Source organism: Ruegeria sp. CH2 (assembly GCF_056537065.1).
Map to the genome: position 1 here is coordinate 227,430 of NZ_JBQFQV010000001.1, position 55,265 is coordinate 282,694.

At 57.4% G+C, this 55,265-nt stretch carries 60 protein-coding genes and 1 other RNA gene (2 of these 61 cut by a window edge); 44 read left to right on the forward strand and 17 right to left on the reverse strand.

The genetic code is table 11. The features are described 5' to 3' along the window. The 10 genes from ACR0M9_RS01080 to ACR0M9_RS01125 all read left to right on the forward strand — a co-directional run. A protein-coding gene (locus tag ACR0M9_RS01080; protein ID WP_480772653.1) for an indolepyruvate ferredoxin oxidoreductase family protein crosses the window boundary here: on the forward strand, positions 1–944 show its 3' end. Its footprint begins 2,476 nt before the window's first position; only the last 944 of its 3,420 coding nucleotides appear in the window; its start codon lies beyond the left edge, outside the window; the stop codon is at positions 942–944. 78 nt (positions 945–1,022) lie between these two features. Further along, on the forward strand, positions 1,023–1,901 hold the full coding sequence (locus ACR0M9_RS01085) for a lysophospholipid acyltransferase family protein (protein WP_480772654.1): 879 nt from the start codon (positions 1,023–1,025) through the stop codon (positions 1,899–1,901). A gap of 8 nt (positions 1,902–1,909) precedes the next feature. Further along, positions 1,910–2,719, forward strand: a complete 810-nt coding sequence (gene murI / locus ACR0M9_RS01090) for a glutamate racemase (protein ID WP_209596136.1) — start codon at positions 1,910–1,912, stop codon at positions 2,717–2,719. Positions 2,720–2,813: 94 nt separating this feature from the next. Next, positions 2,814–3,842: an N-acetyl-gamma-glutamyl-phosphate reductase gene (gene argC / locus ACR0M9_RS01095; protein ID WP_480772655.1), complete on the forward strand. Its 1,029-nt coding sequence runs from the start codon at positions 2,814–2,816 to the stop codon at positions 3,840–3,842. Between the two features lie 7 nt (positions 3,843–3,849). After that, positions 3,850–4,296, forward strand: coding sequence for a cytochrome c maturation protein CcmE (ccmE, locus tag ACR0M9_RS01100; RefSeq protein WP_209504023.1), 447 nt, complete (start codon positions 3,850–3,852; stop codon positions 4,294–4,296). Positions 4,297–4,412: 116 nt separating this feature from the next. Then, positions 4,413–5,024 (forward strand): holin-associated N-acetylmuramidase, encoded by a 612-nt coding sequence (locus ACR0M9_RS01105; RefSeq protein ID WP_480772656.1) that lies wholly within the window; start codon positions 4,413–4,415, stop codon positions 5,022–5,024. Continuing rightward, a complete protein-coding gene (locus ACR0M9_RS01110; protein ID WP_480564897.1) occupies positions 5,015–5,593 on the forward strand; it encodes a holin family protein in 579 nt (192 codons plus the stop codon). Before ACR0M9_RS01105 ends, ACR0M9_RS01110 begins: the two co-directional genes overlap by 10 nt. Before the next feature lie 75 nt (positions 5,594–5,668). Then, a complete protein-coding gene (locus tag ACR0M9_RS01115; protein ID WP_480772657.1) occupies positions 5,669–7,633 on the forward strand; it encodes a heme lyase CcmF/NrfE family subunit in 1,965 nt (654 codons plus the stop codon). Then, positions 7,630–8,085, forward strand: coding sequence for a cytochrome c-type biogenesis protein (locus ACR0M9_RS01120; protein ID WP_480505293.1), 456 nt, complete (start codon positions 7,630–7,632; stop codon positions 8,083–8,085). Before ACR0M9_RS01115 ends, ACR0M9_RS01120 begins: the two co-directional genes overlap by 4 nt. Before the next feature lie 76 nt (positions 8,086–8,161). Then, a complete protein-coding gene (locus ACR0M9_RS01125; protein ID WP_480485732.1) occupies positions 8,162–8,938 on the forward strand; it encodes an enoyl-CoA hydratase-related protein in 777 nt (258 codons plus the stop codon). 6 nt (positions 8,939–8,944) lie between these two features. On the opposite strand, the gene bmt is transcribed toward ACR0M9_RS01125, so the two are convergent. Next, entirely contained in the window at positions 8,945–9,958 is a 1,014-nt protein-coding gene (gene bmt / locus ACR0M9_RS01130) for a betaine--homocysteine S-methyltransferase (protein ID WP_480772658.1), read from the reverse strand. A gap of 124 nt (positions 9,959–10,082) precedes the next feature. Next, on the reverse strand, positions 10,083–10,403 hold the full coding sequence (locus tag ACR0M9_RS01135; protein ID WP_267364605.1) for a DUF1476 domain-containing protein: 321 nt from the start codon (positions 10,401–10,403) through the stop codon (positions 10,083–10,085). Between the two features lie 186 nt (positions 10,404–10,589). Between ACR0M9_RS01135 and purC the strand changes: the two genes are divergently transcribed. The 7 genes from purC to ACR0M9_RS01170 all read left to right on the forward strand — a co-directional run bounded on the left by purC (position 10,590) and on the right by ACR0M9_RS01170 (position 20,045). Next, positions 10,590–11,345, forward strand: a complete 756-nt coding sequence (purC, locus tag ACR0M9_RS01140; RefSeq protein ID WP_209504015.1) for a phosphoribosylaminoimidazolesuccinocarboxamide synthase — start codon at positions 10,590–10,592, stop codon at positions 11,343–11,345. Between the two features lie 285 nt (positions 11,346–11,630). Beyond that, positions 11,631–11,861, forward strand: coding sequence for a phosphoribosylformylglycinamidine synthase subunit PurS (gene purS / locus ACR0M9_RS01145; protein ID WP_475195336.1), 231 nt, complete (start codon positions 11,631–11,633; stop codon positions 11,859–11,861). Between the two features lie 3 nt (positions 11,862–11,864). Beyond that, positions 11,865–12,908 carry a zinc-dependent alcohol dehydrogenase family protein gene (locus ACR0M9_RS01150; protein WP_480772659.1) on the forward strand — a complete coding sequence of 348 codons (1,044 nt, stop codon included), beginning with the start codon at positions 11,865–11,867 and terminating at the stop codon, positions 12,906–12,908. Between the two features lie 11 nt (positions 12,909–12,919). Continuing rightward, positions 12,920–13,588, forward strand: coding sequence for a phosphoribosylformylglycinamidine synthase subunit PurQ (gene purQ, locus ACR0M9_RS01155; RefSeq protein WP_267364602.1), 669 nt, complete (start codon positions 12,920–12,922; stop codon positions 13,586–13,588). A gap of 69 nt (positions 13,589–13,657) precedes the next feature. Beyond that, positions 13,658–15,403, forward strand: coding sequence for a sensor histidine kinase (locus ACR0M9_RS01160; protein WP_480481076.1), 1,746 nt, complete (start codon positions 13,658–13,660; stop codon positions 15,401–15,403). Between the two features lie 12 nt (positions 15,404–15,415). Further along, positions 15,416–16,750, forward strand: a complete 1,335-nt coding sequence (locus ACR0M9_RS01165) for a sigma-54-dependent transcriptional regulator (protein ID WP_480476731.1) — start codon at positions 15,416–15,418, stop codon at positions 16,748–16,750. A gap of 502 nt (positions 16,751–17,252) precedes the next feature. Continuing rightward, the gene (locus tag ACR0M9_RS01170) at positions 17,253–20,045 is read left to right on the forward strand and encodes an Rne/Rng family ribonuclease (RefSeq protein WP_480772660.1); all 2,793 of its coding nucleotides are present in this window, start codon (positions 17,253–17,255) and stop codon (positions 20,043–20,045) included. 43 nt (positions 20,046–20,088) lie between these two features. Here the strand turns inward: ACR0M9_RS01170 and ACR0M9_RS01175 are convergent, their stop codons facing one another. Next, on the reverse strand, positions 20,089–20,322 hold the full coding sequence (locus tag ACR0M9_RS01175) for a sulfurtransferase TusA family protein (protein ID WP_480481072.1): 234 nt from the start codon (positions 20,320–20,322) through the stop codon (positions 20,089–20,091). A 106-nt stretch (positions 20,323–20,428) separates the two neighbouring features. Between ACR0M9_RS01175 and ACR0M9_RS01180 the strand changes: the two genes are divergently transcribed. The 4 genes from ACR0M9_RS01180 to ACR0M9_RS01195 all read left to right on the forward strand — a co-directional run bounded on the left by ACR0M9_RS01180 (position 20,429) and on the right by ACR0M9_RS01195 (position 24,747). Next, positions 20,429–21,181 (forward strand): cytochrome c biogenesis CcdA family protein, encoded by a 753-nt coding sequence (locus tag ACR0M9_RS01180; protein WP_480505282.1) that lies wholly within the window; start codon positions 20,429–20,431, stop codon positions 21,179–21,181. Between the two features lie 62 nt (positions 21,182–21,243). Continuing rightward, the gene (locus ACR0M9_RS01185; protein ID WP_480505280.1) at positions 21,244–22,446 is read left to right on the forward strand and encodes a hypothetical protein; all 1,203 of its coding nucleotides are present in this window, start codon (positions 21,244–21,246) and stop codon (positions 22,444–22,446) included. Continuing rightward, a complete protein-coding gene (locus ACR0M9_RS01190; RefSeq protein WP_480772661.1) occupies positions 22,443–23,792 on the forward strand; it encodes a cytochrome P450 in 1,350 nt (449 codons plus the stop codon). The genes ACR0M9_RS01185 and ACR0M9_RS01190 overlap by 4 nt, the downstream gene beginning before the upstream one ends. 73 nt (positions 23,793–23,865) lie before the next feature. Further along, a complete protein-coding gene (locus tag ACR0M9_RS01195; protein ID WP_480537813.1) occupies positions 23,866–24,747 on the forward strand; it encodes a fructose bisphosphate aldolase in 882 nt (293 codons plus the stop codon). Positions 24,748–24,750: 3 nt separating this feature from the next. Here the strand turns inward: ACR0M9_RS01195 and ACR0M9_RS01200 are convergent, their stop codons facing one another. Genes ACR0M9_RS01200 through fumC form a run of 4 tightly spaced genes read right to left on the reverse strand, consistent with a single transcriptional unit; the run spans position 24,751 to position 27,201 of the window. Next, the gene (locus ACR0M9_RS01200) at positions 24,751–25,353 is read right to left on the reverse strand and encodes a DNA-3-methyladenine glycosylase I (RefSeq protein WP_480537815.1); all 603 of its coding nucleotides are present in this window, start codon (positions 25,351–25,353) and stop codon (positions 24,751–24,753) included. 59 nt (positions 25,354–25,412) lie between these two features. Further along, positions 25,413–25,634, reverse strand: a complete 222-nt coding sequence (locus tag ACR0M9_RS01205; protein WP_480772662.1) for a ribbon-helix-helix domain-containing protein — start codon at positions 25,632–25,634, stop codon at positions 25,413–25,415. Continuing rightward, on the reverse strand, positions 25,631–25,807 hold the full coding sequence (locus ACR0M9_RS01210; protein WP_480481060.1) for a DUF4169 family protein: 177 nt from the start codon (positions 25,805–25,807) through the stop codon (positions 25,631–25,633). The genes ACR0M9_RS01205 and ACR0M9_RS01210 overlap by 4 nt, the downstream gene beginning before the upstream one ends. Further along, a complete protein-coding gene (fumC, locus tag ACR0M9_RS01215; RefSeq protein ID WP_480481058.1) occupies positions 25,807–27,201 on the reverse strand; it encodes a class II fumarate hydratase in 1,395 nt (464 codons plus the stop codon). The genes ACR0M9_RS01210 and fumC overlap by 1 nt, the downstream gene beginning before the upstream one ends. Before the next feature lie 206 nt (positions 27,202–27,407). Here fumC and ACR0M9_RS01220 point away from each other — a divergent pair, with 206 nt between their 5' ends. Beyond that, on the forward strand, positions 27,408–27,971 hold the full coding sequence (locus ACR0M9_RS01220; protein ID WP_480481056.1) for a hypothetical protein: 564 nt from the start codon (positions 27,408–27,410) through the stop codon (positions 27,969–27,971). Between the two features lie 27 nt (positions 27,972–27,998). Here ACR0M9_RS01220 and ACR0M9_RS01225 read toward each other — a convergent pair whose 3' ends face one another. The 9 genes from ACR0M9_RS01225 to ACR0M9_RS01265 form a co-directional block, all read right to left on the reverse strand. Beyond that, positions 27,999–28,460, reverse strand: coding sequence for an SspB family protein (locus tag ACR0M9_RS01225; RefSeq protein ID WP_480481054.1), 462 nt, complete (start codon positions 28,458–28,460; stop codon positions 27,999–28,001). 76 nt (positions 28,461–28,536) lie between these two features. Further along, entirely contained in the window at positions 28,537–29,790 is a 1,254-nt protein-coding gene (gene chrA / locus ACR0M9_RS01230; RefSeq protein ID WP_480772663.1) for a chromate efflux transporter, read from the reverse strand. Further along, entirely contained in the window at positions 29,787–30,602 is an 816-nt protein-coding gene (locus ACR0M9_RS01235; protein WP_480772664.1) for a chromate resistance protein ChrB domain-containing protein, read from the reverse strand. Before ACR0M9_RS01235 ends, chrA begins: the two co-directional genes overlap by 4 nt. Before the next feature lie 131 nt (positions 30,603–30,733). Next, positions 30,734–31,165 carry an ester cyclase gene (locus ACR0M9_RS01240; protein WP_209503996.1) on the reverse strand — a complete coding sequence of 144 codons (432 nt, stop codon included), beginning with the start codon at positions 31,163–31,165 and terminating at the stop codon, positions 30,734–30,736. Between the two features lie 99 nt (positions 31,166–31,264). Continuing rightward, positions 31,265–31,611, reverse strand: a transfer-messenger RNA (tmRNA) gene (gene ssrA, locus ACR0M9_RS01245). 36 nt (positions 31,612–31,647) lie between these two features. Continuing rightward, complete coding sequence (locus ACR0M9_RS01250) at positions 31,648–32,010, reverse strand: DUF4345 family protein (RefSeq protein ID WP_209596172.1); 363 nt, start codon at positions 32,008–32,010, stop codon at positions 31,648–31,650. Between the two features lie 65 nt (positions 32,011–32,075). Then, a complete protein-coding gene (locus ACR0M9_RS01255) occupies positions 32,076–32,726 on the reverse strand; it encodes a hypothetical protein (protein ID WP_480772665.1) in 651 nt (216 codons plus the stop codon). A gap of 13 nt (positions 32,727–32,739) precedes the next feature. Further along, on the reverse strand, positions 32,740–34,140 hold the full coding sequence (locus ACR0M9_RS01260) for a selenium-binding protein SBP56-related protein (RefSeq protein WP_480772666.1): 1,401 nt from the start codon (positions 34,138–34,140) through the stop codon (positions 32,740–32,742). A 117-nt stretch (positions 34,141–34,257) separates the two neighbouring features. Then, positions 34,258–34,989 carry a FadR/GntR family transcriptional regulator gene (locus ACR0M9_RS01265; RefSeq protein ID WP_480505260.1) on the reverse strand — a complete coding sequence of 244 codons (732 nt, stop codon included), beginning with the start codon at positions 34,987–34,989 and terminating at the stop codon, positions 34,258–34,260. A gap of 115 nt (positions 34,990–35,104) precedes the next feature. Here ACR0M9_RS01265 and ACR0M9_RS01270 point away from each other — a divergent pair, with 115 nt between their 5' ends. From ACR0M9_RS01270 to ACR0M9_RS01360, 19 genes are all read left to right on the forward strand, one after another. After that, positions 35,105–35,869 carry a DUF2182 domain-containing protein gene (locus ACR0M9_RS01270; protein WP_480556357.1) on the forward strand — a complete coding sequence of 255 codons (765 nt, stop codon included), beginning with the start codon at positions 35,105–35,107 and terminating at the stop codon, positions 35,867–35,869. 4 nt (positions 35,870–35,873) lie between these two features. Further along, the gene (locus ACR0M9_RS01275; protein ID WP_480553439.1) at positions 35,874–36,578 is read left to right on the forward strand and encodes a DUF1326 domain-containing protein; all 705 of its coding nucleotides are present in this window, start codon (positions 35,874–35,876) and stop codon (positions 36,576–36,578) included. 15 nt (positions 36,579–36,593) lie between these two features. Further along, positions 36,594–36,845 carry a hypothetical protein gene (locus ACR0M9_RS01280; RefSeq protein ID WP_480772667.1) on the forward strand — a complete coding sequence of 84 codons (252 nt, stop codon included), beginning with the start codon at positions 36,594–36,596 and terminating at the stop codon, positions 36,843–36,845. Then, complete coding sequence (locus ACR0M9_RS01285; RefSeq protein ID WP_480772668.1) at positions 36,846–37,949, forward strand: dimethylsulfoniopropionate demethylase; 1,104 nt, start codon at positions 36,846–36,848, stop codon at positions 37,947–37,949. It abuts the gene before it with no gap. 106 nt (positions 37,950–38,055) lie between these two features. After that, complete coding sequence (gene acuI / locus ACR0M9_RS01290; RefSeq protein WP_480772669.1) at positions 38,056–39,051, forward strand: acryloyl-CoA reductase; 996 nt, start codon at positions 38,056–38,058, stop codon at positions 39,049–39,051. A gap of 180 nt (positions 39,052–39,231) precedes the next feature. After that, complete coding sequence (gene frr, locus ACR0M9_RS01295) at positions 39,232–39,795, forward strand: ribosome recycling factor (protein ID WP_480481034.1); 564 nt, start codon at positions 39,232–39,234, stop codon at positions 39,793–39,795. A 9-nt stretch (positions 39,796–39,804) separates the two neighbouring features. Then, the gene (locus ACR0M9_RS01300; protein WP_480472659.1) at positions 39,805–40,536 is read left to right on the forward strand and encodes an isoprenyl transferase; all 732 of its coding nucleotides are present in this window, start codon (positions 39,805–39,807) and stop codon (positions 40,534–40,536) included. After that, a complete protein-coding gene (locus tag ACR0M9_RS01305) occupies positions 40,533–41,315 on the forward strand; it encodes a phosphatidate cytidylyltransferase (protein WP_480564848.1) in 783 nt (260 codons plus the stop codon). Before ACR0M9_RS01300 ends, ACR0M9_RS01305 begins: the two co-directional genes overlap by 4 nt. Continuing rightward, the gene (gene dxr / locus ACR0M9_RS01310) at positions 41,315–42,487 is read left to right on the forward strand and encodes a 1-deoxy-D-xylulose-5-phosphate reductoisomerase (RefSeq protein WP_480772670.1); all 1,173 of its coding nucleotides are present in this window, start codon (positions 41,315–41,317) and stop codon (positions 42,485–42,487) included. Before ACR0M9_RS01305 ends, dxr begins: the two co-directional genes overlap by 1 nt. Before the next feature lie 4 nt (positions 42,488–42,491). Then, the gene (gene rseP / locus ACR0M9_RS01315) at positions 42,492–43,844 is read left to right on the forward strand and encodes an RIP metalloprotease RseP (protein ID WP_480584175.1); all 1,353 of its coding nucleotides are present in this window, start codon (positions 42,492–42,494) and stop codon (positions 43,842–43,844) included. 79 nt (positions 43,845–43,923) lie between these two features. After that, positions 43,924–44,052, forward strand: a complete 129-nt coding sequence (locus ACR0M9_RS01320) for a hypothetical protein (RefSeq protein WP_267364732.1) — start codon at positions 43,924–43,926, stop codon at positions 44,050–44,052. Positions 44,053–44,180: 128 nt separating this feature from the next. Further along, positions 44,181–46,541 (forward strand): outer membrane protein assembly factor BamA, encoded by a 2,361-nt coding sequence (gene bamA, locus ACR0M9_RS01325; protein WP_267364733.1) that lies wholly within the window; start codon positions 44,181–44,183, stop codon positions 46,539–46,541. Positions 46,542–46,547: 6 nt separating this feature from the next. Next, positions 46,548–47,126 (forward strand): OmpH/Skp family outer membrane protein, encoded by a 579-nt coding sequence (locus tag ACR0M9_RS01330; protein ID WP_480772671.1) that lies wholly within the window; start codon positions 46,548–46,550, stop codon positions 47,124–47,126. A 73-nt stretch (positions 47,127–47,199) separates the two neighbouring features. Beyond that, positions 47,200–47,673, forward strand: coding sequence for a 3-hydroxyacyl-ACP dehydratase FabZ (gene fabZ, locus ACR0M9_RS01335; RefSeq protein ID WP_267364735.1), 474 nt, complete (start codon positions 47,200–47,202; stop codon positions 47,671–47,673). Continuing rightward, on the forward strand, positions 47,670–48,455 hold the full coding sequence (lpxA, locus tag ACR0M9_RS01340; RefSeq protein WP_480558442.1) for an acyl-ACP--UDP-N-acetylglucosamine O-acyltransferase: 786 nt from the start codon (positions 47,670–47,672) through the stop codon (positions 48,453–48,455). The genes fabZ and lpxA overlap by 4 nt, the downstream gene beginning before the upstream one ends. Before the next feature lie 4 nt (positions 48,456–48,459). Next, positions 48,460–49,254: an LpxI family protein gene (locus ACR0M9_RS01345; RefSeq protein ID WP_480772672.1), complete on the forward strand. Its 795-nt coding sequence runs from the start codon at positions 48,460–48,462 to the stop codon at positions 49,252–49,254. Then, positions 49,254–50,420: a lipid-A-disaccharide synthase gene (gene lpxB, locus ACR0M9_RS01350; RefSeq protein ID WP_480772673.1), complete on the forward strand. Its 1,167-nt coding sequence runs from the start codon at positions 49,254–49,256 to the stop codon at positions 50,418–50,420. The genes ACR0M9_RS01345 and lpxB overlap by 1 nt, the downstream gene beginning before the upstream one ends. Then, a complete protein-coding gene (locus tag ACR0M9_RS01355) occupies positions 50,413–50,988 on the forward strand; it encodes a hypothetical protein (RefSeq protein WP_480472675.1) in 576 nt (191 codons plus the stop codon). Before lpxB ends, ACR0M9_RS01355 begins: the two co-directional genes overlap by 8 nt. Positions 50,989–51,086: 98 nt before the next feature. Next, positions 51,087–51,632 (forward strand): carboxymuconolactone decarboxylase family protein, encoded by a 546-nt coding sequence (locus ACR0M9_RS01360; RefSeq protein ID WP_480772674.1) that lies wholly within the window; start codon positions 51,087–51,089, stop codon positions 51,630–51,632. On the opposite strand, the gene mnmA is transcribed toward ACR0M9_RS01360, so the two are convergent. Next, on the reverse strand, positions 51,629–52,774 hold the full coding sequence (mnmA, locus tag ACR0M9_RS01365; RefSeq protein WP_480505229.1) for a tRNA 2-thiouridine(34) synthase MnmA: 1,146 nt from the start codon (positions 52,772–52,774) through the stop codon (positions 51,629–51,631). The genes ACR0M9_RS01360 and mnmA overlap by 4 nt on opposite strands. 128 nt (positions 52,775–52,902) lie before the next feature. On the opposite strand from mnmA, the gene sciP reads away from it, so the two are divergent. The 3 genes from sciP to ligA all read left to right on the forward strand — a co-directional run. After that, the gene (gene sciP, locus ACR0M9_RS01370) at positions 52,903–53,196 is read left to right on the forward strand and encodes a CtrA inhibitor SciP (RefSeq protein WP_480558432.1); all 294 of its coding nucleotides are present in this window, start codon (positions 52,903–52,905) and stop codon (positions 53,194–53,196) included. Positions 53,197–53,281: 85 nt separating this feature from the next. Then, positions 53,282–53,998 (forward strand): response regulator transcription factor CtrA, encoded by a 717-nt coding sequence (gene ctrA / locus ACR0M9_RS01375; RefSeq protein WP_267364745.1) that lies wholly within the window; start codon positions 53,282–53,284, stop codon positions 53,996–53,998. A 123-nt stretch (positions 53,999–54,121) separates the two neighbouring features. Continuing rightward, on the forward strand, positions 54,122–55,265 hold the 5' portion of the coding sequence (gene ligA / locus ACR0M9_RS01380) for an NAD-dependent DNA ligase LigA (protein WP_480772675.1). 1,109 nt of this gene lie beyond the right edge of the window; the window shows 1,144 of its 2,253 coding nt (coding positions 1–1,144); the start codon lies at positions 54,122–54,124; its stop codon lies beyond the right edge, outside the window.

Below are 55,265 nucleotides of genomic sequence, written 5' to 3' on the forward strand. Positions count from 1 at the left end.
CCGAGTTCCGCATTCCTGCCGATCAGCTGGAACTGGCCCTCCAGGCACGGTTAAAAGAAGGTGTCTCGCTGTTTGACGCGACCGAGTTGGCACGCGCCGTGATGGGCGACTCGATCTATTCCAACATGATGATCTTTGGCGCGGCGTGGCAGCGGGGGTTGTTGCCCGTCAGCCATCAGGCGATCTTTGATGCCATCGAATTGAACGGAACTACGATTGAACGGAACAAGCGTGCGTTCGATATCGGGCGTTGGGCGGTTCTGCATCCCGCTGAAGTGCAGTCCATTCTGTCCCCGACCGTGACCGAGATGCCCAGATCGCTGGATCAGAAGATCGAATTCCGCGCAAGCCATCTGACCGATTACCAAAGTGCGCGGCTGGCCAAACGGTATCGCAAGCTGGTCGACAGTGTTGAGGATGCGGATATCCGCGAGGCGGTGGCAAAAGGCTATCACAAGCTTTTGTCCTACAAGGATGAATACGAAGTCGCGCGCCTTCTTCTGACAAGCCGTGACAAAGCGGCTGCCGAGTTCGATGGTGATTTCAAGATGACGTTCCATCTGGCCCCGCCCTTTTTGGGGGAATCGGGCAGCAACGGCAGACCCCGCAAACGTGCGTTTGGCGAAGCCATCCTTGGCCCACTGAAGCTTTTGACCCGGTTGAAGGCACTGCGCGGTACGCCACTGGATATCTTCGGCTATTCGTCGGAACGCAGGATGGAACGTGCGTTGATCCGTCAATATGAAAAGGACATGCGCGAGGTTCTGCCGCTTGTATCGCAGACAACACGCGATGCGATTGCCGCCCTGGCTCGATTGCCGCTGGATATCCGTGGGTTTGGCCCCGTATTGCGCGAGAACGAGGCCAAAGCAGCCAAACGGCGCGAGGAGTTGCTGGCCGTCATTCGCGGCGGAGGGACAGGGTTGCAGGCTGCGGCGGAATAAAACGTCACAAGCGTGTCACGATAGCTAGGCAAAATTGTTACTTGCACTTATTTTGCAGGCAGCAAACCGGAGACCCATATGCCTTCCCGTCGTCATGCCGTTCGCGACATTTCCTATGCGCATTCCGCCGAAACCAAAGGTGGGCGGATGGTTATCAAGCTGATGGAGAACACGACGGGCCGTATGCGCCTGATCAAACGCGCGGACGGGTACGAGAAAGACGTTGCCAATGGGCGCGACTTTTGGGCTGTGATGGTCGAACGCTATGGGCTGACACTGGACGTGGAGGGGGGATCGCTTTCGAATATCCCGAAAGACGGTCCTCTGATCCTGATTGCCAATCATCCCTACGGAATTCTGGATGGCCTGATGATGGGACATATCCTGTCCGAGACGCGGGGTGATTTCCGCATTCTGGCCCATCGGGTGTTTCGCAAGGCCGAAGACCTGAATCGCATCATTCTGCCAATTTCGTTTGATGAAACGAAAGAGGCGATGCAGCTGAACCTTGAGACCCGCAAAACCGCACTCACATATCTGAGCGAAGGCGGGGCGATCGGCATTTTTCCCGGCGGGACGGTCAGCACCGGGGTTAAGCCGTTTTCCCACCCCATGGATCCGGGTTGGCGCGGGTTTACCGCGCGGATGGTGGCAAAATCTAATGCCACAGTTGTTCCGGTTTTCTTTGATGGCCACACGTCTCGTCTGTTTCAGATCGCCAGCCATCTGCACAGTACTTTGCGGATGGGCCTGCTGATCAAAGAGTTCAAGAAACGCGTTGATACACCGGTGAAGGTCGTAGTCGGAGAGCCGATCAGGCGCGACATTCTGGACCCGCTCAGCAAGGATACGCGCAAGATGATGGATTTCCTGCGCAAAGCCACGTATGAGCTGTCTCCAACGCCGTTGAAGTCTTATGATTACGGCTATGAGTTTGAGGAACGGCATCGCGCCTGAGTGATCTAATGGCAGTAGGTATCTTTGATTCCGGTTTGGGCGGTCTGACCGTCCTGAGTGCCGCGCAGCAACGTCTGCCGGACGTTGATTTCCTGTATTTTGCAGATAGTGCACACGCGCCATACGGTGTGCGTGATGCCGAGGATATCTATCAACTGACCCGCAAGGCGGTTCAGGATCTGTGGTCGCGTGGCTGCAATCTGGTGATTCTGGCCTGCAACACGGCCAGCGCCGCAGCGTTGCGGCGCATGCAGGAAGAGGGCGTGCCCAGCGGCAAACGCGTTCTTGGCGTTTTTGTCCCGTTGATCGAAGCGCTGACCGAACGGCAATGGGGCGACAATTCTCCGCCGCGCGAAGTGGCCGTCAAACATGTGGCATTGTTTGCAACGCCTGCCACGGTATCCAGTCGGGCCTTTCAGCGTGAATTGGCCTTTCGGGCCATCGGTGTGGATGTCGAGGCACAGGCCTGTGGCGGCGTTGTGGATGCCATAGAAGACGGCGACATGATCCTGGCCGAAGCCTTGGTGCGCAGCCATGTGGATGCGCTCAAGCGCAAGATGCCGGAACCTCAGGCCGCTATTCTGGGCTGCACGCATTACCCGTTGATGGCCGAAGCATTCCAGGCTGCGTTGGGTGAAGATGTGCAGGTTTACAGCCAGGGTGCGCTTGTTGCTGACAGTCTGGCAGATTACCTGCAACGTCATCCCACCATGTTGGGCGAGGGCCCAAGTGGTTTTCTGACAACGGGCAAACCCAATGTTGTCAGCGACCGGGCGACGCAGTTCCTCCGACGACAAATCACGTTCCAGGCTGCCTGACTTAGGTCAAGGACGCAGCCGCTCTGCTTCCCTTATTTCAAGGCCGTCGCATCGGCGGTCGAAACATGTGACACTCAAGTGAAAGAGGTCTGAAATGACCCATAAAATCGCAATTCTGGGCGCTTCGGGCTATACCGGCGCTGAACTGGTGCGGCTGATCGCCGAGCACCCGAACATGGATATCGTCGCGTTGGCCGCCGAACGTAAGGCTGGCATGACAATGGCGCAGGTCTTCCCGCATCTGCGCCACTTGGATCTGCCGGACTTGTGCAAAATCTCCGAGATCGACTTTGCGCAGGTCGACCTGTGTTTTTGCGCCTTGCCGCACAAAACCAGTCAGGAAGTGATCCGGGACTTGCCGAAAGGCCTGAAAATCATTGACCTGTCCGCAGACTTCCGGCTGGCAGACCCCGACGAGTACGAAAAATGGTACGGTAATCCGCATACCGCGCTAAAACAGCAGGAAGAGGCGATCTATGGTCTGACCGAGTTCTACCGCGAAGACATCAAGAGGGCACGGCTTGTTGCGGGTACCGGGTGCAATGCGGCGACCGGGCAATATGTTCTGCGGCCACTGATATCCGCCGGGGTCATTGATCTGGACGATATCGTTCTTGATCTGAAATGCGCCGTATCAGGGGCAGGGCGGTCACTGAAGGAAAACCTGCTGCACGCTGAACTGAGCGAAGGCAGCAATGCCTATTCCGTCGGAGGGACACACAGGCATCTTGGCGAGTTCGATCAGGAGTTTTCGAAACTTGCCGGTCGGGCTGTGCATGTGCAGTTCACGCCTCACCTTATTCCTGCAAACAGGGGTATTCTGGCCACAACCTATGTGAAGGGTGACCCGCACAGCATCTACGAAACGCTTGCCAAAGCCTACGCGGACGAGCCGTTCATCCAGATGCTGCCGATGGGTGAGACCCCTTCGACCCACCATGTGCGGGGGTCGAATTTCTGTCACATCGGTGTTGTGGCGGATCGGATTGAGCGGCGCGCAATTGTGATTGCGGCGCTGGATAACCTGACAAAAGGTAGCAGTGGGCAAGCCTTGCAGAACGCGAACCTGATGTTAGGTGAAGATGAAACTCTGGGCCTGATGATGGCCCCACTTTTCCCGTGAGGATGGTATGAAAACGCTCAAGAAACGTCGGCGTGTACAAGTCATTCTGGTGGCAGTTGTTGCCTTGGTGGCGGCAACTGCGTTGATTGGTTGGGCATTGCAGGACGGGATCAACTTTTTCCGCTCGCCCAGCGAGGTGATTGCAGAGCCGCCGAAACCGACCGAAGTGTTTCGGATTGGCGGCTTGGTCGAAGAAGGCTCGATCATCCGCGGACAGGGCGAAACCATCCGTTTTGTTGTAACGGATGGCGGCGAAAGCGTTCCGGTCTCGTTCACAGGTGTTCTACCTGACCTTTTCTCGGAAAATCAGGGAATGATCGGCACGGGAAGTTACGTGAACGGCGTCTTTGAAGCGACTGAAATTCTTGCCAAACATGATGAGACCTACATGCCGAAAGAGGTCATGGACGCTCTGAAAGAGCAAGGTGTCTACAAAGGCGCGGAAGAAAGCTGAAGCCGTTTGAATCTGTTACGGAGCGTTGCGTGCATGGTGCATGCAGCGCTCCGTTTCGTTTTAAATCATTAATATCTGTCGGAAACGGTGTGGCCACCTAACGTTACGAGGGTGGTATGCAAACGGTTCGGCAAATTGCCAAAGAGATTGTGGCCCGTGAAGGGGGCTTTGTTGATGACCCCGACGATCCGGGCGGGGCAACCAAGTTCGGGGTCACGATTCACACCCTGCGCAGGCTGGGTTTGGATCTGACTGGCGACGGCCGGGTTGACGAGGCGGATGTGCGCGCAGTGTCCCCTCGGCAAGCGGTCGACATCTTTGTGCAGCACTATTTCGACAAGCCGCACATTGCGGAGCTTCCCGAAACCCTGCATGCTTCGGTTTTCGACATGTATGTGAATGCCGGTGCGCAGGCGGTGAAGATCCTTCAGCGGCTGCTACAGGAAATGGGGTTTAACGTCACCGCCGACGGCGTGATAGGCCCGCAAACCGTGGCGGCCTGCAAAAGCGCGGCGCAGCCAGAGCCCGATGTCCTGCGCGACGCCTACGGGATTGCGCGGCGAAACTACTATTTTCGCCTTGCTGATCAGCGGCCTGCATCCAGAAAATACGCGCGTAGCCGATCAGGCGGCAAAGGTGGCTGGATAAAACGGGCCGAAGAATTTCTTTCGCCGCGTTATCATCTTTCGGACAGCGAATTTACCAGAAGGATCGCGGCATGGGGCTGATTTCAGGTGTGCTGGCGCTTTTGTTTGGTAACGGGCGCAACGTCTTACAGGAAACCGCAGAACTCTATCGTGAAAACACCGAAGCAGGCGCAGTACGCGCCAATGAGATTCAAACTCAGGCCATGGTGCAGTTCGGTAGCGAATTTCAGGCACCTCAGAAGGGTCTTTTTGACCGTGTCATGGACGGCGTGAACAGGTTACCGCGCCCGGCGCTGGCATTGGGAACGCTTGGCTTGTTTGTTGCCGCCATGGTCGACCCAATATGGTTTGCCGCACGGATGCAGGGCATAGCCTTGGTCCCAGAGCCGCTGTGGTGGTTGCTGGGCGTGATCGTATCGTTTTACTTTGGCGCGCGTCACCAAAGTAAAATGCAGGATTTTCAGCGGGATATCCGCTCAACCATGACGCAACTGCCAACGGTCATGAGCAATATCGAGGCCTTGCGCACGATGCAGAGCGACAGCCCGGGAGTTGCTGATCCCGGTCCGGATGCTGTGCTGAACAGCGATGTCATACGTCCCGAGGAAAACCAGGCGCTGAACGATTGGCGAAAGCTTCGCGGTATCTGACCCGCGACACTTTGTGCGTGCAGAACAAGCTAAAGGTCATGGCCCCCGGTTCCGCACCGGCGTATATTCCGGGGCATGATTACAGAGCTTGGCCACTTCACCCTGATCCTCGCGTTCTTTGTCGCAATTGTGCAAAGCGTTGTTCCCCTGATCGGCGCCTCAAAACGCTGGGCCGGCTGGATGGGCTTTGCAGAGCCCGCCGCGATCGTCCAGTTCCTGCTGACAGCGTTTGCATTTGGTGCATTGATCTGGGCGTTTGTAACGTCTGACTTCTCCCTCAGGATTGTGGTCGAGAATAGCCACACAGCAAAGCCGATGCTGTACAAGATCAGTGGAACATGGGGCAACCACGAAGGATCTATGCTGCTGTGGGTGCTGATCGTCACCCTGTTTGGTGCGATGGCGGCCTTCTTTGGTGGTGGCTTGCCACCGACACTCAAAGCCCGTGTTCTGGCCGTTCAATCGGCTATTGCCGTGGCGTTTTTCGGTTTTATCCTGTTCACGTCGAACCCGTTTGACCGGCTTGCCATCGCGCCGTTTGACGGGCGCGACCTGAACCCGCTGCTGCAAGACCCCGGGCTGGCCTTCCACCCGCCGTTTCTGTACCTCGGCTATGTCGGGCTGAGCATGGCATTCAGCTTTGCGATTGCTGCCCTGATCGAAGGGCGTATCGATGCGGCCTGGGGCCGGTGGGTACGCCCCTGGACGCTGGCGGCCTGGGTTTTCCTGACTATCGGTATCGCGCTGGGATCCTGGTGGGCCTATTACGAGTTGGGCTGGGGCGGCTTCTGGTTCTGGGACCCGGTCGAAAACGCGTCCTTCATGCCCTGGCTGCTGGCGGCGGCGCTGTTGCACTCGGCAATTGTTGTGGAAAAACGCGAAGCATTGAAAAGCTGGACCATTCTGCTGGCAATCATCGCGTTTGGATTTTCCCTCATCGGTACGTTTATCGTGCGTTCGGGGCTGCTGACCTCGGTTCACGCCTTTGCCAATGATCCGGAACGCGGTGTGTTCATCCTGATCATTCTGGTTTTCTTCATCGGCGGCGCGCTTACCTTGTTTGCCGCACGCGCGCAAGCGATGGAGGCCAAGGGCGTTTTTGGCATGGTCAGCCGCGAAAGCGCGCTGATCGTGAACAATGTCCTTCTGGCGGTCAGTTGCTTCGTCGTTTTTGTTGGGACGATGTGGCCGATGGTGGCCGAGATGATGTTTGACCGCAAACTTTCGGTTGGGGCTCCGTTTTTCAACGCGGCGTTTTCTCCATTCATGGTTTTGCTGGGGCTTATCCTGCCAATCGGGGCAATGCTGCCGTGGAAACGCGGTCGGCTGGGCAAAACGGCCTGGTCCCTGCGCTATGCCTTTGGTCTGGCGCTGGCGATTGCGCTGTTGGTTTGGGCAATGCAGACCGGCCGCAGCGCGTTAGGACCCGTAGGCTTGTTCCTGGGGGCTTGGATCACATTCGGTGCCGCCATTGATTTGTGGAGCCGGACAGGCCGCAATGGCAGCTTCATACGTCTGATCCGACTTCCAGGCGCCGATTGGGGTAAGGCAGTTGCCCATACCGGCCTTGGGGTGACGATCTTTGCGATTGCCGGTCTGACCGCGTGGGAGGCGGAAGATATCCGTGTAGCGCAACTGAACCAGCCGTTCGAAGTGGGTCAGTTTACACTGACATTGCAGGACGTGCGACGGGTACAGGGGCCGAACTATTTTTCAACCACGGCTGATGTTCTGGTCGAAAAGGGCGGTCGCGTCATCGGAACGCTGCATCCCGAGAAACGGGATTATCCCGTTGCACGCATGCCGACGACCGAGGCCGCGATTGACTATCGTTTTCTTGGTGATCTTTACGTCGTCATCGGGGATCAGCAGGCAGATGGCGGCTGGGTCATGCGCACCTATATCAAGCCTTTGGCGAACTGGATCTGGGGTGGATGTATCCTGATGGCGCTCGGCGGTGTCCTTAGCCTGAGCGACAGGCGGTTCCGTGTCGCCGCAGGTGCGCGCAAATCCCCCGCTGGCGGAGTACCCGCAGAATGAAACGCCTTGTATTGATCCTGCTGCTGCTGGCAGCGCCGGTGTTTGCGGTACAACCTGACGAAGTTCTGGACGACCCTGTTCTGGAGCAGCGGGCGCGCGACCTGAGTGTCGGGTTGCGATGCCTGGTGTGTCGCAATGAAAGCATTGACGAAAGCAACGCTGAACTGGCACGCGATCTGCGCTTGCTTTTGCGTGAACGCCTGGTTGCGGGTGACAGCGACGAAGAGGCTGTCGCGTTTATCGTTGACCGCTACGGCGAATATGTCTTGCTCAAGCCCACCACCAGCGGTTCGAATCTGCTGTTGTGGCTTGCCGGGCCAATCATGTTGCTGATCGCTGCCGCAGTCGGGTTGAACTTTCTTCGCACACGCGCTAGGGCGCAGGTTTCAGATGAAACCGAAGCTCTAAGCGCAGAAGAACAGGAACGCCTTCGCCAAATTCTTGAAGACTGACGTTTGGTTCTGCTTTTCCCAACCTGCCCGGACAAGTAAATGTGCTGAAACACGTGGCGCGAGGGAAAAAGTCTTCATGAATTACGAAACGGTTCTATTGGACATATCGGACGGTCTGGCGGTTCTGACCCTGAACAGACCGGACAAGATGAACGCGCTGACCACACGGATGCGGGCAGAGATTACCCACGCGATGAAAGACGCCGCGGTTAAAGCGCGTTGTATCGTTATCACCGGGGCAGGTCCGGCGTTTTGTTCCGGGCAGGATCTGGGCGATGCATCATCGACCGGTAAGATCGATCTGGAACGATCATTGCGCGACGAATACGAGCCGATGCTGGAAACCATCCACAGCTGTCCGGTTCCGACGATCGCTGCTGTAAACGGACCTGCTGCGGGGGCAGGGGCCAACCTTGCGCTGTGTGCGGATGTGGTTATTGCAACGGAAAGTGCGTATTTCCTACAGGCGTTTGCACGTATCGGCTTGCTGCCCGATGCCGGGGGCACCTGGTTCATGCCGCGCCAGATGGGCTTGGCCAAAGCGATGGGGGCGGCCTTGTTTGCTGACAAGATCAGCGCCCGGCAGGCCGAAGAATGGGGCATGATCTGGGAAGCTGTGCCCGATGATACGTTTGCCGCACATTGGCACAAAAGGGCAGAATATCTGGCCAAAGGTCCAACGGCGGCCTATGGCGCGATCAAACGTGCCATTCGCGGGACGTACGAAAACACATTGCAGCAGCAGCTTGCGACCGAGGCGCATCTTCAAGGTGAATGTGGCCGGTCGCGGGATTTTGCTGAAGGCGTGGTGGCGTTCATGGAAAAACGCCCTCCGAAATTCGAAGGGCGTTGATAAACGTTAGGCGCGGCGACGGCGACGCGTGCGGCGTTCGGGGCCTGCGTCTCCCTCGGTTCCGTCCGAAGCCGACGAAAACGGCCCCAGTGCCTCGGTGATCTGATCCAGTGTCGGACGCTCGCCGCGCGAAGTGGTATCCAGCGCTTCGCGCATTTTGCGCAGATGATCGGGCATGGTGCCGCAGCACCCGCCAATGATTGTGGCGCCCGAATCCCGCGCCATGGCAGCATACCGACCCATCAGTTCGGGTGTCCCGTCATAGTGGATATGGCCATCCACGTATTTCGGAATGCCCGCATTGCCCTTTGAGATCAGCGGGCGCTCGGTGCCTTGCGCAGCAAAACCCAGAACCGTGCGCAGGATATCCGACGCGCCGGTACCACAATTGGCCCCAAAAGCGATCGGTGGGTTTGGCAAGGTTTCAACCAAAAGCGCAAGATCGGCCGAGGTGACACCCATCATTGTGCGCCCGGCCGTGTCAAAGCTCATCGTGCCGCACCAGGGCATGTCGGCCAGTGCAAAGGCCTCGGCTGCCGCGCGGAACTCCTCGGGCGCGCTGATGGTTTCTACCCAAAGAACGTCAACCCCGCCCGCTTTCAAAGCCTCGGCCTGTTCATGAAACATTTCAACCGCTTCGGAATGCGACAGGCTGCCGACCGGCTCCATAATCTCGCCGGTGGGTCCAACCGATCCGGCCACGACAACAGGGCGCCCGGCTTTGTCTGCGACTTCACGTCCAAGTTCTGCGCCGATACGGTTCAGCTCGCCCACGCGGTTCTGCGCATCATGCAGTTTCAGACGCGCCGCAGTGCCTCCAAACGTATTGGTCAGAAACAGGTCGCTGCCCGCATCGACTGACCCCTGATACAGCGCCCTGATCTTGTCCGGAGCATCCACGTTCCACAGCTCAGGTGCATCACCTGATTGCAGACCCATGTTAAATAAGTTGGTCCCCGTTGCACCGTCCGCAAGGATGGCGTCTTTGGTGTCCAGAAGTTTGCTCAGCGCGTTTGTCATAGGGTTATTCCAGAAAAAGCGTATAAACGCTGCAAAAAAACAGAGACGCCCCATGTCTCATGACCAGGGCGTCAAATCAAATTCATAAAACTCATGAAGATCATGAGTTTTGCATTTCAGGCAATCAATGCTCGCCTTCCGCCATCACCTGTTCTTTGGCCTCAACCAGAAGCTCGGCCATTTTCGAACGGATCGTGGCTTCATCTGCAAGATCACCCAAGTAGGCTTTGACTGCCTCGACAACATCGTCCTCGCCGACATGCTGCAGGTCGGTATGAACCAGTTCCTGTCCGTATTTCCGTGCCTGTTCAACAGTTTCGCCCTTCAGCGCAGACGCCCAGACAGCCATAAAGCGGTTGCGGCGCATCCGTGCGATAAACTGCATCTTTTCGTCATGGGCGAATTTGCTTTCAAACGCGGCTTCACGTTCGTCGAATGTGGTCATTGGTTGGGGACCCCTTGGATTACCGTTTCTCACTGATGATATGACAATAGGACACTCTGGGTGCAAGGTATTTGCGCTGCGTCAAAGGCCCTCGGGGCAGCGAACTTGCGGGAACGCAGGGCTTGCACTATGAGGACGCCAACGTGAAGGGACTCATTCCCTTTCGCCAGTCTGGAAAGGTCGCTTATGGCGCGTCGCAAGAAAATCTACGAAGGCAAGGCCAAAATTCTGTATGAAGGCCCCGAGCCGGGCACCATCGTACAGTATTTCAAGGATGACGCCACCGCATTCAACGCCGAGAAGAAGGACGTGATTGACGGCAAAGGCGTGCTGAACAACCGTTTATCCGAGTTCTTTATGACCGGGCTGACCCAGATTGGCATTCCGAACCACTTCATCCGGCGCCTGAACATGCGTGAACAACTGGTGCGCAATTGCGAGATCATTCCGCTGGAAGTGATCGTGCGCAATTACGCGGCCGGTTCGATGTCGAAACGTCTTGGCATCGCCGAAGGGACGCAATTGCCACGTCCGATCGTTGAATATTGCTTCAAGGATGATGCCTTGGGCGATCCTCTTGTCACCGAGGAACACATCGCCGCGTTTGGCTGGGCCAGCCAGCAGGACATGGACGACATCCTCAGCCTTGCGCTGCGCGTGAACGATTTCCTGAGCGGCGTGATGCTGGCGGTGGGTATTCGTCTGGTTGACTTCAAGATCGAAATCGGGCGCGTGTTTGAAGGCGACTATCAGCGGCTGGTCGTTGCGGATGAAATCAGCCCGGACAGCTGCCGCCTGTGGGATATCAAGACCGGTCAGAAACTGGACAAGGATGTATTCCGCCGCGATCTGGGCAGCCTGACAGATGCCTATTCTGAGGTCGCCCGAAGGCTGGGTGTGCTGCCTGCCAGCAATGTCACCAAGCCGACGCTGATCAACTAAACACTCCTTCTTAGCAGCGCCGCCCCCTCAGGGCGGCGTTTTGCCTTTGCCAAGTTATTGGCAGAGCAGGGTGTTTGCGTGTGGCCGGGCCGTTTGATCAGATGACTATTCCGAAGTTTCCAGCCGCCGTGCCAGCACAACTACTTGGGTCCATCTGACGGCGCAGGATCGTCACCCGCCTGCGGCAAACTGCGTTTGAAACAGGGTTGTCGAAACCCATCAGGCGCGCTATCCCCCGCGCAACGAAATGGGCCTTGTATGCGGCCCTCAGGTGGAGTTGCCAAAATGAAAGCACGGGTTCATGTGATGCTCAAGAACGGGGTGCTGGACCCGCAGGGCGAAGCAGTACGGCACGCATTGGGTGCGATGGGCTTTGATCAGGTCGAAGGCGTACGTCAGGGCAAAGTCATCGATCTTGAGCTTGCCGATGGCGTGACCGAGGCAGACGTGACCGAGATGTGCGAAAAGCTTTTGGCCAACACCGTCATCGAACGCTACGAGATCGAACTGGTCTGATTGATGCGGGCCGCGCGTCTGATCACCTATCGTCAACCGCTTGAGGTGTCGACGATCCCCGACCCGGTTCCCGCCGAAGACGGTGTTGTGGTGCGGGTGCTGGCTTGCGGCGTGTGCAGGTCCGACTGGCACGCCTGGTCGGGCTCTGACCCGGACGTTGTCCTGCCCATGACACCCGGCCACGAGTTTTGCGGCGAGGTGGTCTCGGTCGGTGCGCGCGTCACACGGTGGCGTGTCGGGGACCGGGTGATTGCGCCCTTTATCCTTGCCTGTGGGCATTGCCCGGACTGCGCGCAGGGTCATCAGACAATCTGTCCGAACCAGGTCGTACCCGGCTTTACCTGTGACGGGGCTTTTGCTGAATATGTTGCCGTCGCTCATGCCGATGCCAACCTGACATCCTTGCCCGACAGCATCGCGCCCGAAATCGCTGCCGCATTGGGGTGCCGCGTAACCACGGCGTGGCAGGCGCTTGTTAGCCGGGCGCAAGTGCAGGGTGGTGAGTGGATCGCTGTCTTTGGCGGCGGCGGCGTCGGAATATCAACACTTCTTCTGGGCAAGGCGCTTGGCGCGCGTGTAATCGTTGTCGATATCGCCGAGGACAAGCTGGCCTATGCCGAAACTCTGGGCGCCGATGCGGTGGTCAACGCTGCGACATGCGATGCCCCTCAGGCGGTGAAGGACATCACCGGTGGCGGCGCCGATGTTGCGATCGAGGCACTTGGCGTCGAAGCCACGACCGTTTCCGCCATGCGATCCCTGCGCAAAATGGGGCGCATGGTGCAAATCGGAATGCCCGCAGGGGACCATGCGCAGATGTCGCTGCCGATGGATGTGCTCTATTCTGGTCAGCTCTCCGTATTTGGCACCCGCGGGATGCCAAGCTGGCGCTATCCGTCGCTGTTGTCGCTGATCGCGGGTCAAGGGGTCGACCTGAGCCCGCTGGTGACCCGGAAAATAACCCTGAACCAGGTAAGCGCCGAGCTTGCCGCTTTTGACCATCCAACGCCTCCGGGTGTTGCGGTTGTCACAGATTTTGTCTCGTAGGAGGGCCCGCCATGCGTGCAGCCGTAATCGTATTCCCCGGATCCAACTGTGACCGAGATCTTGCCGTCGCCTTTGAGCAGGCCGGTTTTCAGGTCGATATGGTCTGGCACAAAGACGCGGCTTTGCCCAAAGGTATTGATATCGTGGGTGTGCCGGGCGGGTTCTCTTACGGAGATTACCTGCGTTGCGGCGCAATCGCGGCGCAATCGCCGATTTGCAAGGCCGTGGTCGAACACACGCAACGTGGCGGTTATGCCGTTGGAATTTGCAACGGTTTTCAGGTTCTGACCGAAACCGGCATTTTGCCGGGCGCCTTGCTGCGTAATGCCGGGCTGAAATACATCTGCAAGACCGTTGGCCTAAGGGTTGAAACCAGCGACAGCGCGTTTACCAGCGGTTACAACGCAGGCGATGTGATCGGTATTCCGATTGCGCACCACGATGGCAACTATTTTGCGGATGACACGACACTGGCCGCTTTGAAAGATCAGGACCGGATCGCGTTCACCTATGCCGAAAACCCGAACGGCTCGGTCGGGGATATCGCCGGGATCCTGTCGGAAAACCGCCGCGTGCTTGGAATGATGCCGCACCCCGAACGCGCAGCAGATCAGGGCCATGGCGGCACAGATGGGGTGGCGTTGTTCCGCGCATTGTCAGGTGTGTTTGAAGCGGCGTGACTTGAGGTCTCGCCCGCCGGGGCGTAACCTTTCGCCATGAACCCCGAAGTTCGATCTGGCTGGTCAAATATGTTGAAACCGTTTCGTGGTGCACCGCTGGGCTGGCGGTTGCGGCTGGCGGTTCTTGTTCTGCTGGTCGCGACAATTGCAACGGTGTGGGTCACGAACCGGCTGTTGACCGACAGGTTCACCGAATCCACGCGCAACCGGGCGGAACTGCGGCTGACGCTGTATTCGGGCAACTTGCTGAGTGAACTGCGCCGCAACTCGATTGTTCCGCAATTGCTTGCCCGCGACCCGACATTGATTTCGGCATTGCAGTCAGGCGATTACACCCTGTCGACACAGCGCCTTATTTCATTCGTAGAAGAGATCGGCGCGGCCTCACTGGTATTGCTGGACAGCGACGGGCGCACAGTTGCCGCGACCGACCGGAACAGGTTGGGCGAGGGGCACCGGAACACGCCCTATTTTGTGGATGCGATCCGCTCGAACGCGACGATCTTCTCCGTTATTCCCAAGGATGCAGGCGGATACAGCTTTGTATATTCGCGCCGGTTGGAGAACGGGGCGGAGTTTCTGGGGGTGATCGTCGTCGAGGTTGACCTGCAGAAGTTCGAACGCGCCTGGGCCGGTATCTCGGATGCAGTGATGGTTACCGACAGCACCGGCAACATCATTCTGTCTACGGAACCCCGGTGGCGCGGGCTGGATGAGAACACGGCGATGCTGCGCCAACCTCCACAAGGTGCGATCCAGCGCGCCATCCGCGCTACAACCGATTGGACCGCGCTGCCGCCTGATGCCTATCTTCAGGGCGAAGCGGTAATGCGGATCGAGACGCGCATTCCGTTCCGCGGCTGGCAGATGACCTCGTTCACGACCTATGCCTCGATCCGGGAAAAGGTGAACAGCGTTCTGGCGCTGGAAATCATGGGGTTTGCGATTCTTCTGGCGCTTGCGTTCTATGCGTTGAGCCGTCGCGCCACGTTGCGCATGACCCTGTTCCAGCGCGAGTCGGCAGAGCTTCGCGCATTGAACGCACGGCTACAGCGGGAAATCGCTGAACGTGAACGGGTTGAAAAGACGCTGGATTTGGCGGAACAGACGCTTGCGCAAAGCTCGAAACTGGCCGCCCTGGGCGAGATGTCGGCGGCGGTCAGTCACGAGCTGAACCAGCCACTGGCGGCGATGAAAACCTATCTGGCCGGGGCCCGCCTGTTGCTGCGCCGCAACCGCCCGGAAGAGGCCCTTGCCAGCTTTGGCCGCATTGATGGTCTGATCGAACGGATGGGGGCAATTACCCGGCAGCTCAAGTCTTATGCGCGCAAGGGTGCGGATGCGTTTTCACCAGTAAATCTTGGTGAAGCGCTGGCCTCGTCCCTGTCGATGATGGAGCCGCAATTGCGTCAGCGACACGTGAAGATCACACAGATCGTACCAGAGGAACCCGTGATCGTGATGGGGGACCGAATGCGCATCGAGCAGGTCATGGTCAACCTCTTGCGAAACGCGCTGGACGCCACCAAATCAGTGGCGGAGCCAGATGTGGAAATCATCCTGGCAGCTGGTGACACGGCTGTGCTGACCGTACGCGACAACGGGCACGGAATCGAGGATATCGAAAACCTGTTCGAGCCGTTCTACACAACCAAACAGCCCGGAGACGGTGTTGGTCTGGGGCTTGCCATCTCGTCGGGGATCGTGAACGACCATGGGGGACGGCTGACTGCACGCAACGGCCAATATGGCGGTGCGGTGTTTGAAATGCAGTTGCCTGCACTGGGAAGCGACGGCCTTGAAGCCGCGGAATAACGAGGAATGACTATGGCACAAGCCATGAAAATTGCCATTGTTGACGATGAACAGGACATGCGCCAATCGATCAGCCAGTGGCTCGCTTTGTCCGGCTATGACACGGAAACCTTCGCCAGCGCGGAAGATGCGCTCAAGGTGTTGGGTCCGGATTATCCGGGGATAGTGATTTCGGACATCAAGATGCCCGGAATGGACGGCATTCAGCTTCTCAAAAAGCTGATGGGCGCTGACAGCACCTTGCCCGTGATCATGATCACCGGTCACGGCGATGTTCCGATGGCTGTCGAGGCGATGCGTGTCGGTGCATTCGATTTCCTTGAAAAACCCTTCAACCCCGACCGCATGTCTGAACTGGCCAAACGGGCCAGCAATGCGCGGCGTCTGACGCTGGACAACCGCGCGCTGCGCCGGGAATTGTCCGGCGGCACCCAGATCATGAACAAACTGATCGGTGCCAGCCCGGTTATGGAACGCCTGCGCGAGGATATCCTCGATCTAGGTCAGGCGGATGGCCATGTGCTGATCGACGGAGAGACAGGGACCGGAAAGACGCTTGTCGCACACGCCCTGCATGCGGTTGGAAGCCGTGCCGGCAAGAAATTCGTGCTGGTGTCCTGCGCGGCGCACGAGGAAGACGCGTTGGCCAAACGTCTGTTTGGGCCGATGATGCCTGAAGACGCCCAATTGCCCGCCATCGAAGAGGCGCGGGGCGGAACGCTGGTTCTGGAAGATGTCGAAGCGCTCAACGATTCCCTGCAAGCCAAGCTGCTCAGCGTGATGAACGAGCAGGGCACGCCGGCCGAGACACGCATCGTAGCGATCTCGAACCTGCAAGAGGCGGGAAAAACCTCCGAAGATGTCTTACGGCCGGACCTGTTCTACCGACTGGCCGCCTTGCGCATCACCATGCCGCCCCTGCGCCAGAGGGGCGAGGATATTCTGACCCTGTTTACCCGTCTGAGCGAGCAGTTCGCCGAAGAATACGGCTGCGATGCGCCTCAGGTAAGCGCTCAGGAAGCCGCGCAGCTGTTGCAGGCACCCTGGCCGGGGAACGTGCGCCAGTTGATCAACATTGCCGAACGCGCGGTGCTGCAATCGCGCCGTGGGTCCGGAACGATCGCCTCGCTGTTGATGTCGGATCACGAGGAAATGCAGCCGGTCATGACCACTGAAGGCAAGCCGCTGAAGGAATATGTCGAAGCCTTTGAACGGATGCTGATCGATAACACTATGCGGCGGCACAAAGGCTCAATCGCGTCTGTGATGGATGAGCTGTGCCTGCCGCGCCGGACGCTGAATGAAAAGATGGCCAAATACGGCCTCCAGCGGTCGGACTATCTGTAAACTTTGTGGCGGGGGCTCTGCCCCCGTCGCCTTTGGCGACTCCCCCGGGATGTTTTTGGCCAGATGAAGGCGATCCCGCACGCCGTCGCAGGGGCGGTGCAGTTTGCCCATTGTCTTTTCCACAGGACTGCTTTTATTGTGTCCGGACGGGCCGGGCCAGTTTTGTGTCCATAAGCCCCGAATCATTGAGTTTCGCTGCTTTGCTGATGGTGATGACGGATTGTTCGCCGCAAAGCAGACCGATTGTGCCTCATTTGGGGCAATGTAGTACCTGAGTCCGACATGTCGGGCGAAAGGAATAATGGGCAGGCTGCGGCTAACGCGCCTGTCGGAGAAGAACCGCGATGACGCGCGCGCAACGATTGAGTGACCGGGCAGGGGGCCACAGCGCCAGACCCTGCCGCGCGCCGTCCAATATCGCCCTGACAAGACACCTCCCCAAATGTGCCTGTCCACCTGGACGGGTCAGGACAACGCGTTTGGCGCGGTGCACCAAGGACACATGGCTAAGAAAATGCTTATCGATGCCACCCACGCGGAGGAAACCCGCGTCGTGGTGGTCGACGGAAACAAGGTCGAGGAGTTCGATTTTGAATCCGAAAACAAGCGCCAGCTTGCTGGCAACATCTATCTTGCAAAAGTAACACGGGTTGAGCCGTCGCTTCAGGCGGCCTTTGTGGATTATGGCGGGAACCGGCACGGCTTCCTGGCGTTCTCGGAAATTCACCCGGACTATTACCAGATCCCCATCGCCGACCGCGAGGCGTTGATGGAGGAAGAGCGCGCTTATGCCGAGGCCATGAAGGCGCGGGATGAGGCCGACGAGGGCAAGCCGAAAAAGCGACGTTCGCGGTCCCGATCGAAGGCCGCGGATCTGAAGTCGGACGATTTGGTCGAAACGATGGAAGTTTCGACCGAGCCGACCGGTATGGAAACCATCGATTTTGACGACAGTGACGAAGCGGACATGGAGGTGCCCGAGGGGACATCGCCAATGGAAGTCGTCGCTGAAACACCTGTTGAGGAGCCTGAGGACAACGAAGCGCCGGAAGCTGTGTCAGATGACACTGCAGAGGAAGCGGCTTCGGAAGACGAGGCTGAGGTTGAAACAGTTGAGTCTTCACAAGACGACGCAGCAGGGGATTCTGATGACGCGGCGGATGCTTCAAGCGCTGACGATGGCGATGAAGCGTCTGAATTGTCTGAAGATGACCAGGACGCAGATGATGGCGACGCGGATGAAGAACACGCTGACGCTGCCGCGAAAGATGACACGATTGAATCCGTGGCCGAGGAAGACGACAGCGAAGACATCCGCCCTCCGCGCAAGCCACGCCCGCGCCGGTACAAGATTCAGGAAGTGATCAAAGTGCGCCAGGTGTTGCTGGTGCAAGTCGTCAAGGAAGAGCGCGGCAACAAAGGGGCGGCCCTGACGACATATCTGTCGCTGGCCGGTCGCTATTGTGTTCTGATGCCAAACACCGCCCGTGGCGGTGGGATCAGCCGCAAGATCACCAACGCGGTTGACCGCAAGAAACTGAAAGAAATCGCCGCGGATATTGATGTGCCCACGGGGGCGGGTTTGATTATCCGGACTGCGGGCGCCAAGCGCACCAAATCGGAAATCAAGCGCGACTATGAATACCTGCAACGCCTGTGGGAGCAGATCCGGGCATTGACCCTGGAATCCATCGCACCTGCGAAGATCTATGAAGAAGGCGATCTGATCAAACGGTCGATCCGGGACCTTTATAACCGCGATATCGATGAGGTTTTGGTCGAGGGCGAAGGCGGATACCGCATCGCCAAAGACTTCATGAAGATGATCATGCCGTCGCACGCCAAGAATGTGAAACGGTACGAGGACGCGCTGCCGCTGTTTGCACGCTATCAGGTGGAAAGCTACCTGGCGGGGATGTTCAACCCGACTGTTCAGCTGAAATCTGGCGGGTATATCGTGATCGGCGTGACCGAAGCGCTGGTGGCAATCGACGTGAACTCGGGCCGGGCCACGAAAGAAGGCTCGATCGAGGAAACGGCGCTGAAAACCAACCTTGAGGCTGCGGAAGAAGTGGCCCGCCAGTTGCGTCTGCGTGACCTTGCCGGTCTGATTGTCATCGATTTCATCGATATGGACGAGCGCAAGAACAATGCGTCCGTTGAAAAGCGTCTGAAGGACAAACTGAAAACCGACCGTGCCCGCATTCAGGTCGGTCGGATTTCAGGTTTTGGCCTGCTCGAGATGAGCCGTCAGAGGCTGCGCCCCGGTATGATCGAGGCGACCACGCAGCCATGCCCGGCATGCCACGGCACCGGCCTGATCCGTTCGGACGACAACATGGCACTGTCGATCCTGCGTCAGATCGAAGAGGAAGGCACCCGCCGCCGCTCACGCGAGGTTCTGGTGCGCTGCCCGGTCAGTATCGCGAACTTCCTGATGAACCAGAAGCGCGAGCATATTGCACAGATCGAATCGCGCTATGGCCTGTCTGTACGGATCGAAGGCGATGTGCATCTGGTCAGCCCGGATTTCTCGATGGAGAAATTCAAGACCGCCAGCCGCATCGTTCCCGAAGCGACAGCACCTGTCGTGTCGGTCGATGCCTCGCTGATGGATCTGGTCGATTCTTCGGACGAGGAAGAAACCGAAGAGGATATCGCGCCGACCGAAGATGACACCAAACCCAAGCGCAAGCGCCGCCGTCGTCGTCGCAAGAAGGGCGGGGGCAATGGTGACGCGCCGGAACAGGGCGCGGATGACGGTGAAGGGGCAGAGCAGGAGGATGCCGCAGGCGAATCCGCTGAAACCGAAACCGCTGTCGAGGCAACCGAAGCCGAAGCGGCGGAAGAGGAAAAACCCGCCAAGCCCAAACGCAAGCGCGCTCCGCGCCGTCGTAAGAAAGATGCGGTGGCAGAAGAGGCTTCGGAACAGACAGAAGAAACTGACGCCGATGCCGGGGCTGATGCACCGGTGGTTGAAGAGGCGGCCTCAGACGCTGAATCCGAACCTGCCGAGGCGACTGTCGCCGAGCAAAGCGAAGCGGCTGAGACTGCTGACGCTGAGCCGGAAGCAACAGAGGTTGCCGAGCAGACTGAGGAAGTCGCGCAAGCTGAAGCGGTCGTTGCGGTGGAAGAACCTGAAATTCAATCTGCCGATGAGCCGGTCGAAGACGCGCCCGTGGAAGAAACACCCGTGGCAGCAGAACCTGAACCGGTGCTTGAAACTGTGGCAGATGAACCTGAGCCAGAATCCGACAGGCCCAAACGGCGCGGATGGTGGTCGTTGGGCAACTGATGAAAGGGCGGGCAGATTTGCCCGCCTTTTTTATATCATTAAGTCAGTCGGATTTTTGGATCAGATAGACCTGATGTTCGCCATCCAAATCCTGAGACAGCAATGTGTGGCCAGCTTCGGCGCAAAAATGCGGGACATCGATGATGGCTGCCGGGTCATCAGCCAGCACACGCAACACAGAACCTTGCGGCATGGATTTCAGCCGTTTGCGGGCCTTGAGGACGGGCAGCGGGCAAAGAAGGCCCAGCGCATCCAGCGTATCTGTAATCTCTGACATGATTTTCGGGATAGGGCGTAGTTGTAATATTGTCCAGATTCCAAGCACGAGGATGTGACTCATTGGCCCCGTGACGGACCGCCAATCATCACTTATGTGCTTAGACATGTTCGGAATAGAAATCATAGACGCGGGGCTGCTGCCCGCCATGTTTGTTGCCCTGCTGGGTGGCCTGATCAGCTTTCTGTCGCCTTGTGTGCTGCCCATCGTGCCGCCCTATCTGGCATATATGAGCGGCGTCACGATCAACGAAATGCAGGATGAGACCCGCGCCCGGCGCAAGGCAACCATGTCAGCGCTGTTCTTTGTGCTGGGCCTGTCGACGGTTTTTCTGCTGTTGGGCTTTACCGCATCTGCCTTTGGAGTGTTCGTGCTGCAAAATCAGGTGCTTTTTGCCAAGCTGTCCGGGGCCGTTGTCATTGTCTTTGGCCTGCATTTCCTGAATGTCCTCCGCATCCCCTTTCTGGACCGCGAAGCGCGGATCGAAACCGGTGATTCCGGTGGCTCGGTCTTTGGTGCTTATATTCTTGGATTGGCCTTCGCATTCGGCTGGACGCCCTGTATCGGGCCCCAACTGGGCGCGATCCTGTCCCTTGCGGCGACCGAAGCCTCGGTGGCGCGGGGCACGCTGTTGCTGGGTGTCTATGCAGCCGGATTGGGTATTCCGTTCCTGCTCGCAGCCATGTTCCTAAACCGCTCTATGACGGTGATGAACCGGATCAAGCCCTATATGGGTGTGATCGAAAAGGTCATGGGGGGGCTGCTTCTGTTCGTGGGCATCATGCTGGTCACAGGCCTGTTCACCCGCTTCAGCTGGTGGTTGCTGGAAACCTTCCCGGCACTTGCGAATTTCGGCTGAGCGTCTGACCCCCTTACCTTGACCTAAAGCCTGCGTTAACCTGCGCGGCAGAAGGTAAAGGCATGAGCAGTCAGAGAAATCAGTCACAGGTGCGCAAACGCCGGGTGTTCTACATCCCCGGTTATGACCCGATGCCGCCGCGACGATATCGCGAGCTTTACCGAACCGAGTCGCAAGCGCAGGCCCGGATTTCGGGATATGAGATCGCCATGGCTCCCAAGTCCGCGGAGGGTCTGTTCGGCTGGTCCGTGACGTCCATTCAGGACGGTGCGTCCGTCGAGACTGAAATTGAAGTACTGGTCTGGTCAGACATCGTGCGCGACAGCATGTCCGCGTCGATCCCTGCCACCTATGCGCAGTTGGCCCACACGGCGTGGATATACATTTCGACCGGTGCTTTGTGGCGCCTGATGCGGTTGCGCAAAGGCCCGGTGATTGCGGCGCTCTATCCGGTGGCGATGTTGGTGTCTCAGCTGCTGGTTGCGTTTGCAGTCGTGTGGGCATCCGTGGCGATGGCTGGCTGGTGGGGTCTGTTTCCGGGTATCGCCGTTGCGGTTGCGCTGATGCTGTGGTTCCGCAAGATCGACAACCGGTTGTTTGCCTACTACCTGATGCATGATTACGCCTATTCCGCACAGTTAAAGGGGGAAACTCCGCTAAAACTGAAGGAAAGGCTGGCCGCATTCCGCAAAGCGATTGAAGCCGCGCTGATATCCAGTGTGGATGAGGTTCTGGTGGTGGGCCACAGTTCGGGTGCGCATCTGGGGGTGTCTGTTCTGGCCGACCTGATCCGCGACAGGGCCGTGCCGCAACAGGGGGCAGAGTTGTCGTTCCTCAGCCTGGGGCAGGTGATGCCTATGGTGTCCTTTCTGCCAAAAGCGCATGGCCTTCGGTCCGACCTTCAATTCCTGTCCTCCAGTTCAGCCATCACATGGGTCGATGTCTCGGCCCCCGGGGATGGCTGCGCATTTGCGCTGTGTGATCCGGTGGCCGTTACAGGGGTGGCCAGGCCGGACAAACGCTGGCCGCTTGTCCTGTCGGCGGCCTTTACCCAAACCCTGGCGCCTGAACGTTGGAAAGCCCTGCGCTGGCGGTTTTTCCGGCTGCATTTTCAATACCTTTGCGCATTCGATAAGCCGGGTCCGTACGACTATTTCCGAATTACGGCAGGCCCTTTGACGCTGAAACAGCGGTTCCTTGGGCGCACACCTTCGCGCAGCCGGATTGAGACGCCAGTGTCCAAATACACGTCGGTGCGTCCATGACCCCGCCCAAGCCCCAGCCGCGCGCAGACAAGGTTTCCCTACTGCGTTACCTGAAACTGTTTCGTCAGGATCTGCTGTCTGCACAGCCAGCGCGCCTTTATCGCGCGTGGATGGCCGAATTCAGGACACCCTTCTTCCGGTCCTTCCTGGTCAATGAACCGGACCTGATTGACATCGTCCTCAGGAAAAGCCCCGAAGATTTTCCTAAATCGGGCCGGATCAGCGAAGGCCTGCGCCCCTTGCTTGGAAATTCGGTGTTTCTAACCAATGGAGAGACGTGGAAACGTCAGCGACGCATCATTGACCCGGCATTTGAGGGCGGGCGGCTGAAAGACACGTTTCCCGCCATGCTGGCCGCAGCAGACGCTTGTGTTGAGCGGTTGCGCCCCCATGTCGGCAAACAGATCGAAGTCGAAGAACAGACAAGCCACGCCGCAGCAGATGTGATTTTTCGCACCTTGTTTTCGGTGCCGATCGACCACGCCATAGCCAGCAAGGTGTTTGAAAAGTTCCGCAACTACCAGCGCGAACAACCTCTGCTGAACCTTGCAGCTTTCGTTCCGCTGCCCAAATGGATGCCTCGGTTCCACTCCCGGACGACACGGAAAAACGCCGAAGACATTCGTAACCTGATCACTGACCTGACCCATGAGCGGGCAGAGGCGATCAAGGCCGGAACCGCCCCCGATGATCTGGCAACCAAGATCATGACAACCGCTGACCCTGAAACCGGTCAGTTTTTCGGGCCCAAAGAAATGGTTGATCAGGTCGCGATCTTCTTTCTGGCAGGCCATGAAACCAGCGCATCGGCCCTGGCGTGGACATTGTATCTGCTGGCGCTTTATCCCGAATGGCAGGAAAGGATTACTGACGAAGCTGCCGCTCTGGACGACGCGACCTTTGCCTCGGTTTCCAAACTCAAGATCAGCCGCGACGTGTTTCGCGAGGCACTGCGCCTGTACCCACCGGTTCCCATGATGGTGCGAGAGGCCAAGTGCCCACACCAGTTCCGAAACAGAGACGTTCCCAACGGGTCACAAATCGTAATCAGCCCCTGGCACCTGCACCGTCACGAACGGTTATGGGACAATCCCGATGGCTTTGACCCGACCCGCTGGAACAGTGAAAACGGCAAAACATGCCAGCGTAAGGCATATATCCCGTTTTCCGCAGGTCCCCGCGTCTGTACCGGGGCCGGGTTTGCCATGGTCGAAGGGCCGCTGATCCTGTCGATGCTGGTGCGGAATTTCAAATTCGAAACAATCAGCGGCAAAACGCCGGTTCCGGTGGCCCATCTGACCGTTCGATCCAAGGATGGCATATGGTTGCGGCTGGTTGAGCGCTAACAAACTACCATCGGTCCTGACTGTGATGTATGCGGGGGAAGACATCGGAATCATCATTGAACGGGAAAACATTATGGCCAAAGCAGAACAGCGCGCGCAGATGATCAACGGCGCAGGCTTTATCGCGGCATTGGATCAAAGCGGCGGCTCGACCCCGAAAGCTCTGGCGTTGTACGGCGTTGACGCGTCGACCTACGGCTCGGACGCTGAGATGTTCGGCGAAATTCAAAAGATGCGCGCGCGGATCATTCTGGCAAATGACTTCACCAAAGACAAAGTCATCGGTGCGATCCTGTTCGAACGCACCCTTGGTGAAGAGATCGAGGGCCGCAAAGTCGCTGATTACCTCTGGTCGGTCAAAGGAATCGTGCCATTCCTGAAAATCGACAAGGGCCTTGAGGATCAGGCCAACGGTGTTCAGTTGATGAAACCGATCCCCGGTCTGGCCGACACGCTGGCTAAGGCAGAAGGCGTGTTCGGTACCAAAGAACGTTCGGTCATCCACGAGGCCAATGCCGAAGGCATCGCGGCCGTGGTTGCCCAGCAATTCGACGTTGCCCGTGAAGTGACTGACGCCGGAATGGTTCCGATCGTCGAGCCTGAGGTCAACATTCATTCAGAAACCAAGGCTGAGGCCGAGGAGATTCTGAAAGCTGAAATCCTGAAGAACCTCGACCAGCTGGGTGAGGGGCAGGAGGTCATGCTGAAGCTGACGATCCCGACACAGGCAAACCTGTATGACGAACTGGCCGACCATCCTCGCGTTCTGCGCGTTGTCGCGCTGTCAGGCGGGTATTCGACCGAAGAGGCCTGCAACCTGTTGGAACAGAACGGCAAAATGATCGCGTCTTTCTCGCGCGCACTGACCGAAGGTCTCTCGAAACAGCAGTCGGACGCCGAATTCAACGCCGCTTTGGGCGGCAATATCGACAAGATCTTCAAAGCCTCTGTCTGATCCTCAGACAGGTTTCGTGAAAGAGCGGCGCAACTGTGCCGCTTTTATTCTGCTGATACAGCCTTTGGCATGGTCATTGACCAGCCCCATGGCCTGCATGAACGCAAACACCGTCGTGGGGCCAACAAATTTCCAACCCCGTTTCTTGAGGTTCTTCGACATGGCCACCGACTCGGGCGATGTTGATGCCGATTGCGGGGGCGGCGGGGTTTCCGCCTCATACCGCCAGACATAGGCTGCCAGCGATCCTTCTGACGCCACCAGTTCCTGCGCGCGGCGGGCGTTGTTGATCACCGCCTCGATCTTGCCCCGGTGGCGAATGATCCCATCATTTTGCAGCAGACGTTCAACATCGGCTTCAGAGAACTCAGCCATCTTGTTGAAATCAAATCCGTAAAACGCTTCTCGGAAATTCTCGCGCTTGTTCAGGATCGTGCGCCAGCTAAGACCCGATTGAAAACTTTCCAGGCACAGTTTTTCGAACAATCGCTGATCATCCGAGACCGGAAACCCCCATTCGTTGTCATGATAGTCAAAGAATTCCGGCGCTGCCTGGCACCAGGAACACCGAGGTTGACCGTCAGGTCCCAATACCGTGTTACCCATGAATGTACCCCTTTTGTTCCTTGAGGACGTTATACCCAACAGCCAAGATCTGACAAGCGTTAAACCTTGTCTCGGTACCAGTTCAGAATAAACACGCGAATAGCCGAGGCCAATCCGGCTTCCGGGTCGCGGTCAACATCAATTTGCGCGGCCAGTGCATTGATTGGCTGATCTTTTTCTTTCGCAATGTCGCGAAATGCCCGCCAAAACTCATCTTCAAGCGAGACAGATGTCCGGTGTCCTTTGAGGGTCAATGAACGTTTTACCGGGCGGCCGCTCATTCATCCAGCTCGTGATTGTCAAGGTCACGCCTCTGCTTGTCCTGCTGAAGCCTGACGATTGTTTTCTCGGACTTGGTGCGCCCAAAGGCGACGGCATTCTGGTCTGCGCGGGCCTTCTTTTCGGCCCGCGCCTTTTCTTTTCGATACCGGTTCAGGTTGACCGGCTTGCCCATCAGTCTTTCGGGCCGATCATCTGTTCGGGGCGCACAACGGCATCAAAGGTTGCCTCGTCCACAAACCCCAGCGCAATGGCTTCTTCCTTGAGGGTTGTGCCGTTCTTATGCGCGGTCTTGGCGACCGTGGTGGCGTTGTCATAGCCGATGGTCGGGGCCAGCGCCGTCACCAGCATCAGCGATTCCTTCATCAGCTTGTCGATGCGCGGCTCATTGGCCTTGATGCCCAGCAACATCCGCTCGGTAAAGCTGTCGGCAGCGTCGCCCAGCAACTGGATGGATTGCAACAGGTTGTAGGACATCATCGGGTTATAGACGTTCAGCTCGAAATGGCCCTGACTGCCTGCAAAATTCATCGCGGCGTTGTTGCCCATCACATGCGCCGCAACCTGTGTCAACGCCTCGGCCTGGGTCGGGTTCACCTTGCCGGGCATGATGGACGAGCCGGGCTCGTTCTCGGGCAGGATCAGTTCGCCAAGCCCCGAACGCGGGCCAGAGCCCAGGAAACGGATGTCGTTGGCGATTTTATAGCAGCTGCCCGCGATGGTCGCCAAAGCCCCGGACATAAAGACCATGGCGTCATGGGCGGCCAGCGCTTCGAACTTGTTCGGCGCGGTCACGAAGGGCAGGCCGGTGATCTGCGCCATATGGCCCGCAACCGCTTCGCCCCAACCGTTTTGGGTGTTCAGGCCGGTGCCTACGGCGGTGCCGCCTTGCGCCAGTTCGTAGATGCCGGGCAGCGCTGCGTGAACGCGTGCAATCCCCTGACGAATCTGGTGGGCATAACCGCTGAATTCCTGCCCCAGTGTCAGAGGCGTTGCATCCTGCGTATGAGTCCGGCCGATCTTGATGATGTCCTTGAACTCATCAGCCTTCTGCTCAAGACCAGAGGCCAGTTTTTCAAGCCCAGGCAGAAGGACGTCACGAACACTCATCGCTGTGGCGATGTGCATCGCGGTGGGAAAGGTGTCATTCGACGACTGACCCATGTTGCAGTGATCGTTCGGATGCACGGGGTCTTTTGAACCGATGACACCGCCCAGAATTTCGATGGCGCGGTTCGCGATGACCTCGTTCGAGTTCATGTTCGACTGGGTGCCGGAACCCGTCTGCCAGACGACCAGCGGAAAGTTGTCGTCAAACTTGCCTTCGATCACCTCACCCGCGGCCTGAATGATGGCATCGGCAATCCTGGCATCCAGTTTTCCGGTCGCCTTGTTCTCCATCGCGCAGGCTTGCTTGATCACGCCCAGCGCACGCACAATGGCAATGGGTTGTTTCTCCCAACCGATCGGGAAGTTCATGATCGAACGCTGCGTTTGCGCGCCCCAATACTTGTCGACAGGAACCTCGAGCGGGCCAAAGCTGTCGGATTCGGTGCGGGTCTGAGACATCTGTCACTCCGTCTGGTATGCTGTTGTATGCCGTTTAGCCGCAGCCAAGCTGTGACGCAATCGGCCAGTTGCGCGCACCTTAAACCCAAGGGCGTCAAAGGTATAGGCGCGGGGTGCGTCACTTTTATTGTTATCGTCGGGGAATGTGCCATTGTGCGCGGCCCCCTCTCAGCTACAATAGGTTCGTAGCCGCCTTGGAGGACAAGATGTCTAATTTCCATCGCATTACGCTTGAAAAAGCGATCGTGTTATTTGCTGTCTGTGCTTTGTGGCTGTCTGTTCTGGGCGCATCTGCGCGCGCCGCGGACATTACCCCGTTCCTGGGGGATTATGTGGGCTCGGCAAATGTCGTGGATGCGGACGGAACCTCAACCCCGCGGGATATGAGCGTTTCCATTTTCGAGACCAAAAACGGGTTCAACGTCAGCTGGCAAACCACGACCTACAAGCTGGACGGGCGGGTAAAAGAACAGCAGTTTTCCATCGACTTCGTGCCCTCGGACCGCCCGGATGTATTTTCGGCCGCAATGAAACGCAACGTGTTCGGTCATGAGGTTCCGCTGGATCCGATGAAAGGTGAACCCTTCGTCTGGGGGCGTATCGAAGGCGAAACGCTGACGGTGTTTTCGTTGTTCATTGACGTTGACGGCGGATATGAATTGCAGCAGTTCGACCGAACCCTGGCCGAAGACGGGCTGAACCTGTCATTCTCGCGCTTCATAGACGGTCAGAAATCCCGATCTGTCGAAACATTTCTGATGAAACGCTGAACCCCGCGCAGGGCGGGGCTCAAAGGCTTATTTGCGGAAGCTGTCCAGCGACACGACATCGGCGTCGTGATGCGCCTGTTCTTCCTCTTCGACTTCGATCAAGTCCTCTGCAACATAATCGTCCTCATCTTCGTCGTCCGGGCTTTCGAACCGCAGTCCAAATTCCACCGATGGATCGACAAAGGTCTTGATCGCGCCATAGGGGATGTAAAGCGGTTCCGGCGCGTCTCCGAAATTAAGGGTAATGGCGAATCCGTTCTCTCCGACCTCGAGGTTTTCAAACCAGTGTTGCATGACGATTGTCATTTCTTCCGGATACCGGTCGCGCAGCCAATCGGCGATATCCACGCCATCTTCGCGTGTGTCGAAGGTAATGAAAAAGTGATGCGCTCCGGGCAGACCGGATTTCGATACATCCGTCAGCACAGTCTTGATAAGCCCGCGCATGGCGGTGTGCATCAGGTTGCCATAGTCGATGCCTTGCGACATGTGTCATCCTCAAAAGTGGTTAAGCTCAGCATAGGGGTTTTGTTCGGAAACGAAAGGGCAGGTATGATCGGATTGATCAGATATTATGCGCAACCAGCCCTGCCAGTGACATCAGAACCAACACTGTTCCGATCCCCAATTTTAGTCGAAATATCAATATTCCAGCAATAAAGGTTAACGCAAGCGCCGGGATGTTGAGCGAAGACACTTGGGGCACGGGTATTGCCGCCGGACCCAAATTCATGTCTGGCACCGATTCGAAAAGAACGTTCAGGGCAAACCACACGGAAAGGTTGAGAATCACTCCGACAACAGCGGCGGTAATGCCGTGAAGGGCGGCAGACAGGCGGGGGCGTGTGGCCAGACGGTCAAGGTAAGGGGCCGTCAGGAAAATCCACAGAAAGCAGGGCACAAACGTTGCCCATAGCGCAACAGCGCCCGCAGCAAGCGCCAGTGAGAATCCACCGTTGATCTGTCCCGCCAGCATGGCGACAAACTGTGTAACCAGTATCAATGGCCCAGGGGTGGTTTCTGCCAGCCCCAATCCGTCGATCATCTGGTCTGCACTGATCCAGTGGTACTGATCCACAACCGTTTGCGACATATAGGCCAGAACGGCATAGGCGCCGCCAAAGGTCACAACAGCCAGCCGGGCAAAGAACCATCCCAGATCGCTGAGCAATTGGTGGCCGCTGAGTGTTAACGCGACAAGCGGCCCCAGCCAAAGCGGCAACCAGATCGCTATCGTCCGGGCCGAGCGGGCAAGGTGCGGCGTGTCCTGAGCCGCGGTTTTCCCGATGGGTCCATTATAACGCAAATACCCCCAAAGGGCCGCGATCAAAATGATCAGGGGGAAGGGCAGGTTGAACAGAAAGATCGACAGAAACGACAGACCCGCGATGACACGATGCTCCGTATCCGTCAGCGCCTTACCTGACAGCTTGCGCAGGGCTTGCAGGACGATCACAATGACGGTCGCCTTGATGCCGGTAAATGCGGATTGCACCAGTGGAACCTCGCCGAATGCTGAATAAAGCGCGACCAGAACAGTAATGACAAACGCCCCTGGCAAAACGAACAGGCTGCCCGCAATCAGCCCGCCCGCGACACCGCGCAAGCGCCAGCCTGCGTAGGTTGCCAATTGCATTGCCTCGGGACCGGGCAGCAACATGCACAAGGAAAGCGCGCGCAGATAGGTCTGTTCATCCAGCCAGGGCCTGCGCTCGACCAGTTCCTGATGCATCAGCGAGATCTGGGCAGCCGGGCCCCCAAATGACAACAGGCCGATCCGTCCGAATACCTTGAAAAGGTCCAGTGCCGTAGGTCTCATGCGCCATGACCCGATGGCCAGTCATGCTTTTCATCAAACCCGTCGCGTGCCCAGCGGAACAGGGCATCATAAAGGTGCAACCCGGCTTCAAGCTGAGCATGATCATCGCGATACTGGCGGGACAAACCGACCGAGAACGCCAGCAACCCAGCGGCTTCCGGGGCCAGATCATGCTGGTCGGTATCTGCAGCGCGAATGATCCGGGCCATACGCTCAAGCGCCTCGGTTCGCAGGTCAAATGCCCGGATCATCGTGTCAAATGTGCAGCCGCTGTCCCGATGCGTCCAAAATGTATTCGGAACGTCAAAGGGGGTGGCACCAAAGTGATCAACGACTCCCTGAACTTCTTCCGACGCGACGAAAAGGAACCGTGCATTGCGATCAACAAACCGGCGGATCAGCCAGGGGCAGGCGATACGGTCAATTTTGGGCCTTTGACGCGTAACCCACAATGTGCTGCCGTCAATGCGCGCCGGCAAAATCGATTGGGGGATCAACGGCGCCTCACGCTGTTCGTGCCACCCTTCAAACCCGCCTTCCAGATGTTCGGCGTTTTTGCCCATCCCGCGCAGCCAGGACGCCACCCCCTGACTGAGCTTTTTGCCCTTGTGGCAAATAATTACACAAGGGTCGTTGCCAATCAGACGGCTTATTGCGTCGATTTCCGTGTGCGGACAGCGAGTTGATCCCGGTATCAGCCGCGGATCCTCACTGAAATCCGCGTCGGTGCGTATGTCGATCAGAACGGGCGCCTGAGGCGTTCCGATCAATCGGCTCAATTGGGTTGGTGTGATGGCGTTAAGAGCAGCCATAGCATGTCTCCTTTAGTCAGTCGGATCCATGCGAAGCTTGGGCTGACGCCTCACGGGGTGTTCGCAAGCTGACCCCCTGCGTCAGTGCTACCGCGCAAGAACGTAGGGGGTCAAGTTTGCGGTTTGAACCGTCAGGCCCAGTCGAGCCGCTGACCGGTCATGCACACGGGAAGGGTGTCGGCGGGAAACTGACCCATCTCTTCAAAAAACGAGATGAAATCGAAATGATTATATGCCTCGACCATCTTGTTGTTTTTGAACCGGGCCATGACCTGACCGGTCACCTCCAAAGGGGCACCATTATCGGCCCGGCACGTCTGGACATGCAGGATGGCGGATACCCAATCGCCATTCTCGATGATCTTGGGCAAATCCACCTTGATATCCCCTAAGACATGACGAAACGCCGTGACGAGGTCCCGAAAATCGTCCGCACCCACCTGCATTTCGGGGATCAGCCCCTCGGCCATGGTTTCGGGTGCAAAGAACTGATCGATCGCCTCGGTGTTTCCGTTTTCCCAAACCTCAGAATACCAGGATCTGAGTATCTCTGAATTCGTCATCCCAACGCTCCTGTCCAACTGCGAACACGATGGCAAAAAGGAATGAACAAACTCTGAATCTGCGCAAAGGCGGCATAAATATCAGACATATTGGGGGGAAGTGCAGGTTTCTGTTGCCAGGTACCTGCGAACCCCGCCTTACGCGGCTAGGCGCAAGGACTTAAGTTTCGGTCTTGTTACTGCTTACGCAGCAACTGCAACCGGAGCACGATTGTCGTTTGCAATTGTACTGTTTTCGCCGGTAACGGTGGCAGACAGCCGAGACAAAGCTTACCCCTTTAGACGTTCGTCGATCCTGTTTCGGCCCCGTGATCCTCAAACGAAGGATTTTGGTGGAGCCGCCGGGTACCGCCCCCGGGTCCGATCCGCTTATTACGAGCGCGTTTATGTCCATAGTCCCGAAGGACACCTCATATATAGGTGAGGTCAGCGACGGATGCAAACCCGGATTGCACATCTTTGTTAGCTTTAATTACAGATCGTTACGCGGCCCTATTGAAGTTGGCGGCGATCAACCATGTCGCCAGAACCAGTTCGATTCCTCCAAAAGTCGCTGCCTTCAAAAAAGGCGGGTTATCTAGCGCCAGTGACAGGAAGCGGCCCAGTGCGGCACCGGCATAGACAATGCCCAACATCGTGTAGGCCATCGGAGAATTCAGCCAGATGACAGCAATGCCCGAGACGACAAACAGCCCTCCGACCGAAGCGCGCAGTTCGCTCAGACCCATGGTGCTGTTGGTGGGTGCCAGATCCAGCGCGTTGGCGGTATGAGCTGGTGCCAGAAAGCCGAACAGGCCAAAACCGATTGTCAGCAACGCGGCAATGACATTCAGGGTCGTGATCATCCGGGCCTCATTGAATTGCGGTATCAGCACCTAAGGATAGTGTGTTGCGACCCAAAGGAAAGCGATTAAACCGCCGACCACAGCCCCAAAAGACCGACCAAAACAAGGCTGAGCGCCCAGATGAGTTCAAGGTTGAACCAGCTGCGGGACAGGAAACGCAGCCCCAGCCAACGATAAACAGCGAAGGCCAGAAACCCTCCGCCCAGAACCATGGCGGCGGTGTGCAAGGCCGCAACTCCCAGAACCAGCAGACCGTTTGTTGTCATGATTTTGGAGATCGCCTGATGACCGGCATCCAGTTCATCCAACTGGCACAGACCAAGATAGATCGGAACCAGCATAAGGGCGGCCCCGTGGGCAAGCGCCACGAGAAACGACCACAGCGCCAGTTTGCTGGGTGGTATGCGCGACAGAAAACGGGGGTGACGGCGGGTGATCGCAACGTAAAGCCCCATCGCGATGACAATCAACGCAGCCCCGATGCGGATTTCCCGTTGATAATCAACCAGAACGGCCATCAGGGCAAAGGGCAGAAGGACACCCAGCATAGCAACAAAATGCCCGCCGGCCAAAGCTGCCAGCGCGCGCCACAGGGCGGATTGGCGCTGCTCCATCAGGGCTGACGAAACCGCCAGCGGCCAGCCCATCCCGGGGTTCAGCCCGTGATACGCGCCGCTCAGAACAACGGCCAGCCAAAGGCCAGCCGTTGATGTCATCAGGATTTCCAATTCAGACCGAAGGGTAACAGAAACTGTCGGTTGAACAATCTCCGCCCTCCAGCCGGATTTGGTGGCTGCGATATCCTTTGGGGAAATCGACCCAGAACTTCGGATCCAAAACCAGCCCGCCATTGTCGCCGACATCCGCCTTGACCATGGCCGCACCGCCTTCTTCGGGATAGAACTGATCATCCCACGTGGAATAAAGCGAATTGGTCCAATAGACGCGTTTACCATCGCGGCTGATCTCGACCATTTGCGGGCCATAGCCAAAGGTCTGACCGTTCGGATGTTTGGTCTTTTTGACAATCCCTCCGATTTCGACCTTCCCGGCAAGGGTCGGGTTCATCGGATCGGACACATCATATTGATGCATCTCGCCGGTTCCCCAGCACGCGACATAAAGGTACTTGTCATCCAGGCTCAGGTCGATATCGGTGACCAGTGGCGGTACAGCGGCAAACCCCTTGAGAAGATCAGGAAGATCATCAGGATCAGCGGGTTGCGGGTCGATGGTGATCGTTTTCTTGGCTTCGAACGTGCCATCGTCGTTGCGCCACCACGTAAAGATTGCGCCTTGCAGGTTGGTTGTATCAACGACAACGCCGCAGAACCCGTATTGTTTGACCGGGTCATGCGCGGGCCGGATTTCCAGCGCCATCTGGTGGTTTTCGCCCAGATCGATGGTCTGAATATTGGTCCGGTTGCGCAGGTTCCAGAAATGGATTCGATGACCGTATTTGTTCGAAAGCAGATCCTCGGCCACCAGCCCGTTTTCAAATTGCGGGGGAAGGCCCCATTCGGAACTGACCATGTAATCGCGCGGCAGATTCCACCAGAAATCATAGTGCTTGTCCTGCACGCCGCGCTCGATCTCATAGCGCCCGATGATCTCGAAGGTTTCACAATCCATGATGAAAATACCCGGAGGGCCATCCGTGCCGTCCTCGCCGCCGCCGCCCAGCGTGCTGACATAGATGCCTTCCGGCCCGCAATGGATCGTGTGCGGTCGTGAATACCCGGTTTTATCAAAGACTTCCTCGGGTTCGATGATCTTGTGTATCTTCGCCTCAAGCGGGTTCTTTACATCGATGATATATATCCGGCTGGAACGGATGCCGGGGATAATCAGATAGCGTCGTTCCAGAAACGCATGACCGCTGAGCGGGGAAAGCGACGAGGAACAGGCATTCCAACCGAAATGGTGAAACTCGTCGCCTTTTTCGGGCATGATCACCTGATGCACGATCTTCCCGAAATCGGCCGAGGTCGGATCGACATTCACAACTGCCAGCCCGTCAGGTTGCGAAAAATCGGGGCTGAGCATCAGCGTGAATGCAAGCGTTTCAGCGGGGCCTTCCATCGCCAGCTTGGCCGACGGATAAAAGGTTGGGTCCGGTCTTTTGTTCATAACGTCCTCCCGTAAATCATTGTCATTCAATTCTTATTGAGAGTTCCGGTCTTGGCGCCGGATGACATTCTGCCTGCTCGTACCTCTGCCTTTGAAAGTATGTTTCCGTTTAAGCCTTCAGGCCGGTTTGCGTTTGCGTACGGCCACATCGTGGGCCAGTTGCTGTGTGTAATGCTCCAGGTCGACCAACGCCGTGTCGACAATATCTGCGTCTCTGGCTTCAAGCGCGTCCGCAATTCTGGTGTGCAATGCGATGATTTCTTCGCGCGACCGAGCTGTGAAGGTAATCATGTTCATCAAAGGTTGCATCGCCTCGACCGCGCCAGCCAGTTGATAGGACAGGACCGGGTTGTCGGCCCCGTCTACCAGGGCCCTGTGAAAGGTGACGTCTGAGGCACAAAACGCCTCATCCGTCAGACCGGGCTGGGACTGGCGAAAGATTTCCGCCCGCATCGTGGCAAGCTGATCCGCCGTTCGTCGTTGGGCAGACAGGGGGGCACAGGCCCGTTCCAGCGCATAGCGGGCCTCGCAGGCCGTATCAAAGCTGACCGCGTTCATCGACAGCAGCAGGGTCGAGGTCGTGATCTGCTGCGAATAGGCATCTTCGAAACTCAGACGGTTTACGAACGCACCTCCGGTTGCGCCACGCTGCGTGCGGATCAGGGATTGCGCCGCCAGTCGTTTCAAAGCCTCACGCACAGTTGGGCGCGAGACTTGAAATTGCTCGGAAAGTTCCGCTTCCGAGGGTAGGCGCGCATCCACGATCAACTCGCCTGAGACAATCGCGTCCCGGATGGCATGTGCAATCTGGGCAGACAGGTCGGCGGTTTTCCGAGGCGCGGTTTTCATGTTCAGAAGACCCTGAGCAAATTTTTATTTGTCTGACATTTAAAAGTCTGACATTTGAAAAGCAAGAGAGTTGAGTCGGGAGGCCGAAGTGAGTCGTACTTGGCTACGCAGCGGAATGTGGCTGGGCTTTTATGTCCTGATCCTGTGGGCATGGTGGGTCATGTTCGCGATGGGCCGCGACATGGACTTGGACCTGATCGGTCGTCCGGGGCCTATGGGGCAGGCGATGGCTGCGATGGACCCGCGCATGGACATGTACATGCCCATGGCCGAGTTTGGCACGCTGTTCTGGATGTGGGCGATCATGATGGCCGCCATGATGCTGCCGACGCTTGTGCCAACCCTGCGCAGTTATGACGACCTGATCCGCAGCGCCAATGGCACCCGTGCCGGGTGGCTGGGTGTGCTTGCAGGGTATTCCTTGGTTTGGGTCGGGTTTGCGGCTGTGATCGCGGGAACGCAACTGGCTTTGCTGTTTGGTGACGTGATCGACATGCTAGGCATTGCCAGATCCGGCTGGGTTGCGGGCGGGTTGATGATAGCGGTTGGCGCGTTTCAGTTCTCGCGCGTCAAAGAGGTCTGCCATGGCGTGTGCCACGCCCCGATGACCTATTTCCTGGGCCATTGGAAAACCGGATTTGCGGGCGGCGTTCGCATGGGACTGGGCCTTGGTACCTTCTGCGTCGGATGCTGCTGGGGTTTCATGGCGCTGGGTTTTGTAGGCGGCGTCATGAGCCTGTTGTGGATGGGTCTTGCGACCCTGTTCATGGTTTTGGAAAAACTTCCCCAGATCGGGCATGCTGTAACCCGACCGGTGGGAGTTGCATTGATTGCGGGCGGTCTTTTCCTGCTCGTCTACCCTATTAGCTACGGAGGATAAGCCAATGGCTAAGAACAGAAAACCAGATGCCGATCGGTTGCCCGTCAGCCAGCGTATCGACAGCCGGATGCCCAATCCCAAACGTCGCGAGATGAGCCCGACGGACTGGGCCATCAAGGGGGAGTTGATCCTGAACTGCTCGTGCGATGTGTTCTGTCCCTGCGTCGTTTCACTGGGCGCGCACCCTCCGACCGAAGGGCATTGTCATGCCTGGATGGGTATTGTCGTTGATGAGGGCCATTACGAGGGCGAGGACCTGTCGGGTCTGAATGTCGGCCTGCTGGTCGATATTCCCGGCCGGATGGGCGAAGGCCAGTGGAAAGTGGCGGCTTACGTAGATGAGCGCGCCAGCGGCAAAGCCTATAACGGGCTGCTGCAAATCTTCAGCGGGCAGGCGGGCGGTACCACCGGTCTGTTCACCATGCTCGTCAGCGAAATCATCGGGGCCGAACGGGCGCCTGTTCAGATCGAGCGTGACGGCACCAAGCGCCGCATCATGATAGGTCGCAAGATTCAGGGTGAGATCGAGATGCTGGCGGGCAAAGACCCCGAACATCCCGTGATGGTTTCAAACTCCAAATACTGGATGGGTCCTGACATCATCGTGGCGCGCGGCACCAAGTCGAAAGTGCGCGACTACGGGCGCGTTTGGGATTTTGGCGGCAAGTCCGCTGAAATCTGTCCGATCGATTGGCACGGGCCCAAGTGATGATCACCGGCGCTTATGCGCAAGAGATGGCGCGCTTTTATCGCTGGCAAAGCGAGCATTGTCATATCTGGATCTGACCTGATCCCAAGGACACCCATCTGGTGCTTCGCCGCAAAAGAGGTCGATGTCACAATGCCTTACGAAAACTATGTGATCCATTTCTTCAACCATCAGACCCACCATGGGGGTCCATTGCTCAAAGTGCTGACCGAAGTTCGGTCGCAAGCGCCCGTTAGCGACATCGTCTTTATGCCCGAGGAGGTTTGAATGCCGCAGATTTCCGCTTCGCGCCGCTTGCGGCGCACACCGTTTTCAGACGGGGTCGAAGCCGCAGGGGTCAAGGGGTACACGGTTTATAATCGTATGCTGTTGCCCACGGTCTTCGAAAGCGTCGAAGCCGATTACCGGCATCTGAAATCCCATGTGCAGGTCTGGGATGTCGCGTGCGAGCGGCAGATCGAGCTGCGTGGACCGGACGCCGCGCGCCTGATGCAGATGCTGACCCCGCGCGATTTGCGGGGGATGCTGCCGGGGCAATGTTTCTATGTCCCCATTGTGGATGAAACCGGCGGCATGCTGAATGACCCGGTTGCGGTAAAACTGTCCGAAGACCGCTGGTGGATTTCTATCGCTGACAGCGATCTGTTGTTGTGGGTCAAGGGAATCGCCGTTGGATATCGTCTGGATGTGCTGGTGGACGAACCGGATGTGTCACCTCTTGCTGTTCAGGGTCCCAAAGCTGACGATCTGATGGCGCGTGTCTTTGGCGACCGGGTGCGCGACATCCGGTTCTTCAAATTCGATATGTTCCAGTTTGAAGGTCGCGATCTGGCTGTGGCGCGATCCGGTTATTCCAAACAGGGCGGGTTCGAGATTTATGTGGAAGGCAGCGATATCGGCATGCCCCTGTGGAACGCTCTGTTTGCGGCAGGGGAAGATTTGCAGGTGCGCGCCGGATGCCCGAACCTGATCGAACGGATTGAAGGCGGTCTGCTGTCCTATGGCAATGACATGACCGACGACAACACACCGCATGAGTGCGGTTTGGGCAAGTTCTGCAACACACATACCGCGATTGGCTGTATCGGCAGGGACGCGTTGCTGCGTGTGGCCAAGGAGGGGCCCGTTCAGCAAATCCGCCCCATCGCCATTGCGGGCGATCCGGTGCCTGGCTGCGACCGCCCATGGGGCCTTTACGCCGACGGCAAGCGTGTGGGGCAGGTGACCTCGGCCGCGTGGTCACCCGATTTCAACACCAACGTAGCCATTGGCATGGTACGCCTGAGCCATTGGGATGCGGGAACGGAGCTGGACGTGGAAACGCCAGATGGGATGCGCCGCGCGACCGTGCAGTCGCATTTCTGGATTTAAAGGGGGGTTTTGGGGGCGCTGCCCCCGTCGCTGCGCGACTCCCCCGGGATATTTAGGGCCAGGTGAAGCAACGGGCCGGTTACAGAAACACGAAAGGAATTGAGAGATGTTCAATGCACTTGTGATGGACAAGGATGAAGAAAGCGGTTTGGCGAGCGCGTCGGTCAGGCAGCTTACGCTGGATGATCTGCCGCATGGCGACGTCACGGTCGCGGTTGAATATTCCACGGTAAACTACAAGGATGGTTTGTGCCTGTCCCTGAAGGGGGGCGGTTTGGTGCGGGCGTACCCGCATGTTCCCGGAATTGATTATGCCGGTACCGTCGAGGCATCGACCGATGCGCGTTACAAGCCGGGTGACAAGGTTGTTCTGACCGGGTGGCGGGTAGGCGAGGCGCATTGGGGTGGTTATTCGCAGAAAGCCAGTGCCAAGGCGGACTGGCTGGTGCCTCTGCCGAATAGGCTTGATGCCCGGCAGGCGATGGCCGTAGGCACCGCCGGGTTCACCGCGATGCTGGCCGTGATGGCGCTGGAGGATCATGGGCTGACCCCCGATCGCGGCCCGGTTCTGGTAACCGGGGCGGCCGGTGGTGTTGGGTCGGTGGCGACAGCCATTCTGGGCCATCTCGGGTATGAGGTGGCCGCCGTGACCGGGCGACCTGAAACCGGCGATTATCTGAAATCGCTGGGCGCAACGACAATAGTGCCCCGCGATGAGCTGAATGAGACAACCAAGCGCCCACTGGAAAGTGAAACCTGGGCGGGTTGCGTGGATGCCGTGGGCGGTGCGATGCTGGCGCGTGTGCTTGGGCAAATGAAATACGGCTGTTCGGTTGCGGCCGTGGGACTTGCGGGCGGTGCGGCGCTTCCTGCAACGGTGATTCCCTTCCTGCTGCGCGGCGTGAACCTTCTTGGCATCGACAGTGTGATGCAGCCCTATGAAAACCGGGTTCGTGCCTGGAAAAGGATTGCAACCGACCTGCCCATGGACAAGCTTGAGTCGATGGTTCAACCAGCGGCCTTGTCCGACCTTCCGCAACTGGGTGCTGATATCCTGAAAGGGCAGGTCAAAGGGCGCGTTGTTGTCGATGTGAATGCCTGAGCGCAGTTGACAGCCTGAACCCGATACGATGCCGTGTCGGGTTTTGCGCAGGCGGTTTGGTACAAAATGATCGCAACACCTCTGGCCATTGGTACAAAACCATCTCATGATTGCTATACATCCCAAATGTGATGGCGTAAGACCCATCCAAAGAGTACCTGAATACGGGGAGTGAGCAGCATGTCTGACGACTTCGAACTGGACACCGATGACCTGAAACGCCGTATGGATGGCGCAATGGCCAATCTGAGAACCGAATTTGCCTCGCTGAGAACCGGGCGCGCCTCGGCCTCGATGCTGGAACCTGTCATGGTCGACGCGTATGGCTCGATGACACCGATCAACCAGGTGGGCACCGTCAACGTGCCTGAGCCCCGCATGGTCACTATAAATGTGTGGGATAAGTCATTGGTCGGGAAGGTTGAAAAAGCCATTCGAGAAAGCGGCCTGGGCATCAACCCGCAGCTGAACGGCACCATCATCATGCTACCGATTCCTGAGTTGAACGAAGAGCGTCGCCGTGAACTGGGCAAGGTCGCTGGCCAATATGCGGAAAGCGCCCGGATCGCGATCCGCAATGTGCGCCGGGATGGCATGGATCAGATCAAGAAGGCAAAAGCGGATGGTATGTCTGAAGACGACCAGAAGCTTTGGGAAAGCGAAGTGCAGGATCTCACGGATGCGATGATCAAGGCGGTCGATGCGGCGCTTGAAACCAAGCAAACTGAAATCATGCAGGTCTGATCTGGTCTGATGCCGAAAGATCCCCAAACCGATCCGGTCTGCGGCCCGCGCCATGTCGCTATCATCATGGATGGCAATGGCCGTTGGGCGCAGGCGCGCGGTCGCCCCAGGTTGTTTGGGCACCATGCCGGTGCGCGGCGTGTTCGCGAGGTTGTCGAGGCCTGCCCGCACCTGGGGATCAAGTACCTGACTGTATTTGCATTCTCGACCGAGAACTGGAAGCGAACGCAGGTTGAGGTGGCCGGGTTGATGAGCCTGTTTCGGCGCTACATCATTAAGGAGACACGGACCCTGGCGGACAATGGCATCCGGGTTCGGTTCATAGGTGATCGGGTACGGTTGGATTCGAAACTGATCGAATTGATGGATTCACTGGAAGAGGAAACCAAGGACAACGACCTTGTTCATCTAACGGTCGCCCTGAACTATGGCGGTCGGGACGAGGTGGCGCGCGCGACCAAACGTCTTGCGCGGGATGTGGCCGACGGGCGGCTTAAACCCGAGGATGTGGATGAAGAAACGTTACCTAAGTATCTGGATACACGCGTTCTTCCGGATCCTGACCTTGTCATTCGGACCAGTGGCGAAGCACGGATTTCGAACTTTCTGCTGTGGCAGTCCGCCTATTCCGAGTACGAATTCATAGATACCTTGTGGCCGGATTTCACTGCGGCGGAACTCGAAAGGCTTTGTCGCAACTACGGGGCCAGAGAACGCCGTTACGGGGCGGTTCTGGCATGAGTGATGGCCGGTGGTCTGATCTGACGAGCCGGGTCCTTTCTGCCGCCGTTCTGGTTGCGATAGGGGCCATCGAAGTCTGGCTTGGCGGTCTCTGGTTCGAGGTCTTCATTGCGGCTGCTTGTGGCCTGATGACCTGGGAACTGGTTCGGATGATTGACCCTGAAAGCCAGGGTGTGGCCGTCCAGTTGGGCGTTCTGACTGCGATTGCGGTTATCCTCAGCTACCACCTGCCGGCGCTGTACACGCTCCCGGTCGTGCTTGCGCCGGCTTTGGTGGGCATGGGACAGATCAGCCGTTCGAAACCCCTGTACGGCTTGTTCGCGGTCTGGATTGTTGCGGCTGGTCTGGGTTTCATATCCATTCGCGAAAACTCGGGTTTTGGCTGGATGGTCTGGCTGATCGCGGTGGTGGTTGCCACCGATGTGGCGGGCTATTTTGTGGGTAAAATGGTCGGTGGACCCAAGTTCTGGCCAAAGGTCAGCCCTAAGAAAACATGGTCGGGAACGGCAGGCGGATGGGCTGCTGCGGCCTGTGTCGGTATCGCCTTTGCAAGCCACGCGGGTTTCGGCTTTGCCTTTGTTGTTGTTTCCGTTCTCGCATCAATGGCCAGTCAGGCGGGTGACATAATCGAAAGCGCGATCAAACGTAAATTCGGGGTCAAGGACAGTTCAAATCTGATCCCCGGCCATGGCGGCTTTCTGGATCGGTTCGACGGCATGATGGGGGCTGCGGTGTTTGTTCTGATCGCAGGGCTTTTGTACACGCCGGGTGAGATGTAATGCGACGGATTTCCGTTCTTGGGGCCACGGGTTCGATCGGGCAAAACACGCTTGATCTGATTTCACGTAAACCCGAAGACTATGATGTGGTGGCCCTTACCGGCGGCGCAAATATTCGACAACTTGCTGATGACGCTCGTCGGTTGCGTGCCGATTTGGCTGTCACGGCACATGAAGACAGGTTGGAGGATTTGCGCGCCGCACTGGCCGGAAGTGGGGTCGAAGCGGCGGCCGGGCCGCGTGCGATCGCCGAAGCCGCAGCGCGCCCGGCGGATTGGGTCATGTCAGCCATCGTCGGAGCAGCGGGCCTTGCGCCTGGGATCGAAGCCCTGAAACAAGGAACAACACTGGCCTTGGCCAACAAGGAAACATTGGTCTGCGCAGGATCATTGGTTCTGGACACTGCAAAAAACCATGGCGCGCGTTTGCTTCCTGTCGACAGTGAACATTCGGCGGTGTTTCAGGCATTGGTTGGTGAAGATATCGACGCTGTCGAGAGGGTGATTATCACCGCAAGTGGCGGAGCGTTCCGCGATTGGCCGCTGAAAGATCTGGCAAACGCCACCGTCGAACAAGCGTCCAGCCATCCGAATTGGGATATGGGCCAGCGGATCACGATCGACAGTGCCTCGATGTTCAACAAGGCGTTGGAAGTTATAGAAACAAAAGAATATTTCGGAGTTTCCCCGGACCAGATCGAAGTTTTGGTTCATCCCGAATCCATTGTCCATGCAATGGTCGGGTTTCGGGATGGCGCGATGATGGCACATATGGGGGCCCCCGATATGCGCCACGCCATTGGGTATGCGTTGCACTGGCCCGACAGGCAGGAGCTGCCGGTTCAGCGGCTGGACCTGGCAAAGCTGGGACAGCTGCGCTTTTACGAACCGGATCTGACACGCTATCCAGCCCTGAAACTCGCCTGGGACGTGATGCAGCGTGGTGGGCTGGCTGGCGCAGTATTCAATGCCGCCAAGGAACGCGCGCTGGATCACTTCATTGCGGGCCGGATCGGCTTTCTTGATATGGCGGATACCGTTTCTGCCGTATTGGACAGGTTTGACGCAACGGGCGGCCTTATTGATGCACCGATGACACTTGATAACGTGCAGCAAACCGACCATCTGGCACGTCAGTGGGTCGATAACACTTTGATGGAACGAGCAGGATAGAAATTTGGACGTACTTTCGCTGATCCCGCAATTCGGCAATCTGCTGTGGACGATTGTTGCATTTGTTATTGCGCTGTCGGTCATTGTGGCCGTGCATGAATATGGCCATTACATTGTGGGCCGGTGGTCTGGTATCCATGCCGAAGTCTTTTCGCTCGGGTTTGGGCCGGTGCTCTGGAGCCGCAAGGATAAGCGCGGAACCAAGTGGCAGATCGCAGCGTTGCCTTTTGGTGGATACGTGAAATTTCTGGGCGACGCCAATGCGGCCTCGGGCAAGGATGAAGAGGCAATGGAAGACATCGCGACCCAAAATCCTGAGGAGTTGCGCCGCACCATGCACGGCGCCCCGCTGTGGGCAAGGGCGGCAACTGTCGCGGCTGGCCCGGTCTTTAATTTCGCCATGTCCATTCTGGTTTTTGGCCTGATCTTCTGGTCACAGGGCGTTTCGCGTGAACCCCTGACCGTTGGCGCGTTGCAGCCTTTGCCAGGCACCGTGCAGGAATTGCGCGAGGGAGATGTGATTACGGCTATCGCCGGTCGTCCGACACCGGACTATGACGAAGAAGTCGCATGGAAGGAATTCATCGACCAGCTGCCTGTTCAACCGGTTCTGGATTATTCCGTGATCCGCGATGGCCAACCCCTTGAGGTTCAGGCCCCCTGGATGCTTCCGCCGCTGATCCGTCAGGTTGCTCCGCGTAGCGCGGCTATGGATATCCAACTGAAGCAAGGGGATGTCATCACCTCGGTCAATGGTGAACCGATCTTTGCTTTCGAACAGCTAAAGGATCATGTCGAAGGATCGGACGGCCGCGTCTTGTTGCTTGAAGTCTGGCGGGATGGGTCCGAGTTGGAATTTGCCCTGGCGCCCCGGCGCACGGATGAACCGCAGCCTGATGGTGGTTTTGTCACCCATTGGCGCATCGGAATCGTCGGCGGCATGATGCTGGAGCCTGCAACCGTACCGGCTGGTCTTTTTGATTCCCTAAAGGGCGGTGTCATCCAGACTGGCCGCATCATCGAAGGGTCCTTGTCCGGCATGTGGCACATGGTGACAGGTGCAATCAGCACCTGCAACATCTCGGGGCCAATCGGAATTGCCGAAACTTCGGGGGCGATGGCCAGCCAGGGGGCACAGAATTTTATCTTCTTCATTGCTGTCCTGTCGACGGCGGTCGGGTTGTTGAACCTGTTTCCCATTCCCGCGCTGGATGGCGGACATCTCGTCTTCTACGCCTATGAGGCCATTGCCGGGAAACCGCCCAGCGATCGGGCGTTGCGAATACTCATGGGCATTGGAATCTCGATCATTCTAACCCTGATGCTGTTTTCGGTCAGCAACGACCTGTTCTGCTGAATGTGGCGGCTGGAGCAGATTCCAGCCGCATTACCGCCATATTTTAGCGCTACAACATTCCCGTCTAAAGGGAACAGTCATGTCCAAAACGCTGAAAAAATCGTATCAAAGCTTTAGCTTCCTGTTCATGTTGAATTGGGATGTTATGCTGAGTTTTGCCGTTACAGCGTTGGCGATGGCTGGGGCCGCCTATCTGGCGGGAATGTGATTCTCGGGAAAATCGTAGGTCTGTTGTCGCGAAGCCGTCTGCCTAACTGCTTCGATATCGCCTTTTGACAAGCTCATTCAATCCCGTTACTCAGCATTAAAGTCTCAAAATTCTGGGTAGAGCATAAAATGACTGACAGGCGAGACGCAGGCACATCCTGCGGGGGGCATATGCCGACAAACAATATTTTGTGGCAGGCGCTAACGGTTTTTTTCCTTTTTGTTGCGGTAAGTTTACTGGCGTTTCCGCATGCGGCATCGGCGCAAAACTACACAATCAACTCGTTCGATGTTGAAGGGAACCGCCGGATCGAAACCGGAACAATTATCGCTCGGACCGGAATCGAACCGGGCCAGACTGTAACTGCCGGGCAGCTTAACGATGCCTATCAGCGTTTGCTTGACAGTGGTGTATTTGAGACAGTTGAACTGACGCCGCGCGGCACGACTCTGGTCATTCAGGTCCAGGAATATCCAACGATCAACCAGATCAGCATCGAAGGGAACGCTCGCGTCAAAGACGACGTTCTTCTGGACGTGATCTCGTCGCAACCCCGCCGGGTCTTTACGCCACAGGCGGCCGAAGCAGACGCCGACACCATTGCCGAAGTGTATTCCGCCCAGGGTCGCGTCGCGGCAACCGTTATTCCTCGCATTATCCGTCGCAGCGACAACCGGGTTGATCTGGTCTTTGAAGTGGCAGAAGGCACGACCATTGAGGTCGAGCGCGTCAGCTTTGTCGGCAACCGCGCCTATTCGGACCGCCGGTTGCGCCGGGTTCTGGAAACCAAGCAGGCAACCTTCCTGCGGACATTCTTCCGCAACGACACGTTTATCGGCGACCGCATTGAATTCGACAAACAGGTCATTCGCGATTTCTACCTTTCGAGGGGCTATATCGATTTCCGTGTGAACAGCGCCAACGTCGAATTTACCCGCGAACGGGATGCGTTCTTTCTGGTGATGAACGTCACCGAAGGTCAGAAGTTCTCGTTTGGAAAGATCACGACGGTTAGTGAAATCGCCGGCGTTGATGCAGCGCCTTATCAGGATGTGCTGAAAATCAAACCGGGCGTGACGTATACGCCGACGCTGGTGGAAAACTCGATCGCGCGGCAAGAACGCCTTGGGTTGAAACAGGGTGTCGATTTCCTGCGGGTTGAACCGCGTGTGACGCGCAATGACCGCGATCTTACCCTGGACATTGAATTTGTTCTGACGAAAGGTCCGCGGATTTTTGTTGAACGGATCGATATCGAAGGCAACACCACCACGCTGGACCGTGTGATCCGCCGCCAGTTTGACACTGTAGAAGGTGACCCCTTCAACCCGCGTGAAATCCGTCAGGCCGCGGAACGCATCAATGCGCTTGGGTTCTTTGCAGTTGCGGAGGTCGAGCCTCGGGAAGGATCGTCACCCAGCCAGGTCATTCTGGATGTGGATGTCGAGGAACAGCCTACAGGTTCGCTGAGCCTTGGCGGCAGCTACTCGGTCACAGACGGCTTCGGGATTGCAATCGGCCTGAACGAGGCAAACTTCCTGGGACGCGGTCAGAATCTTGGTGTTTCGATCTCGACAGCACAGGATTCAGAACAGTACACGATTAACTTTACCGAACCCTATTTGCTGGGCCGAAAGCTGCGTTTCGATCTTGGACTGGGACTGTCGGCAACCAATTCCGGCTTTGCCAGCTACGACACGAGCTCGTTGTTCTTCACACCTCAGCTGACCTATGCAATCGGTGAACTGTCCGCTCTTCGTCTGCGCTATGGCTGGGACCGCAGCGAGATGACGCAACAAAGCAATCAGACCAATGGCGCAGTGATCGCATCCGAGATCGCACAAGGCAAACGGACGTCCAGTTCACTGGGACTGTCCTACATTTATGACAGCCGGATTGGTGGTCTGGACCCGAATTCTGGTGTTCTGTTCGAGGTAGGCGTCGACGCGGCAGGCCTTGGCGGTGATAACAAGTATTTCAAAACCACTGCGCGCGGTATCGCTCAAACGCGGGTCTGGAATGAAGAAGTGGTACTACGGGCCACATTGGAGCTGGGTGCGTTGAATTGGAGTGGAAATGACTTCAGCCGCACCGTCGACCGTTTTGTGTTGGGGCCTCGTACTTTCCGCGGTTTTGAGCCTGCGGGTCTTGGCCCGCGTGATTTGTCCAATGGTCAGGACGATGCCATCGGCGGCAACTATTACTGGGTCGCGCGTTTTGAAACCGATTTTCCCTTGGGTCTGCCCGAGGAACTGGGCCTGCGGGGCGGTCTGTTCTATGACGTTGGAAACCTTTACAACATCAACGATGTGAACACCGCAGGGGCAAATATCGTTGGCGCAGACGGGTCCATTCGTCACGTTATCGGTATCTCGGTCTTGTGGGAAACGCCGTTTGGACCTTTGCAGTTCAACTTTTCGAAGGCTCTGAAAAAGGAGACGTTCGACAAGGAACAGAACTTTGACCTGACCATTCAGGCCCGGTTCTGATCTGCGATGACGAACAGGTTCTTTACCTCGATACAGGGCCCGCTTTGGGCCCTGTGTGCATTTATGATGCTGTTTCAGGCCCTTTCGGCTGATGCGCAGCAGCTGGGTGTTCCGCAAGCCAGCGTGGTTACGTTGTCCGGTGAGCAGCTGTTCAAGAATTCCGCATTTGGGCAACGTGTGTTGCGCGAGATCGAAAAAGAAAGCGCAATGCTTGCGGAAGAAAATGAACGGATTGTCGCGGAACTCAGCCGAGAAGAAAAAGACCTGACCGAAAAGCGTGCGACCATGCCAGCAGAGGAGTTTCGCCCGCTGGCCGAAGCGTTCGATGTCAAGGTTCAGTCCCATCGAGACGGACAAAGGGCAAAGCTGGACGCGCTGGCGCGTCGTAGCGAGGAAGCGCAGCAAACTTTTTTTGAAATTGTTCGCCCGATCCTTGTTGATTTGCTACGCGAATTCGGGGCCAGCGTGATCATCGAACGCTCCAATGTCGTTGTAAGCACGTCAGATATCACCGAGGCCGCGATAATCCGTGTGAACACGGCAATTGGCGATGGCAGTGGGTTGCAAAAGGACACAAGCGAATAGGTTCGCTTGCCCTTGCGAGGCTGTATTGCTAACCACGCTGAAAAAGAAACTTTCAGAACGGGATACCTGAATCATGACAACGGAACCCAAAAGCGCCGATATTCAGTTGATCCAAAGGATCCTGCCGCATCGTTATCCGTTTTTGCTGGTCGACAAGGTGGTGGACATCTCTGGCTATCAATCAGCCCGAGGTATCAAGAACGTCACCATGAACGAGCCGCATTTCCAGGGCCACTTCCCGGGAACACCGATCATGCCGGGTGTTACCATCGTTGAGGCGATGGCGCAGACAGCAGGCGTGATGCTGGGCGTGGGTATGGATGTCATCGACACCGAGTTGCTGATCTATTTCATGAGCATCGACAAATGCAAATTCCGCAGGAAAGTTGTTCCTGGCGACGTCCTGGAAATGCATGTCGAAACGGTTCGCGGCAAGAAAGGTGGCAAGCTTTTCAAATTCAACGGCCGCGCAACTGTTGATGGTGAAGTGGCCGCCGAGGCAGAATTCTCGGCCTATGTCGATTGGGATATGGAAAAAACAACATGAGCGGTATCCACCCCAGCGCGATTATCGAAGACGGGGCGCAGATCGGGCAGGATTGCGTCATCGGTCCTTTCAGCTATGTGGGCGCCAATGTAAAACTGGCTGATCGGGTCGAACTGAAGTCTCATGTCGTTGTGACCGGTGACACATCGATTGGCGAAGACACCGTGATCTTTAATTTTTCGGTGATCGGTGAGATTCCGCAGGACCTGAAATTTGGCGGTGAAAACACGCGCCTTGAAATCGGTCAGCGCAACCGCATTCGCGAGCACGTGACGATCAATACCGGGACCGAAGGTGGCGGCGGTGTAACCCGGATCGGGGATGATTGCCTGCTGATGGCAGGTGTTCATGTGGCCCATGACGTGCAGATCGGCAACCGGGTTATCATGGTGAACCACGCAGGGGCAGCTGGTCACTGCATCGTCGAGGATGATGTGATCGTCGGTGGCATTTCGGGCCTGCACCAGTGGGTGCGTGTTGGTCGCGGGGCGATCATCGGTGCGCTCACCATGGTGCCAAAGGACGTCATTCCCTACGGTTTGGTACAAGCCTCCCGGGGTGAGCTTGAAGGTCTGAACCTCGTGGGTCTCAAGCGTAAAGGTGTTTCGCGCGAAGACATCTCGGCGTTGCGTGCCGCGTTCAAGGAGCTGTCTGAAGGCGATGGAACATTCATGGATCGCGCCTACCGTCTTGGTCAGGGTAACGACAGCGACTATGTGCAGCGGATCGTTGATTTTGTCACCGGACACAGCGATCGGTCGTTCCTGACACCGAGGAAATAGGAACATGCTTGCGTTGATTGCGGGAACCGGGGCACTGCCGACCGAATTGGTTGCCCAACTGGCGGAACGTCCGCTGATCTGCGCGATGGAAGGGTTCCTGCCGGATGATCTGGTCGCAGATATCGTGTTTCCGCTTGAACAGCTTGGCAGTTTTATTGCCGGGCTTCAGGCGAAGGGCGTGACCGAGATTTGTATGGCCGGCGCAGTTCGGCGCCCGAAGGTTGATCCTAAACGTATTGACGCGGCGACGATGCCATTGGTTCCGGTGATCCAGCAGGCCATGCTGTCGGGTGATGACGGAGCATTGCGGGCTGTCATTGGCCTGTTGGAAGGCGCAGGATTGCGGGTGTGCGCCGCGCATGAAATCGCCCCTGGCCTGTTGCCGCCTTTGGGCTGTCTGACTGATGTGCACCCATCCGAGAGTGATATGGCAGATGCAGACCGCGCTGCCGGAATTCTGCGGGCCATGGGGGCTGTGGATATTGGTCAGGCCTGTGCAGTCTCAAAAGGGCAGGTGTTGGCAATCGAAGGCATCTTTGGAACCGCCTGGATGCTTCAATCCCTGACGCAACGCCCGGACGCGGGGGGCGGCATACTGTTCAAAGGCCCAAAGCCCGATCAAGATCGGCGTGCTGATCTGCCGGCCATCGGGCCAGATACCGTCACGGATGCGGTCGCGGCAGGCTTGTCTGGCATCGTTCTGGAAAAGGGCGGTGTGCTGGTTTTGGAAAAAGAACAGGTCATCGCCGAATGTAACCGTCTTGGGCTGTTCCTGTATATTCGCGAGCGGGCGGTCTGATGCGCGTCTTTCTGGTCGCCGGTGAACCTTCGGGCGACCGGCTGGGCGGCGCGTTGATGGAGGGGCTGAAATCCCTGATCCCCGATATTGAGTTCGACGGGGTGGGCGGACCTTTGATGGCTGCTCAGGGGCTGACCAGCCGGTTTCCGATGTCGGAACTTTCGGTGATGGGTTTGATCGAGGTTCTGCCGAAGTTTTTCCACCTCAAGCGTCGAATCTCGGAGACCGCGCAAGCAGTGTTGGACACGCGGCCGGACGTTCTGATCACCATCGACAGCCCCGATTTCAGCCTGCGTGTCGCCAAAATCGTCAAAGTCGCCAGTGGTATTCGCACCGTGCATTACGTCGCGCCCAGTGTCTGGGCCTGGCGTCCGGGGCGAGCGGACAAAATGGCAAAGGTCATCGACCATGTGCTGGCACTGCTTCCGTTTGAGCCGCCATACATGGAGCGGGCAGGGATGGAGTGCGACTTTGTCGGCCACCCTGTTGCCAGCGAACCGACGGCAACACAGGCCGAGATTGCGGCCTTCCGGAGCAGGTACGACCTAGGGGATGCACCTGTCCTGCTGGCTCTGCCCGGATCGCGCCGGGGTGAGATCGAACGTCTGGCAGACACGTTCGGTGAGGCATTGCGGCTGTTTTTGACGGACCATCCCAGTTATCGTGTCGTGGTTCCAACCGTGGGTGCGACAACTGACCTGGTCAACGCTCTGACGCAAAGCTGGCCGGGCGCACCAATAGTGCTCGACCCGCGACAAATGGGGGCCGGGCAAGCCACGGTCGAAAAACGCGCGGCTTTTGGCACGGCATGTATCGCGCTGGCCGCTTCGGGTACGGTTTCTTTGGAACTGGCGGCGCAGAATACACCTATGGTGATCGCCTACAAACTCAATTGGCTGACCCAGAAAATGGCCGAACGCATGGTCAAGCTGGACACTGTTACATTGGTCAATCTGGTATCTGAAACACGCGCCGTGCCTGAATGCCTGCTGAACGATTGCCAGCCAGACAAGATCGCCAAAGCCCTGCATGATGTGACCAATGCCCCTGACGCTCAGCAACTCGCGATGAACCTGACAATGGAACGGTTGGGGCGCGGAGGAGAAGCTCCGGGGTTGCGGGCGGCACGAGCTGTGCTGGACAGAATGCAGATTAAGCATGCTTGATCACACGCTGTTCGCCGCTTCAGCCGGGGTTGCCATGATATCCACCAATCTGGACAATCTGGCCGTCCTACTGGGTTTGATATTGGTGATCGAGCAACGCCGCGCCATCATTGGCTTTGCCGTCGCGCAGACAATTGTTCTGACATTGGCCATGACCGTCGCATTGGGTGTTGACCAGAGCGGCGCACCGTTTTGGATCGGGTTTCTGGGTCTTGTACCACTGGCCTTTGGTTTGCGCGGAATCTGGCGGCAGTTTTTCGGGGCCAATTCTGAAGGAACCGAGGTAAAAGGGGCCGTAACATCGGTGGTTTCCCTGTTCCTGAGCCTGTCGATTGACAGTTTCGCGGTCATGACACCGCTATTGGCGGAGTCTGCCCCTTCATACCGTGTTGCCGCCTTGATCGGCGCAGCACTGGCCGCTTCAGTTCTGGTCGTAGTTGCCGCCTGGGGCGCACCTCGGGCCAAAAGCCTTGGGCCACGCGTCGCCCGTATGGATCGGATCGCCCCATATATCATGGTCTGCGTCGGGCTTTACATCCTCTTCAATTCGCCCACGGATGCCCTGTAACAGGCCTGTTTCGGCATTCCGTCTCGGGTTTGTTATCCGAGACCGTCTGTTGCAGCGGTGCGGACTTAAGATATCCTCGCTGAAAAGGAGATTTCATCATGACCCGCATCCCCCCTTTGTCAGACCCTGAGATGGCAGACGAGACACGCGCGTCACATGCGGCTTTGGGTGCTTATGGCCCGTTCGACAATTGGGCCCGGGTTGCCGCACATTGTCCACCGGTTCTGGAACATGTCGCGGGCATGTTGACGGCGTTGCGGGAACAGCAAACCTTGCCGCGTCGTGCGCTGGAACTGGCCATGGTGACGGTTTCCAAATTGAACGCCTGTGACTACTGCGTCTCGCATCATACTCCGCTGTTGACGGTTGCAGGTCTCAGCCCCGAAGGCGCGGCGCGCCTGCCAGATGTCGACAACCACCCCGAACTGGACGCGTGCGACAAGGCAGTCGTGCGATACGCCGAGGCGGTGACGACACGATCAGGCCGCATGCGCGACGCTGAGGTTTCCAACCTGCGGGACTGGTTCAGCGATGCCCAGATTGTCGAGTTAACCTGGCGCATCGCATTGTGCGGTGCATTCAACCGGTTCAACGATGCGCTTCAGATCCAGATCGAACCCGTGGTTGAACCCGTTTCAGCCTAGTATCCGCGCCAGATCCAGCCACCGCCAAAGATGCGGCTGCCTTCTGAGGCATAGAAGACGCAGGCCTGACCGGGCGAGATGCCTTCTTCGGGTGTCAGCAATTCCACCTCAGCAGCGGTGTCGGACAGCGGTCGAATAATGGCCTCGCGCGGGGGGCGGGTCGAACGGACCTTGACTGACAGGTGCCATTCTTCGCGCGATGTGAAGGCTTCATCGCCCAGCCAGTTGATCTCACGCACGGGAACGACACGCGTTGCCAGCATCTCTTTGGGGCCGACAACGACCTGTTTTTTGTCCACGTCCAGCTTGACCACATAAAGCGGCTCGCTCAGGCCGCCGATGCCCAAGCCGCGCCTTTGGCCGATCGTGTATTGGATCACCCCGTTGTGCTGCGCCAGAACGCGGCCATCGGCATGAACAATCTCACCCGGTTCCGCAGCACCGGGGCGCAGCTTTTCAATGACGTTGGCATAGTTGCCGTCGGGCACAAAGCAGATGTCCTGACTGTCGGGTTTGTCCGCCACAGACAACCCATATTGAGCCGCCATTTCGCGGGTCGCGTCTTTTGACGGCAAATGACCCAACGGGAAGCGCAGGAAATCAAGCTGTTCGGGCGTTGTCGAGAACAGGAAATAGGATTGATCCCGGTTAGCGTCTTCGGCGCTGTGCAGTTCCGGGCCGTTTGGCCCCATCTTGCGTTGGATATAGTGCCCGGTGGCCATACAGTCGGCCTCAAGATCCTTGGCGGTTTCCAGAAGGTCCTTGAATTTTACGCGCTCGTTGCAGCGAATGCAGGGGACGGGTGTTGCGCCTGCCAGATAGCTTTCCGCAAATTCATCGATCACCGCGTCCTTGAAGATGTTTTCATAGTCCAGAACATAATGGGGAAATCCACGCTCTTCCGCTACGCGGCGCGCATCGTGGATATCGATCCCGGCACAGCACGCCCCTTTCTTGGCCAAAGCCGCGCCATGGTCATAGAGTTGCAGTGTCACCCCCACCACATCATAGCCCTGATCGGCCAAGTAAGCCGCGACGACGGAGCTATCGACGCCCCCTGACATGGCCACAACCACCCGCGTTTCCGAGGGCGGTTTGGCAAAGCCAAGCGAGTTCAGCGGGGTCTCGGTGTCGAGGGCCATTGGCGGTTCCTGTCCGGGTTAAGAAAGACCGGCAGAATATAGGAAAATTCTACACACTCTCAAGGGGCGGTTTCATACGACCTTAAGTAGGCTGGTGCCAGCTTTGATGCAGCAAAAAGGGTAAAGCGATGTATTTGCACAAAGTGGAAGGGCCAAGGTCTGTTTCTCTGCCGGATGGATCCATACTGACGCGCGCCGATCTGCCGCCGACAAGCACTAGGCGGTGGGTAGCTTCACGCAAGATTCTGGTCGTGCGTGGGGTACTTTACGGGCTGATCAGCCTGTCTGAGGCAAAACAGAAATACGGCATCAGCGACGAAGAATTCAACGGCTGGGTTTCCCTGGTCGCGGAACACGGTGCCGAGGCTTTGAAAGCCACGGCCTTAAAAAAGTATAGACAACCTAAAGGCGAGCGAGAATAAATGATTCAACGGTAACGTCAGATTAACCATTCTTGGTCAGGTTTGATTTTAATTGGAATTATTGACCCGAATTGGAGCAGTGAAAATGCGTATACTTCTTGTCGAGGATGATCCGACCACGTCTAAAAGCATCGAACTGATGCTGACGCATGCGAACCTAAACGTTTATGCAACGGATCTTGGCGAAGAAGGTATCGATCTGGCAAAGCTCTACGATTACGACCTGATCTTGCTGGACCTGAACCTGCCGGACATGAACGGGCATGAAGTGTTGCGCCAGCTACGGATTGCCCGTGTGGAAACACCGATCCTGATCCTTTCGGGCGCAGATGATACGGACAGCAAGATCAAAGGTTTCGGGTTTGGCGCGGATGACTATCTGACCAAACCCTTCCACCGCGAAGAACTGGTGGCCCGCATTCATGCCATAATTCGCCGGTCGAAAGGGCATTCGCAGTCCATCATCCACACAGGTCGCGTGGCTGTAAATCTGGACGCCAAGACCGTTGAGGTGGACGGAAAAACCGTGCACCTGACAGGAAAAGAATACCAGATGCTGGAATTGCTCAGCTTGCGTAAGGGTACGACTCTGACCAAGGAAATGTTTCTGAATCACTTATACGGCGGCATGGATGAACCCGAGCTGAAAATCATCGACGTCTTCATCTGCAAACTGCGCAAAAAGCTCAGCAACGCAACGGGTGGCGAGAATTATATCGAAACCGTATGGGGCCGGGGTTACGTGTTGCGCGATCCGCAAAGCAACACTCTGGACGAGACGAGAATGGCGGTCGGCCTCTGATTTGAACCGTTTGTGTCGCTGGTAGTCCAGGGCGGCACGTTGCACTCACGGCTCAGCACATCTGGACCTGGCCATGACCTCGCCCTATCACTGAGGTCCAAGAACGCGTGACAGGGCGAGGCCATGAGCAATTCCATTCCCATATCAGACCTGACGGATGATGAGGCGCGTGCCGAACTGGCGCGGTTGGCGGACATCCTGTCGCGAGCCAACACTCTGTATCACGCAGAAGATGCGCCCGAGTTGTCGGATGCGGATTATGATGCCCTCAAACGCAGAAACGCCGAGATCGAGGCGCGTTTCCCCCACTTGAAACGTGCTGACAGCCCAACAGAGCAAGTCGGTGCCAAACCGGCGGACGGGTTTTCGAAAGTTACTCATGCCGTCCGAATGATGTCACTGGGCAACGCGTTCTACGATGGGGACATTGCCGATTTCGACACCTCGATTCGCAAATATCTGGGCCTTGATGCAGGCGCGCCGCTGGCTTTCACAGCCGAACCCAAGATTGACGGCCTGTCTTTGTCCTTGCGCTATGAGAGCGGACAGCTGGTTCAGGCCGCAACGCGGGGCGACGGTGAAGTTGGCGAGAACGTGACGGCCAACGCGTGCACCGTCTCTGATATTCCACAGCAGATTGAAAACGCGCCCGAAATTCTTGAGGTCCGGGGCGAGATTTACATGTCTCACTCTGATTTCGAAGCGTTGAATGAGCGGCAGGCTGAACGGGGGGGCAAACCCTTTGCCAACCCGCGCAATGCGGCGGCAGGGTCACTGCGCCAGCTGGATTCGGAAGTTACCCGATCCCGCCCATTGCGCTTCTTCGCCTATGCCTGGGGTGAACTGTCAGAGCCTTTGGCGGATACCCAGATGGGAGCGATTGAGCGTCTTGCGACGCTTGGGTTCCCCACGAATTCCTTGACGCGCCTATGTGCCACGACTGAGGACATGATCGCTCATTACCGGGATATCGAAGCGCAGCGTGCGACTTTGGGGTATGATATCGATGGGGTCGTCTACAAGGTAAACGATCTGTCATTGCAGGCGCGTTTGGGTTTCCGTTCGACGACGCCAAGATGGGCAATCGCACATAAGTTCCCAGCCGAACTGGCCTGGACCAGATTGGAGGCGATTGACATTCAGGTTGGTCGTACAGGGGCGCTCAGCCCTGTGGCACGGTTGCATCCTGTAACGGTTGGCGGGGTGGTCGTCTCCAATGCCACTTTGCACAACGAGGATTATATCGCTGGGCGCGACGCCAAAGGCG

What these genes read in the sequence shown, in the direction of transcription:
- ACR0M9_RS01085 (WP_480772654.1), top strand. Translation starts at nt 1,023, where the DNA reads ATGCCTTCCCGTCGTCATGCCGTTCGCGACATTTCCTATGCGCATTCC.
- murI (WP_209596136.1), top strand. Translation starts at nt 1,910, where the DNA reads ATGGCAGTAGGTATCTTTGATTCCGGTTTGGGCGGTCTGACCGTCCTG.
- argC (WP_480772655.1), top strand. Translation starts at nt 2,814, where the DNA reads ATGACCCATAAAATCGCAATTCTGGGCGCTTCGGGCTATACCGGCGCT.
- ccmE (WP_209504023.1), top strand. Translation starts at nt 3,850, where the DNA reads ATGAAAACGCTCAAGAAACGTCGGCGTGTACAAGTCATTCTGGTGGCA.
- ACR0M9_RS01105 (WP_480772656.1), top strand. Translation starts at nt 4,413, where the DNA reads ATGCAAACGGTTCGGCAAATTGCCAAAGAGATTGTGGCCCGTGAAGGG.
- ACR0M9_RS01110 (WP_480564897.1), top strand. Translation starts at nt 5,015, where the DNA reads ATGGGGCTGATTTCAGGTGTGCTGGCGCTTTTGTTTGGTAACGGGCGC.
- ACR0M9_RS01115 (WP_480772657.1), top strand. Translation starts at nt 5,669, where the DNA reads ATGATTACAGAGCTTGGCCACTTCACCCTGATCCTCGCGTTCTTTGTC.
- ACR0M9_RS01120 (WP_480505293.1), top strand. Translation starts at nt 7,630, where the DNA reads ATGAAACGCCTTGTATTGATCCTGCTGCTGCTGGCAGCGCCGGTGTTT.
- ACR0M9_RS01125 (WP_480485732.1), top strand. Translation starts at nt 8,162, where the DNA reads ATGAATTACGAAACGGTTCTATTGGACATATCGGACGGTCTGGCGGTT.
- bmt (WP_480772658.1), bottom strand. Translation starts at nt 9,958, where the DNA reads ATGACAAACGCGCTGAGCAAACTTCTGGACACCAAAGACGCCATCCTT.
- ACR0M9_RS01135 (WP_267364605.1), bottom strand. Translation starts at nt 10,403, where the DNA reads ATGACCACATTCGACGAACGTGAAGCCGCGTTTGAAAGCAAATTCGCC.
- purC (WP_209504015.1), top strand. Translation starts at nt 10,590, where the DNA reads ATGGCGCGTCGCAAGAAAATCTACGAAGGCAAGGCCAAAATTCTGTAT.
- purS (WP_475195336.1), top strand. Translation starts at nt 11,631, where the DNA reads ATGAAAGCACGGGTTCATGTGATGCTCAAGAACGGGGTGCTGGACCCG.
- ACR0M9_RS01150 (WP_480772659.1), top strand. Translation starts at nt 11,865, where the DNA reads ATGCGGGCCGCGCGTCTGATCACCTATCGTCAACCGCTTGAGGTGTCG.
- purQ (WP_267364602.1), top strand. Translation starts at nt 12,920, where the DNA reads ATGCGTGCAGCCGTAATCGTATTCCCCGGATCCAACTGTGACCGAGAT.
- ACR0M9_RS01160 (WP_480481076.1), top strand. Translation starts at nt 13,658, where the DNA reads ATGTTGAAACCGTTTCGTGGTGCACCGCTGGGCTGGCGGTTGCGGCTG.
- ACR0M9_RS01165 (WP_480476731.1), top strand. Translation starts at nt 15,416, where the DNA reads ATGGCACAAGCCATGAAAATTGCCATTGTTGACGATGAACAGGACATG.
- ACR0M9_RS01170 (WP_480772660.1), top strand. Translation starts at nt 17,253, where the DNA reads ATGGCTAAGAAAATGCTTATCGATGCCACCCACGCGGAGGAAACCCGC.
- ACR0M9_RS01175 (WP_480481072.1), bottom strand. Translation starts at nt 20,322, where the DNA reads ATGTCAGAGATTACAGATACGCTGGATGCGCTGGGCCTTCTTTGCCCG.
- ACR0M9_RS01180 (WP_480505282.1), top strand. Translation starts at nt 20,429, where the DNA reads ATGTTCGGAATAGAAATCATAGACGCGGGGCTGCTGCCCGCCATGTTT.
- ACR0M9_RS01185 (WP_480505280.1), top strand. Translation starts at nt 21,244, where the DNA reads ATGAGCAGTCAGAGAAATCAGTCACAGGTGCGCAAACGCCGGGTGTTC.
- ACR0M9_RS01190 (WP_480772661.1), top strand. Translation starts at nt 22,443, where the DNA reads ATGACCCCGCCCAAGCCCCAGCCGCGCGCAGACAAGGTTTCCCTACTG.
- ACR0M9_RS01195 (WP_480537813.1), top strand. Translation starts at nt 23,866, where the DNA reads ATGGCCAAAGCAGAACAGCGCGCGCAGATGATCAACGGCGCAGGCTTT.
- ACR0M9_RS01200 (WP_480537815.1), bottom strand. Translation starts at nt 25,353, where the DNA reads ATGGGTAACACGGTATTGGGACCTGACGGTCAACCTCGGTGTTCCTGG.
- ACR0M9_RS01205 (WP_480772662.1), bottom strand. Translation starts at nt 25,634, where the DNA reads ATGAGCGGCCGCCCGGTAAAACGTTCATTGACCCTCAAAGGACACCGG.
- ACR0M9_RS01210 (WP_480481060.1), bottom strand. Translation starts at nt 25,807, where the DNA reads ATGGGCAAGCCGGTCAACCTGAACCGGTATCGAAAAGAAAAGGCGCGG.
- fumC (WP_480481058.1), bottom strand. Translation starts at nt 27,201, where the DNA reads ATGTCTCAGACCCGCACCGAATCCGACAGCTTTGGCCCGCTCGAGGTT.
- ACR0M9_RS01220 (WP_480481056.1), top strand. Translation starts at nt 27,408, where the DNA reads ATGTCTAATTTCCATCGCATTACGCTTGAAAAAGCGATCGTGTTATTT.
- ACR0M9_RS01225 (WP_480481054.1), bottom strand. Translation starts at nt 28,460, where the DNA reads ATGTCGCAAGGCATCGACTATGGCAACCTGATGCACACCGCCATGCGC.
- chrA (WP_480772663.1), bottom strand. Translation starts at nt 29,790, where the DNA reads ATGAGACCTACGGCACTGGACCTTTTCAAGGTATTCGGACGGATCGGC.
- ACR0M9_RS01235 (WP_480772664.1), bottom strand. Translation starts at nt 30,602, where the DNA reads ATGGCTGCTCTTAACGCCATCACACCAACCCAATTGAGCCGATTGATC.
- ACR0M9_RS01240 (WP_209503996.1), bottom strand. Translation starts at nt 31,165, where the DNA reads ATGACGAATTCAGAGATACTCAGATCCTGGTATTCTGAGGTTTGGGAA.
- ACR0M9_RS01250 (WP_209596172.1), bottom strand. Translation starts at nt 32,010, where the DNA reads ATGATCACGACCCTGAATGTCATTGCCGCGTTGCTGACAATCGGTTTT.
- ACR0M9_RS01255 (WP_480772665.1), bottom strand. Translation starts at nt 32,726, where the DNA reads ATGACATCAACGGCTGGCCTTTGGCTGGCCGTTGTTCTGAGCGGCGCG.
- ACR0M9_RS01260 (WP_480772666.1), bottom strand. Translation starts at nt 34,140, where the DNA reads ATGAACAAAAGACCGGACCCAACCTTTTATCCGTCGGCCAAGCTGGCG.
- ACR0M9_RS01265 (WP_480505260.1), bottom strand. Translation starts at nt 34,989, where the DNA reads ATGAAAACCGCGCCTCGGAAAACCGCCGACCTGTCTGCCCAGATTGCA.
- ACR0M9_RS01270 (WP_480556357.1), top strand. Translation starts at nt 35,105, where the DNA reads ATGTGGCTGGGCTTTTATGTCCTGATCCTGTGGGCATGGTGGGTCATG.
- ACR0M9_RS01275 (WP_480553439.1), top strand. Translation starts at nt 35,874, where the DNA reads ATGGCTAAGAACAGAAAACCAGATGCCGATCGGTTGCCCGTCAGCCAG.
- ACR0M9_RS01280 (WP_480772667.1), top strand. Translation starts at nt 36,594, where the DNA reads ATGCGCAAGAGATGGCGCGCTTTTATCGCTGGCAAAGCGAGCATTGTC.
- ACR0M9_RS01285 (WP_480772668.1), top strand. Translation starts at nt 36,846, where the DNA reads ATGCCGCAGATTTCCGCTTCGCGCCGCTTGCGGCGCACACCGTTTTCA.
- acuI (WP_480772669.1), top strand. Translation starts at nt 38,056, where the DNA reads ATGTTCAATGCACTTGTGATGGACAAGGATGAAGAAAGCGGTTTGGCG.
- frr (WP_480481034.1), top strand. Translation starts at nt 39,232, where the DNA reads ATGTCTGACGACTTCGAACTGGACACCGATGACCTGAAACGCCGTATG.
- ACR0M9_RS01300 (WP_480472659.1), top strand. Translation starts at nt 39,805, where the DNA reads ATGCCGAAAGATCCCCAAACCGATCCGGTCTGCGGCCCGCGCCATGTC.
- ACR0M9_RS01305 (WP_480564848.1), top strand. Translation starts at nt 40,533, where the DNA reads ATGAGTGATGGCCGGTGGTCTGATCTGACGAGCCGGGTCCTTTCTGCC.
- dxr (WP_480772670.1), top strand. Translation starts at nt 41,315, where the DNA reads ATGCGACGGATTTCCGTTCTTGGGGCCACGGGTTCGATCGGGCAAAAC.
- ACR0M9_RS01320 (WP_267364732.1), top strand. Translation starts at nt 43,924, where the DNA reads ATGTCCAAAACGCTGAAAAAATCGTATCAAAGCTTTAGCTTCCTGTTC.
- bamA (WP_267364733.1), top strand. Translation starts at nt 44,181, where the DNA reads ATGACTGACAGGCGAGACGCAGGCACATCCTGCGGGGGGCATATGCCG.
- ACR0M9_RS01330 (WP_480772671.1), top strand. Translation starts at nt 46,548, where the DNA reads ATGACGAACAGGTTCTTTACCTCGATACAGGGCCCGCTTTGGGCCCTG.
- fabZ (WP_267364735.1), top strand. Translation starts at nt 47,200, where the DNA reads ATGACAACGGAACCCAAAAGCGCCGATATTCAGTTGATCCAAAGGATC.
- lpxA (WP_480558442.1), top strand. Translation starts at nt 47,670, where the DNA reads ATGAGCGGTATCCACCCCAGCGCGATTATCGAAGACGGGGCGCAGATC.
- ACR0M9_RS01345 (WP_480772672.1), top strand. Translation starts at nt 48,460, where the DNA reads ATGCTTGCGTTGATTGCGGGAACCGGGGCACTGCCGACCGAATTGGTT.
- lpxB (WP_480772673.1), top strand. Translation starts at nt 49,254, where the DNA reads ATGCGCGTCTTTCTGGTCGCCGGTGAACCTTCGGGCGACCGGCTGGGC.
- ACR0M9_RS01355 (WP_480472675.1), top strand. Translation starts at nt 50,413, where the DNA reads ATGCTTGATCACACGCTGTTCGCCGCTTCAGCCGGGGTTGCCATGATA.
- ACR0M9_RS01360 (WP_480772674.1), top strand. Translation starts at nt 51,087, where the DNA reads ATGACCCGCATCCCCCCTTTGTCAGACCCTGAGATGGCAGACGAGACA.
- mnmA (WP_480505229.1), bottom strand. Translation starts at nt 52,774, where the DNA reads ATGGCCCTCGACACCGAGACCCCGCTGAACTCGCTTGGCTTTGCCAAA.
- sciP (WP_480558432.1), top strand. Translation starts at nt 52,903, where the DNA reads ATGTATTTGCACAAAGTGGAAGGGCCAAGGTCTGTTTCTCTGCCGGAT.
- ctrA (WP_267364745.1), top strand. Translation starts at nt 53,282, where the DNA reads ATGCGTATACTTCTTGTCGAGGATGATCCGACCACGTCTAAAAGCATC.